The sequence below is a fragment of the Streptomyces sp. NBC_01077 genome (assembly GCF_045162855.1).
Lineage (GTDB): Bacteria > Actinomycetota > Actinomycetes > Streptomycetales > Streptomycetaceae > Streptomyces.
On record NZ_CP108669.1, the window covers coordinates 8,898,663 to 8,956,333 of the forward strand.

Annotated in this window: 46 protein-coding genes (2 of these 46 cut by a window edge); 15 read left to right on the top strand and 31 right to left on the bottom strand. The window is 71.8% G+C overall.

The window, feature by feature from the left end; translation table 11 throughout:
- Positions 1–334 carry the 3' end of a chlorophyllase/cutinase-like alpha/beta fold protein gene (locus OG462_RS39860; protein WP_406065646.1) on the top strand. Its footprint begins 542 nt before the window's first position, so 334 of the gene's 876 nt are visible here — the last part of the coding sequence; its start codon lies off the left edge, out of view; the stop codon is at positions 332–334.
- A gap of 76 nt (positions 335–410) precedes the next feature.
- Here the strand turns inward: OG462_RS39860 and OG462_RS39865 are convergent, their stop codons facing one another.
- From OG462_RS39865 to OG462_RS39880, 4 genes are all read right to left on the bottom strand, one after another.
- Entirely contained in the window at positions 411–971 is a 561-nt protein-coding gene (locus OG462_RS39865; protein WP_406065648.1) for an HAAS signaling domain-containing protein, read from the bottom strand.
- Complete coding sequence (locus OG462_RS39870) at positions 968–1,339, bottom strand: PadR family transcriptional regulator (RefSeq protein ID WP_406065650.1); 372 nt, start codon at positions 1,337–1,339, stop codon at positions 968–970. Before OG462_RS39870 ends, OG462_RS39865 begins: the two co-directional genes overlap by 4 nt.
- Positions 1,340–1,423: 84 nt before the next feature.
- Positions 1,424–4,516, bottom strand: a complete 3,093-nt coding sequence (locus OG462_RS39875) for a glycoside hydrolase family 3 protein (RefSeq protein WP_406065652.1) — start codon at positions 4,514–4,516, stop codon at positions 1,424–1,426.
- A gap of 69 nt (positions 4,517–4,585) precedes the next feature.
- Positions 4,586–6,532, bottom strand: a complete 1,947-nt coding sequence (locus OG462_RS39880) for a lectin (RefSeq protein WP_406065654.1) — start codon at positions 6,530–6,532, stop codon at positions 4,586–4,588.
- A gap of 208 nt (positions 6,533–6,740) precedes the next feature.
- On the opposite strand from OG462_RS39880, the gene OG462_RS39885 reads away from it, so the two are divergent.
- The 8 genes from OG462_RS39885 (at position 6,741) to OG462_RS39920 (ending at position 22,898) form a co-directional block, all read left to right on the top strand.
- Positions 6,741–7,751, top strand: a complete 1,011-nt coding sequence (locus OG462_RS39885; RefSeq protein ID WP_406065655.1) for a LacI family DNA-binding transcriptional regulator — start codon at positions 6,741–6,743, stop codon at positions 7,749–7,751.
- Positions 7,752–8,047: 296 nt separating this feature from the next.
- Entirely contained in the window at positions 8,048–11,416 is a 3,369-nt protein-coding gene (locus tag OG462_RS39890; protein WP_406065656.1) for a CARDB domain-containing protein, read from the top strand.
- A 32-nt stretch (positions 11,417–11,448) separates the two neighbouring features.
- Positions 11,449–15,735: a discoidin domain-containing protein gene (locus OG462_RS39895; protein WP_406065658.1), complete on the top strand. Its 4,287-nt coding sequence runs from the start codon at positions 11,449–11,451 to the stop codon at positions 15,733–15,735.
- Positions 15,736–16,029: 294 nt separating this feature from the next.
- Positions 16,030–17,445: an extracellular solute-binding protein gene (locus OG462_RS39900; RefSeq protein ID WP_406065660.1), complete on the top strand. Its 1,416-nt coding sequence runs from the start codon at positions 16,030–16,032 to the stop codon at positions 17,443–17,445.
- Between the two features lie 92 nt (positions 17,446–17,537).
- A complete protein-coding gene (locus OG462_RS39905) occupies positions 17,538–18,503 on the top strand; it encodes a carbohydrate ABC transporter permease (protein ID WP_406065662.1) in 966 nt (321 codons plus the stop codon).
- 16 nt (positions 18,504–18,519) lie between these two features.
- Positions 18,520–19,395 carry a carbohydrate ABC transporter permease gene (locus tag OG462_RS39910; RefSeq protein WP_406065664.1) on the top strand — a complete coding sequence of 292 codons (876 nt, stop codon included), beginning with the start codon at positions 18,520–18,522 and terminating at the stop codon, positions 19,393–19,395.
- A gap of 135 nt (positions 19,396–19,530) precedes the next feature.
- On the top strand, positions 19,531–21,135 hold the full coding sequence (locus tag OG462_RS39915) for a glycoside hydrolase family 13 protein (RefSeq protein ID WP_406065666.1): 1,605 nt from the start codon (positions 19,531–19,533) through the stop codon (positions 21,133–21,135).
- Between the two features lie 185 nt (positions 21,136–21,320).
- A complete protein-coding gene (locus OG462_RS39920; protein WP_406065668.1) occupies positions 21,321–22,898 on the top strand; it encodes a serine/threonine-protein kinase in 1,578 nt (525 codons plus the stop codon).
- A gap of 32 nt (positions 22,899–22,930) precedes the next feature.
- On the opposite strand, the gene OG462_RS39925 is transcribed toward OG462_RS39920, so the two are convergent.
- The 10 genes from OG462_RS39925 to OG462_RS39970 form a co-directional block, all read right to left on the bottom strand.
- Entirely contained in the window at positions 22,931–23,974 is a 1,044-nt protein-coding gene (locus OG462_RS39925; protein ID WP_406065670.1) for a phosphotransferase enzyme family protein, read from the bottom strand.
- Positions 23,975–24,050: 76 nt separating this feature from the next.
- Positions 24,051–25,442, bottom strand: coding sequence for a hypothetical protein (locus tag OG462_RS39930; RefSeq protein ID WP_406065672.1), 1,392 nt, complete (start codon positions 25,440–25,442; stop codon positions 24,051–24,053).
- 103 nt (positions 25,443–25,545) lie between these two features.
- Positions 25,546–26,877: an NADase-type glycan-binding domain-containing protein gene (locus OG462_RS39935; protein ID WP_406065674.1), complete on the bottom strand. Its 1,332-nt coding sequence runs from the start codon at positions 26,875–26,877 to the stop codon at positions 25,546–25,548.
- Between the two features lie 5 nt (positions 26,878–26,882).
- On the bottom strand, positions 26,883–27,476 hold the full coding sequence (locus OG462_RS39940) for a phage tail protein (RefSeq protein WP_406065675.1): 594 nt from the start codon (positions 27,474–27,476) through the stop codon (positions 26,883–26,885).
- A complete protein-coding gene (locus OG462_RS39945) occupies positions 27,473–29,461 on the bottom strand; it encodes a putative baseplate assembly protein (protein WP_406065676.1) in 1,989 nt (662 codons plus the stop codon). Before OG462_RS39945 ends, OG462_RS39940 begins: the two co-directional genes overlap by 4 nt.
- 10 nt (positions 29,462–29,471) lie before the next feature.
- Complete coding sequence (locus tag OG462_RS39950) at positions 29,472–29,870, bottom strand: GPW/gp25 family protein (RefSeq protein ID WP_406065678.1); 399 nt, start codon at positions 29,868–29,870, stop codon at positions 29,472–29,474.
- Between the two features lie 49 nt (positions 29,871–29,919).
- A complete protein-coding gene (locus OG462_RS39955) occupies positions 29,920–31,734 on the bottom strand; it encodes a VgrG-related protein (protein ID WP_406065680.1) in 1,815 nt (604 codons plus the stop codon).
- Positions 31,731–32,471 carry a LysM peptidoglycan-binding domain-containing protein gene (locus tag OG462_RS39960; RefSeq protein WP_406065682.1) on the bottom strand — a complete coding sequence of 247 codons (741 nt, stop codon included), beginning with the start codon at positions 32,469–32,471 and terminating at the stop codon, positions 31,731–31,733. Before OG462_RS39960 ends, OG462_RS39955 begins: the two co-directional genes overlap by 4 nt.
- Position 32,472: 1 nt before the next feature.
- Positions 32,473–32,910: a phage tail protein gene (locus OG462_RS39965; RefSeq protein WP_406065684.1), complete on the bottom strand. Its 438-nt coding sequence runs from the start codon at positions 32,908–32,910 to the stop codon at positions 32,473–32,475.
- Between the two features lie 68 nt (positions 32,911–32,978).
- Positions 32,979–33,941, bottom strand: a complete 963-nt coding sequence (locus tag OG462_RS39970) for a hypothetical protein (RefSeq protein ID WP_406065685.1) — start codon at positions 33,939–33,941, stop codon at positions 32,979–32,981.
- A gap of 340 nt (positions 33,942–34,281) precedes the next feature.
- On the opposite strand from OG462_RS39970, the gene OG462_RS39975 reads away from it, so the two are divergent.
- Together OG462_RS39975 and OG462_RS39980 are read left to right on the top strand one after the other, a co-directional pair.
- Positions 34,282–34,428 (top strand): hypothetical protein, encoded by a 147-nt coding sequence (locus tag OG462_RS39975; RefSeq protein ID WP_406065687.1) that lies wholly within the window; start codon positions 34,282–34,284, stop codon positions 34,426–34,428.
- 132 nt (positions 34,429–34,560) lie between these two features.
- Positions 34,561–34,794, top strand: a complete 234-nt coding sequence (locus OG462_RS39980) for a hypothetical protein (protein ID WP_406065689.1) — start codon at positions 34,561–34,563, stop codon at positions 34,792–34,794.
- Positions 34,795–36,044: 1,250 nt separating this feature from the next.
- Here the strand turns inward: OG462_RS39980 and OG462_RS39985 are convergent.
- The 4 genes from OG462_RS39985 to OG462_RS40000 form a co-directional block, all read right to left on the bottom strand.
- Positions 36,045–36,197 carry a DUF6760 family protein gene (locus tag OG462_RS39985; protein WP_167346856.1) on the bottom strand — a complete coding sequence of 51 codons (153 nt, stop codon included), beginning with the start codon at positions 36,195–36,197 and terminating at the stop codon, positions 36,045–36,047.
- Positions 36,194–36,613, bottom strand: a complete 420-nt coding sequence (locus OG462_RS39990) for a hypothetical protein (protein WP_406065691.1) — start codon at positions 36,611–36,613, stop codon at positions 36,194–36,196. The genes OG462_RS39985 and OG462_RS39990 overlap by 4 nt, the downstream gene beginning before the upstream one ends.
- Positions 36,613–37,056, bottom strand: a complete 444-nt coding sequence (locus tag OG462_RS39995) for a phage tail protein (protein WP_073814308.1) — start codon at positions 37,054–37,056, stop codon at positions 36,613–36,615. The genes OG462_RS39990 and OG462_RS39995 overlap by 1 nt, the downstream gene beginning before the upstream one ends.
- Positions 37,057–37,148: 92 nt before the next feature.
- Positions 37,149–38,741: a phage tail sheath subtilisin-like domain-containing protein gene (locus tag OG462_RS40000; protein WP_406065694.1), complete on the bottom strand. Its 1,593-nt coding sequence runs from the start codon at positions 38,739–38,741 to the stop codon at positions 37,149–37,151.
- 511 nt (positions 38,742–39,252) lie between these two features.
- On the opposite strand from OG462_RS40000, the gene OG462_RS40005 reads away from it, so the two are divergent.
- Positions 39,253–40,908 (top strand): hydrolase, encoded by a 1,656-nt coding sequence (locus OG462_RS40005; RefSeq protein ID WP_406065696.1) that lies wholly within the window; start codon positions 39,253–39,255, stop codon positions 40,906–40,908.
- Between the two features lie 92 nt (positions 40,909–41,000).
- Here OG462_RS40005 and OG462_RS40010 read toward each other — a convergent pair whose 3' ends face one another.
- The 4 genes from OG462_RS40010 to OG462_RS40025 form a co-directional block, all read right to left on the bottom strand.
- Positions 41,001–43,004 carry an ATP-binding protein gene (locus OG462_RS40010; protein ID WP_406065697.1) on the bottom strand — a complete coding sequence of 668 codons (2,004 nt, stop codon included), beginning with the start codon at positions 43,002–43,004 and terminating at the stop codon, positions 41,001–41,003.
- On the bottom strand, positions 43,001–43,702 hold the full coding sequence (locus tag OG462_RS40015) for a DUF4255 domain-containing protein (RefSeq protein WP_406065698.1): 702 nt from the start codon (positions 43,700–43,702) through the stop codon (positions 43,001–43,003). The genes OG462_RS40010 and OG462_RS40015 overlap by 4 nt, the downstream gene beginning before the upstream one ends.
- Entirely contained in the window at positions 43,702–44,352 is a 651-nt protein-coding gene (locus OG462_RS40020) for a LuxR C-terminal-related transcriptional regulator (RefSeq protein WP_406066890.1), read from the bottom strand. The genes OG462_RS40015 and OG462_RS40020 overlap by 1 nt, the downstream gene beginning before the upstream one ends.
- A 336-nt stretch (positions 44,353–44,688) precedes the next feature.
- On the bottom strand, positions 44,689–45,705 hold the full coding sequence (locus OG462_RS40025) for an ArsR family transcriptional regulator (RefSeq protein WP_406065700.1): 1,017 nt from the start codon (positions 45,703–45,705) through the stop codon (positions 44,689–44,691).
- Between the two features lie 201 nt (positions 45,706–45,906).
- Here OG462_RS40025 and OG462_RS40030 point away from each other — a divergent pair, with 201 nt between their 5' ends.
- Positions 45,907–46,881 (top strand): hypothetical protein, encoded by a 975-nt coding sequence (locus OG462_RS40030; RefSeq protein WP_406065701.1) that lies wholly within the window; start codon positions 45,907–45,909, stop codon positions 46,879–46,881.
- Positions 46,882–46,968: 87 nt separating this feature from the next.
- Here the strand turns inward: OG462_RS40030 and OG462_RS40035 are convergent, their stop codons facing one another.
- From OG462_RS40035 to OG462_RS40055, 5 genes are all read right to left on the bottom strand, one after another.
- On the bottom strand, positions 46,969–48,393 hold the full coding sequence (locus tag OG462_RS40035) for a cellulose binding domain-containing protein (RefSeq protein ID WP_406065703.1): 1,425 nt from the start codon (positions 48,391–48,393) through the stop codon (positions 46,969–46,971).
- A 46-nt stretch (positions 48,394–48,439) separates the two neighbouring features.
- Positions 48,440–49,945: a beta-N-acetylhexosaminidase gene (locus OG462_RS40040; RefSeq protein WP_406065705.1), complete on the bottom strand. Its 1,506-nt coding sequence runs from the start codon at positions 49,943–49,945 to the stop codon at positions 48,440–48,442.
- A 10-nt stretch (positions 49,946–49,955) separates the two neighbouring features.
- On the bottom strand, positions 49,956–50,789 hold the full coding sequence (locus tag OG462_RS40045) for a carbohydrate ABC transporter permease (RefSeq protein ID WP_406065707.1): 834 nt from the start codon (positions 50,787–50,789) through the stop codon (positions 49,956–49,958).
- A complete protein-coding gene (locus OG462_RS40050; protein WP_406066891.1) occupies positions 50,786–51,646 on the bottom strand; it encodes a carbohydrate ABC transporter permease in 861 nt (286 codons plus the stop codon). The genes OG462_RS40045 and OG462_RS40050 overlap by 4 nt, the downstream gene beginning before the upstream one ends.
- Before the next feature lie 158 nt (positions 51,647–51,804).
- Entirely contained in the window at positions 51,805–53,064 is a 1,260-nt protein-coding gene (locus tag OG462_RS40055) for an extracellular solute-binding protein (protein WP_406065709.1), read from the bottom strand.
- Positions 53,065–53,238: 174 nt separating this feature from the next.
- Here OG462_RS40055 and OG462_RS40060 point away from each other — a divergent pair, with 174 nt between their 5' ends.
- Positions 53,239–54,006, top strand: a complete 768-nt coding sequence (locus tag OG462_RS40060) for a GntR family transcriptional regulator (protein ID WP_406065711.1) — start codon at positions 53,239–53,241, stop codon at positions 54,004–54,006.
- Positions 54,007–54,039: 33 nt separating this feature from the next.
- On the top strand, positions 54,040–54,804 hold the full coding sequence (locus tag OG462_RS40065) for a GntR family transcriptional regulator (protein ID WP_406065713.1): 765 nt from the start codon (positions 54,040–54,042) through the stop codon (positions 54,802–54,804).
- A 164-nt stretch (positions 54,805–54,968) separates the two neighbouring features.
- On the opposite strand, the gene OG462_RS40070 is transcribed toward OG462_RS40065, so the two are convergent.
- The 4 genes from OG462_RS40070 to OG462_RS40085 all read right to left on the bottom strand — a co-directional run.
- On the bottom strand, positions 54,969–55,145 hold the full coding sequence (locus tag OG462_RS40070) for a hypothetical protein (protein WP_406065715.1): 177 nt from the start codon (positions 55,143–55,145) through the stop codon (positions 54,969–54,971).
- A 7-nt stretch (positions 55,146–55,152) separates the two neighbouring features.
- Positions 55,153–56,070, bottom strand: coding sequence for an ADP-ribosylglycohydrolase family protein (locus OG462_RS40075; RefSeq protein ID WP_406065716.1), 918 nt, complete (start codon positions 56,068–56,070; stop codon positions 55,153–55,155).
- Between the two features lie 228 nt (positions 56,071–56,298).
- Entirely contained in the window at positions 56,299–57,498 is a 1,200-nt protein-coding gene (locus tag OG462_RS40080) for an ABC transporter permease (RefSeq protein WP_406065718.1), read from the bottom strand.
- On the bottom strand, positions 57,498–57,671 hold the end of the coding sequence (locus OG462_RS40085; RefSeq protein WP_406066892.1) for an ABC transporter ATP-binding protein. Its footprint extends 576 nt past the window's final position; the window shows 174 of its 750 coding nt (coding positions 577–750); the start codon falls outside the window, past its right edge; the stop codon is at positions 57,498–57,500. Before OG462_RS40085 ends, OG462_RS40080 begins: the two co-directional genes overlap by 1 nt.

Here is a 57,671-nt window from a genome sequence, read left to right on the forward strand (position 1 = left end):
CGACCCGGACCTGATGGACGAGCCCGTCTTCTACCTGGCGGGCCAGCGCGACCTGACGGTGTGGCCCGCCCTGGTGAAGGCCCTGTACCGGGACACGGACCACGCCCCCGCCGTGTACGGCGAGGTCCGCGGCGCCGGGCACCTCAGCTCCATCGGCGACGGAGGGGACTTCCGTGCCCCGACCACCGCCTGGCTGCGCTTCTGGCTGCTCGGCGACGAGAACGCGCGCGGGATGTTCTTCGGCCCCGGGTGCGGCTACTGCGTCGACAGCGACCTGTGGTCCGGCTGGGAGCGTAACGCCAAGGCGCTCCAGATCCCCGGGCCCACGGCCTGACGGCACCTCGGCGCGTACGAACGGCTCCGGGCGTCCCTCGACAGGGAGCGTCCCGGAGCCGTGTCGTTCCCCGGCGTCAGCGGCGGGCGGCCCGCACCAGGAGGGTGGAACCGAGGACCGGGACGCCCAACGAGAACACCATGGCCAGCAGGAGTTCCATCGGCCCGATCCGGGACGAGGCCCCGAGCAGGACGCCCAGGAAGGCCAGGACGGGTACGGCCACGGCGGTGGTGGTGCCGATGACCTTGTGGCGGGTCGTCCACTGCGGGGCGGTCCACAGCAGCACCAGGCCGACGATCATGGCAACCGCCCCCAAGGGGGAACTGAACAGGATCAACAGACCGGAGACGGCGAGCAGCACCGCGGTCAGCCACGTGCGGCCGGGCGCGGCCGGAGCCGGGGACGCCGAACCGGCGGGCGCCTCTTCGGCGAGGGCGGAGGCGGCGACGGTACGGGGCTCGCCGAGCCCGGCGAGGACCGCGCGGAGCTGGTCGTCGCCCTCCGCACCGCTGACCTCGATGTGCTCGCGGAGGTCCGCGAGGAGCTCGGCCCTGCGCTCGGCGGGCAGCTCGGCCGTCTCACGTGCGACGGCGTCGAGGTAGGCGGCGACGAGCGGGTGCTGGTCGGTGGCGTTCATGCGGAATCCCCCTGTGGGTCGGTGAGGAAGTGATCGACGGCGTCTCTGAACAACGGCCACGCCTGGGCGAACTCGGCGAGGGAGGCCCGGCCGACGCCCGTGAGCGTGTAGTACCGGCGCGGCGGCCCGCTGGGGGAGTCGCGCAGCTCGGTGTCGACGAGGCCTTCGCGACGCAGCCGCGACAGCAGGGGGTAGATCGTGCCCTGGCTGGTGGTCATGACGCTGACCGCGGAGAGTTCGGCGACGAGCTCGACGCCGTACTTCGCCTCGTCCCTGAGCAGCGCGAGGACGCAGTACTCCAGCACTCCCTTGCGGAGCTGGCTGGGGACTCTGTCGCCCGTCGCGTTCATTGCGTTACCAGGAACCATGTAATGCAAGATACGCGTGCCGGGGGTCTCCGACAAGCCTGACCCCCGGGGTGAGATCCACCCCGGGGGTCAGGCCGCCGTCCGTCAGCCCGCGGCCCGGTACGCCTCCGTCAGCTTGCCCACCGCGCCCGCGAGATCACCCGTGAGCAGCAGGTGGTCCGCGTCGGCGAACGGCTTGGCCGTGGCCCCGGTGATGTCCTGACCGATCTTCTTCTGGACGATCAGCCGCGCCACCGCGACGAGCTTCCGCCCCTCGGGGGAGCCGCCCCGGCCGGCCGCCTGGAGTGCCTTGGCGGCGATCCGCAGCGCCCGCAGCGCGGGCTCCCCGCCGGACGGCGCCGGGGTGAGGGTGGTCAGCCCCCAGCCGTACGGGTACTGCGGGTCGTAGCTGCCGTCACCCACGTTGAGGGGCAGCTGGGCCTCCGACTTCGGCCACGTCACCGGCAACTGACCGGTGAACGGCCGCTTGCCGTAGAGGACATCGGCGACGCCGTCGCCCTCCGTGCCCGGCAGCCAGGACGCGACCAGGGCGTCGACGGCCGGCAGTCGGTCGCCGATCAGCTGCGGCCGGCCCGACACGACCAGGACCGCGCACGGCATCGCCGCGCAGACCTTGTCGACCGCCGTCTTGTCGGCGGCCGTGAGTTCGAGGTCGTTGCCGTTGCCCACGTCACCGAACCCCTCCGCGTACGGGGTCTCGCCGACCACCACCACGCCGACGTCGTAACCGTCGGTCGGGGCGGAGGCGTCCTTAGACCAGGCGAGCTCGGCCCCGGGCGCGGCCTTGCGCATCCCCTCGAGGATCGTCGAACCGGTCGTCGTACGGCCGGAGGAACCCTGCCAGCTGATGGTCCAGCCACCGGCCTGGTTGCCGAGGTCGTCGGCGTTCGATCCGGCCACGTACACCTTCTGGGCGGGCTTCAGCGGCAGGACGGAGCCCTCGTTCTTCAGGAGCACCTGCGACTTCGCCACGGCCTCCCGCGCCACCGCACGGTGTTCGGCCGAGCCGATCGAGGGCAGGTTCGTGGTGTCCGCGTACGGCTTCTCGAAGAGACCGAGGCGGAACTTCTGGGTGAGGATGCGGGCCACCGCGTCGTCGATCCGCGCGGCGGGGATCCGGCCGGCCTCGACCTCGGCCGTGAGGGTCCGGGTGAACTCCTGGTAGTTCGTCGGCACCATGATCATGTCGAGGCCGGCGTTGACCGAGGTGCGCACATCGCTGGGGTAGTCGCCGGGGATCTGGTCGATGGCCTGCCAGTCGCTGATGACGAAGCCCTCGAAGCCCATCCGGTCCTTGAGGACGCCGTTGATCATCTCGGCGTTCGCGTGCATCTTCACCGGACCCTGCTCGTCGCCCAGGATGTCCAGGGAGGAGTACGAGGGCATCACCGTGCCGGTGCCGCGCTTCACCGCCTCGGCGAACGGGGCGAGGTGCACCGCTTCCAGCTCCGCGCGGGTGACCTTGGTGACGCCCTGGTCGATCGTGTACGAACCGGTGGCCGAGGAGCCGAAGGCGGTGCCGCCGTCGCCGACGAAGTGCTTCGCGCTGGTGAGGACCTTGTCGTCGCGGTCGAGGTCCTTGCCGTTCGGCGCGCCCTGCATGCCGTTGATGACGGTCTCCATGGCGGTGACGAGCGCCGGGTCCTCGCCGAAGGCCTCGTACGAACGGCCCCAGCGCTCGTCGCGGGTCACACAGAGACACGGGGCGAAGTCCCAGGGCACGCCGGTCGCCCGCACCTCCTTCGCGGTGACGGCGCCGGTCCGCGCGGCGAGCTCCGGGTCACGGCCCGCGCCGATGCCGATGTTGTGCGGCATGATCGTGGCGCCGATGACGTTGTTGTGCCCGTGCACCGCGTCCACGCCGTAGATCAGCGGGATCTGGTGGCGGGTCGCCTGCGCGCGCAGCTGGTACGCGTCGACCATCGCCGCCCAGGCCTCGGGCGTGTTGGGCGTGGGGACCGAGCCGCCGCCGGAGAGCAGGGACCCGAGCGCGTAGCCGGCGATGTCGCCCTGGGCCCGCAGCGCGTTGCGCTCGGCCTGCGTCATCTGGCCGGCCTTCTCCGCCAGGGACATCCGGGAGAGCAGATCGGCGACCCGCTTGCTTACCGGCAGCCTGGCGTCGAGGTACGGCAGGCCGTGCGCGTTGACCACGACGAGCGGGGTCTCGGCGGGCGCCTTGGCGCCGTCGACCGTGAGCCGCAGCGGAATCGTCTCGGCGGACTCGGCCGAACCGTCCTTCAAGGTCTGCACGGTGATCGCGCGGGTCGTACCGGAGGGCGTCCCCGCGGGGAACACGACGCTGCCCGTGACCGGCCGGTAGTCCTTCCCCGGCTCGGCCCTTCCCGGCTCGGTGCCGCCGCTCTCCGTCGCGTACGTCACGGTGACGGGCTCACCGATCGGCCCGGAGCCGGTGGTGGCCACCGAGATGTCGACCCGGGCACTGCCGCCCTCGTCGACGGGGTGCACGACGGACCTGGTGACCACCTTGGTGTTCAGGGCGGGCTCCGCCGTGCCGTACAGCTCGACGCCGTCCAGGGCGAACGCCCCCGGCGCCCCGGTCGGGAGCGTGACGGCGTACCCCCACATCCGGTCGAGCCCGAGCACCTGGTCGATGCCGCCGACGGGCTGGTAGTCGGTCCTGTACTGGAACTCCGAGAACGGGACCTCGACGAGGTGCCAGCCCTCCCAGTCGTCGGTGAAGGAGGTCGTCCACAGCTCGGACGCCTCGCCGTTCGCGCCGCCGTCCTTGATCTCCAGGGCGATCCGCTTGCCCGAGCCGGGCGGAAGCGGCGCCGTGTTCTGGCCGTACCACCAGAAACGGATGCCCCTGTACGCCGTCCAGTCGTGCGCCGGCCGGTCGAAGGCGAAGTCGTGGGTGAAGCCGCCCCAGCCGCTGATGTCGTAGCGGCCTTCGAGGACCTTGCCGCCCTCGGGGGCGTCGGCGCGCTCCCTCAGTTCGAGCTTCGGATGCGACTCGGTGGCGTTCCCCCAGGTGAACAAGCCCTCGGCAGGCGGTGACGCGAAGGGGGTCTCACCCTCGAACCGGTCGACGGCTCGGGGTGCGGGTTCCTGGGCGGCGGCACTCGGCAGGCCGCCGGTGAGCAGACCGGTGAGTACGGCGGTCGCGGCGACGACCGCCGCGCTCACCGTCCTTCTGCTGGGACGTGCGGGGGGCATGCGGGCTCCTTGAAGGGCCTTCTGGCGGGGGCGGAGGACTGTGCGAAGGGCTGGGAGGGGCAGGCGGGATCAGGCCGCGTCGTGGGTCCACTTCTGGTTGGCCCCGCCGGTGCAGGTCCAGATCTGCGCCCGGGTCCCGTCGGCGGAGGAGTTGCCGGTGATGTCCAGGCACTTGTTCGCGCCGGTGTTGACCACGTCGTGCGTGGTGGCGTTGTACGTCCAGCGCTGCGCGGCGGTGCCGTTGCAGTTGTACAACTGGACCTGCGCGCCGTCGGCCGTCGAACCGCCGGTGACGTCGAGGCACTTGCCGAGCGCCCGAACGCTGCCGTCGGCGGCGAGCGTCCAGCGCTGCGCCTCGGAGCCGTTGCAGCCGTACAGCTGGACGGGGGTGCCGTCGGCGGTGGCGCCGCCGGCCACGTCCAGGCACTTCCCGGCCAGACCGGTCAGCGTGCCGGCGCCGGTCCCGCCGCCGGTCGTCCCCGCCCAGGTGAAGGTCGCGGTGGTCCGGGCGGGCAGCGTGTACGCGAAGGACTGGTTGCCCCAGCCGACCCGGACGGACTGGGCGGAAGTGCCGCCGTTGTGGGCGATCAGCGCCTTGGAGCCGTCGGAGTTGCGCCAGGCCACGTTCTGGACCGTGCTGTTCGCGGTGGAGTCGATGCGGTACGCGCCGGGCCTGACGAACTTGGTGAGGTGGCCCGTCGTGTAGTACTCGACCGTGTAGTCGACCTGTCCGGCCCGGGCGCCGCCCTCCTGCACGGTGATGAGACCGGTGCAGGTGCCGCAGCCGCCGTTGTGCGGGCCCATGTTCTGGTTGAGCCCGAGGCTCCACTTGACCAGGCTGCCGCTCCAGTTGCGGGCGTAGTTGACGATGTCGCTCATGTCCTCGTTGTGCTGGTTCCCGATCCAGGTGCCGCCCGAGTGCTCGGTGCTGAACTGCTTCACCGACGGGTACTGGTTGTGGACCTGGGTGCCGACGGCCGGGTCGCCGAAGTAGCCGTGCCAGGCGATGCCGCCGAACAGCGGGTCGTTGCGCACGCCCGCGTCGTTCAGGATGCCGGCGCCGAAGTTCGCGTAGTCGCCGTAGTTCCAGTCGTGGACAAGGACCTTGGTGGTGATGCCCGCGGCCCGGAAGGCCGGGTAGACGTGGTTCTTGGTGAACTCGACGAGCCCGGCCGGGTTCCAGCTCATGCCCGGGTAGTTCATGGCGGTCGGGTTGCCGGCCTGACAGCAGTTCGGCTCGTTCTGTACGGAGAGGTAGTCGACCTTCACCCCGGCGGCCTGGTAGCTCTGCACGTACTTCACCAGGTACTGGGCGTACAGCGGGTAGTACTCCGCCTTCAGCCAGCCCATCTGGTCCATCCGGCCGTTGTCCTTCATCCAGCCCGGCGCGCTCCACGGCACGCCCTTGACCCGCAGGGCCGGGTTGAGCTGCTTGGCCTGCGCGGTCAGCAGTCGGACGTCGCTGTCGTAGCCGTTGCCGCCGAAGTCGTTGAGGTCGCAGCAGGTGTCGTCGAGGGAGACGTTCCCGGGCCGGGAGAGGTCGGAGGCGCCGATGGGGTTGCGTACGAAGGACAGGCCGATGCCCTCGGTCGGCGAGAACAGCTTGCGCATCACGTCGTCACGGGTGGCGGCGCTGATGGCTCCGCCGCGCAGCAGATGGGCGGTGGTGTCGGTGATCGACGCGCCGCCGCCCTCGAACTGCTGGTACGTGGTGTTCTCGTTGACGGTGATCGTGTGGTTCGCGGTGCCGCCGGCCGGGCCGAACGCGAGGGGCGCCTGCTGGGCGAGCCCGCGCGTGACGGTACGGCCGCCGGCGTCGGAGGTGGTGGTGAGCCAGACGTCGACCCGCTCGCCGGCGGCCTGCGCGGTGCCGGGCCCGGTGAGGACCAGGCTGCTCGCGACGAGGGCTCCCGCGGTGAGTGCGGTCAGTGGCCGGAGACGGCGGGTGCGGGGCCCGGCGTCCGCTCGTCGCTCCGGTCTCCCGGCTCCTCGCCGGAGGAACGTGCGTACACGCATGCGTGTGGTATGCACCTGACAACCCTTTCGCCGTTTCGCGCCTCGACGGACAACAACAGCAAGCCTTTTATCAAGGCATGAAGTTATGAGGCCCCTTTCTGCCCGTCAACCCTTCAAGCGTTGTCCGCTCTCATGGGTTGCGTTCGTCGGCCGCAAGGAGATGCTGATGACGCAACTCGCTTGCGAAGATTGCGATACTCTTGCGTTCATGACGCGACGACTTGCTCAAGTGGCCAAGAAGGTGGGAGTCAGCGAGGCGACGGTCAGCCGTGTCCTCAACGGAAAGCCCGGTGTCTCCGAGGCGACACGGCAGTCCGTTCTCACCGCGCTCGACGTGCTCGGTTACGAGCGGCCCACCCAGCTGCGGGGCGAGCGCGCACGCCTGGTCGGCCTCGTGCTGCCGGAGTTGCAGAACCCCATCTTCCCCGCGTTCGCGGAGGTGATCGGCGGCGCGCTCGCACAGCAGGGCCTGACCCCGGTCCTGTGCACCCAGACCAAGGGCGGCGTCTCCGAGGCGGACTACGTCGACCTCCTGCTCCAGCAGCAGGTGTCCGGAGTCGTCTTCGCCGGTGGGTTGTTCGCGCAGGCCGACGCGCCGCACGACCACTATCACCGGCTCGCGGAGCGCAACATCCCGGTGGTCCTGATCAACGCCTCCATCAAGGGGCTCAACTTCCCCTGCGTCTCCTGCGACGACGCCGTCGCCGTCGAACAGGCCTGGCGTCACCTGGCCTCCCTCGGGCACGAGCGGATCGGTCTCGTCCTCGGCCCCAGCGACCACGTGCCCTCGCGCCGCAAGCTCGAAGCGGCCCGGGCCGTGGCCGAGGCGGCCGGCGGGGAGCTGCCGGACGAGTACGTCGTACGGTCGATCTTCTCGCTCGAAGGCGGGCAGGCCGCCGCCACGCGCCTCCTGGAGCGGGGCGTCACCGGCATCGTGTGCGCCAGTGACCCGCTCGCCCTCGGCGCGATCAGGGCGGCCCGCCGCCGCGGACTCTCGGTCCCCTCGCAGGTGTCCGTCGTCGGCTTCGACGACTCCGCGTTCATGAACTGCACCGAGCCGCCGCTCTCCACCGTGCGCCAGCCCATCGAGGCGATGGGGCGGGCCGCCGTGGAGCTGCTGTGCGCCCAGATCTCCGGCACGCAGACGGACCCCGGCGAGCTCCTCTTCGAGCCCGAACTCGTGGTGCGCGGTTCGACGGCGCCGCCGCCGACCGTCTGATCCTTCCGCTCTCCGTTCCTCGGCTCCGGCGCCGGGGAGGCCTCACCGCCTCCCCGGCGCCGGAGCCGTTTGTCGTTGACCTGCGGGGATGCGGTACCTCAACTGCCGTTTCTGTCACGGCTGTTGACAAAGCGGTGACCTGCTAGAAACCTGACACCCCGGCGGCGCAAAAGATTAACGAAAACACTCAAGAAGTCTGTATCTCGCCGTCATTCATTGTCAGAGTTCCGCTGGGTTCCTGGCGAGAGGCACCGTGTCGACTCCGAGCCGGTGGCCCAGCAGACGGAGAGGCCCATATGAGAGGCAAAATCCTGAGCTGGCGGCTGACGATCGGCGTCCTGGTAGCCGGACTGATCGCCGTCGGACTCCTGCCGGTCACCGCCTACGCGGCAGCCGCGACCAACCTGGCCCTCGGCAGAACGGCGACGGCCGCGGGCGCCCACGGCGCGTATCCGGCGGGCAACGTCACCGACGGAAGCCAGCAGTCCTACTGGGAAGGCCCGGCCGGATCGTTCCCGCAGTGGGCGCAGGTGGACCTCGGCGCCGGAACCCGCGTCGACAGGGTCGTACTCAAACTGCCCACCACCTGGGAGGCCCGCTCCCAGACCGTCGCCGTGCTCGGCAGCACCGACGGCAGCACCTTCACCACCCTCGCCGCGCCCCAGTCACGGGCGTTCGACCCCTCCGCCTCGAACACGGTCACCATCGGCCTCACCTCCGCCACGACCCGGTACGTCCGCGTCCAGGTGACGGCCAACACCGGCTGGAACGCGGCCCAGCTCTCCGAGGTCGAGGTCTACGGCGAGAGCGGTGGCCCGGTCGACCCGCCGCCCACCGGCACCAACCTCGCGCGCAACAAGCCCATCGAGGCGACCTCGACGACCCAGACGTACGTCGCGGCCAACGCCAACGACGACAGCGCCACCACCTACTGGGAGTCCGCCGGCTTCCCGGCCGACCTGACGGTGAAGCTCGGCGCGAACGCCGACGTCACGGCCGTGGTCGTCAAGCTCGACCCGGCCCAGGCCTGGGGCCCGCGTACCCAGGCGATCCAGGTCCTCGGGCGTGAGCAGGCCGCCTCCGGCTTCACCTCGATCAAGGCACGGGCCGACTACGCGTTCAGCCCCTCCAGTGGCCAGAACACCCTCACCATCCCGGTGACCGGCCGCTACGCCGATCTGCGGCTGACCTTCTTCTCCAACACCGGCGCCCCCGGCGCCCAGGTCGCGGAGTTCCAGGTCGTGGGCGCGGCGGCGCCGGGCCCCGACCTCACCGTCACCGATCTGACCTGGACGCCGTCCTCCCCCTCCGAGACGGACGTCGTGACCGTCAACGCCACCGTGCGCAACGCCGGCAGCGCCGCGGCCGCCGCCACCACCGTCGAGGTCAGTGTCGAAGGTGCCACGGCCGGCTCCGCCCCGGTGGGCGCGCTCGCCGCCGGTGCCTCGGCGACCGTCGCGGTCACCGTGGGCAAGCGGCCCATGGGCTCGTACACCGTCTCGGCGGTGGTCGACCCGACCGACACCGTCCCCGAGCAGGACAACGGCAACAACAGCCGTACGGCCTCCGCGAAGCTGGTCGTCGGCCAGAGTCCCGGCCCCGACCTGCGGGTCACCGGGATCACCACCAACCCGTCCAGCCCGGCCGTCGGCTCCGCCGTCACCTTCACCGTCGCGGTCCAGAACCGCGGCACCGCCACCGCCGCCGGAACGGTCACCCGGCTGACCGCCGGAACCAGCACCCTCGACGGCGCCACCGGCACCATCGCCGCGGGCCAGACGGTCAACGTGCCGATCTCCGGCAGCTGGACGGCCACCACCGGGGGCGCCACGCTCACCGCGACCGCCGACGCCACCGGCACCCTCACCGAGACCGACGAGAGCAACAACGTCTTCTCGCGCTCCCTCGTCGTGGGCCGGGGCGCCGCCGTTCCGTACTCCGAGTACGAGGCGGAGGACGCCCGCTACCAGGGCACCCTGCTCACCGCCGACCAGAAGCGGACCTTCGGACACACCAACTTCGCCACCGAGTCCTCCGGCCGCAAGTCGGTCCGCCTCAACTCCACCGGTGAGTTCGTCGAGTTCACCTCCACCAACCCGGCCAACTCCATCGTCGTGCGCAACTCCGTGCCCGACGCGGCCGCCGGCGGCGGCGCCGACGCCACCCTCAGCCTCTACGCGAACGACGTCTTCGTCCGGAAGCTGACCCTGTCGTCCAAGCACAGCTGGCTGTACGGCAGCACCGACGACCCCGAAGGACTCACCAACCGGCCCGGCGGCGACGCCCGGCGCCTCTTCGACGAGTCCCACGCCCTGCTCGCCCAGTCGTACCCGGTGGGCACGAAGTTCCGCCTCCAGCGCGACGCCGGGGACTCGGCGTCCTTCTACATCATCGACCTGATCGACCTGGAGCAGGTGGCGCCCCCGGCCGCCAAGCCGGCGAACTGCGTCTCCATCACCGAGTACGGCGCCGTCCCCAACGACGGCATCGACGACACCGACGCCCTCCAGCGCGCGGTGACCGCCGACCAGAACGGCCAGATCCCCTGCGTGTGGATCCCCGCCGGTCAGTGGCGCCAGGAGCAGAAGATCCTCACCGACGACCCGCTCAACCGCGGTCAGTTCAACCAGGTCGGCATCCGGGACGTCACCATCCGCGGAGCCGGCATGTGGCACTCCCAGCTGTACACCCTCACCCCGCCGCACGAGGCCGGCGGCATCAACCACCCGCACGAGGGCAACTTCGGCTTCGACATCGACCACAACACCCAGATCTCCGACATCGCCATCTTCGGTTCGGGAGCGATCCGCGGCGGTGACGGCAACGCCGAGGGCGGCGTCGGCCTCAACGGGCGCTTCGGCAAGGACACCAGGATCAGCAACGTCTGGATCGAGCACGCCAACGTCGGCGTCTGGGCCGGCCGCGACTACTCCAACATCCCTGAGCTGTGGGGTCCCGGAGACGGCCTGGAGTTCACCGGCATGCGGATCCGCAACACCTACGCGGACGGCATCAACTTCGCCAACGGCACCCGTAACTCGACCGTCTTCAACTCGTCCTTCCGCAACACCGGCGACGACGCCCTGGCCGTATGGGCCAGCAAGTACGTCAAGGACACCTCGGTCGATGTCGGCCACGACAACCACTTCCGCAACAACACCATCCAGTTGCCCTGGCGCGCCAACGGCATCGCGGTCTACGGAGGTTACGGCAACACCATCGAGAACAACATCATCTCGGACACCATGAACTACCCCGGCATCATGTTGGCGACCGACCACGACCCGCTGCCCTTCTCCGGCCAGACCCTCATCTCCAACAACGCGCTGCACCGCACGGGCGGCGCGTTCTGGAACGAGGACCAGGAGTTCGGCGCCATCACCCTGTTCGCCCAGGGCCAGCCCATCCCGGGCGTCACCATCCGGGACACCGAGATCCTCGACTCGACGTACGACGGCATCCAGTTCAAGACGGGTGGCGGCGAGATGCCGGACGTGAAGATCACCAACGTCCGCATCGACAAGTCGGTCAACGGCTCCGGAATCCTCGCGATGAGCGGCGCCCGCGGCAGCGCGACGCTGACCGGCGTGACCATCACCAACTCGGCCGAGGGCGACGTCCTCGTCGAACCCGGATCCCAGTTCGTCGTCAACAGGGCCGGGTGACCCCCGTGCACACGATTCGAGAGCGAGGACGGATGAGTTTCCGCCACTGGAGATCACGGGGCCTGAGCGCCGTGATCGCGACCAGCCTCCTGGCACTGGGGGGACCGCTCATGTCCGCCCAGGCGGCGGGCGGCCCCAACATCGCCCTGGGCGACGCCGCCGCGGCGTCCGGCGCCCACGCCGAGTACGGCGCAGCGCACATCACCGACGGCGATCAGGGCACGTACTGGCAGAGCGCGGGCAGCACCCTGCCCCAGTGGGTCCAGGTCGACCTCGGCACCACGACCCGCGTCGACGAGGTGGTCCTGAAGCTGCCCGCCGGCTGGGAGAGCCGCAACCAGACGCTCTCCGTCCAGGGCAGCGCCGACGGCACGAGCTTCGCCACCCTCAAGAACTCCGCCTCCTACACGTTCGGCCCGGGCGCGGCCAACACCGTCACGGTCTCCTTCCCCGCCACCCAGACCCGGTTCGTACGGGTCGACATCACCGCCAACTCCGGCTGGCAGGCCGCGCAGCTCTCCGAACTGGAGGTGCACGCCGCCGAGGGATCCTCGGCGAACCTGGCGAGCGGCCGCACCCTGACCGCGAGCAGCCACACCGAGGTGTACGCGGCGGGCAACGCCAACGACGGCAACCGGGCCACCTACTGGGAGAGCGCCAACAACGCGCTCCCGCAGTGGATCCAGGCCGACCTCGGCTCGTCCGTCCGCGTCGACCGGGTCGTCCTGCGCCTCCCCGACACCTGGGGCGCGCGCAGCCAGACCCTCAAGATCCAGGGCAGCGCGAACGGCACCGCCTTCACCGACCTGACCGCCTCCCAGGCGTACACCTTCGACGCCGCCGGGGGACGGGCCGCGACGATCACGTTCGACGCGGCCACCACCCGGTACGTCCGGGTCCTCGTCACGGCGAACAGCGTCCAGCCCGCCGCCCAGGTCTCCGAACTGGAGATCTACGGGCCGGCCTCGGGCGACACCCAGGCCCCGTCCGCGCCCGCGAACCTCGCCTTCACCCAGCCGGCCACCGATCAGATCAGGCTGACCTGGAACGCGGCCACCGACAACACCGGCGTGACCGGCTACGACATCTACGCCAACGGCACCCTCCTGACCAGCGTCGCCGGTGACGTCACCGCTTTCACCGACACCCGGCCGGCGAACCAGACGGTGACCTACCGCGTCCGCGCGAAGGACGCCGCCGGCAACCAGTCGGCCGACAGCAACGCCGTCACCCGCGCCGGCGACACGGGGGACACCCAAGCCCCGACGGCCCCCGCGAACCTCGCGCTCACCGAGCCCGCCGCCGGCCAGGTCAAGCTGACCTGGAACGCCTCCTCGGACAACACCGGCGTCACCGGCTACGACGTGTACGCCAACAACGTCCTCCGGGGCAGCGTCGCCGGAAACGTCACCACCTACACCGACAACCAGCCCGCCTCCGCCACCGTCACCTACCGCGTCCGCGCGAAGGACGCGGCGGGCAACCAGTCGGCCGACAGCAACGCCGTCACCCGCACCGGCAGCGGCGGCGCGGGCTCCAACCTCGCCGTAGGAAAGGAGATCGACGCCTCCTCCGTCGTGCACACCTTCGTCGCGGCCAACGCCAACGACAACAACGTGAGCACCTACTGGGAAGGCGCCGGCGGCAGCTACCCGAACACCCTGACCGTCAAGCTGGGCTCCAACGCCGACGTCGACAGCCTCGTCCTCAAGCTCAACCCGGACACGGCCTGGTCGACGCGCAACCAGACCGTCGAGGTCCTCGGCCGCGAGCAGAGCGCCACCGGCTTCGGCGGCCTCGTCGCCGCGAAGAGCTACACGTTCGACCCGGCGAGCGGCAACACCGTCACCATCCCCGTCTCCGCCCGGGTCGCCGACGTCCAGCTGAAGTTCACCGCCAACACCGGCTCCGCGGCGGGCCAGCTCGCGGAGTTCCAGGTCATCGGCGTCCCCGCCCCCAACCCGGACCTCGAAGTCACCGGCCTGACCACCACGCCCGCCGCGCCGGTCGAGTCGGACCCGATCACGGTCACCGCCACCGTCCGCAACAGCGGCCCGGCCGCCGCACCGGCCAGCACGGTCGCACTGCGCCTCGGCGGCACCAAGGTCGCCACCGCCCAGGTCGGCGCCCTGGCCGCCGGCGCCCAGACCACGGTCAGCGCCTCCATCGGCGCCCGCGACGCCGGCACCTACCAGCTGAGTGCCGTCGCCGACGAGGCGAACGCCGTCATCGAGCAGAACGAGTCCAACAACACCTTCACCAGTCCGACCTCCCTGGTGGTCAAGTCGGTGTCCAGCTCCGACCTGGTCGCCGCCACGGTGACGACCTCGCCGTCCAGCCCGGCCGCCGGGGACACGGTCACCTTCAAGGTGGCCCTGAAGAACCAGGGGACCGCGGCGAGCGCCGCGGGCAGCCACGGCGTCGTCCTCACCCTCACGGACTCGACGGGTGCCACGGTCAAGACCCTGACGGGCGCCCACAGCGGAGTCCTCGCCCCCGGCGCCGGAGCCGATGTGAACCTCGGTCCGTGGACCGCGGCCAACGGCTCGTACACCGTGAAGGTCGTCGTCGCCGACGACGCGAACGAACTCCCGGTGAAGCGCGCCAACAACACCTCCACCCAGCCCCTCTTCGTCGGACGCGGCGCCAACATGCCGTACGACATGTACGAGGCGGAGGACGGCACGGTCGGCGGCGGAGCCACCGTCGCCGGGCCCAACCGCACGATCGGCGACATCGCGGGCGAGGCCTCCGGCCGCAAGGCCGTGAGCCTGGACGCGACGGGGGAGTACGTCGAGTTCACCACCCGGCGCTCGACCAACACCCTCGTCACCCGCTTCTCGATCCCGGACGCCCCGGGCGGTGGCGGCATCGACTCCACCCTCGGCGTCTACGTCGACGGGGTGTTCAAGAAGTCGCTCCCGCTGACGTCGAAGTACGCCTGGCTGTACGGCGCCGAGGCCGGCCCCGGCAACTCCCCGGGCTCGGGCGCCCCGCGCCACATCTACGACGAGGCGCACCTCCTCCTCGGCGAGACCGTCCCGGCGGGCAGCAGGATCCGCCTGCAGAAGGACGCGGCGAACACCTCCACCTACGCGATCGACTTCGTGAACCTGGAGCAGGTCGCCCCGGTCGCGAACCCGGACCCGGCCACGTACACCGTGCCGGCCGGATTCGGCCACCAGGACGTGCAGAACGCCCTGGACAAGGTCCGGATGGACACCACCGGCACCCTCGTCGGTGTCTATCTGCCGCCGGGGGACTACCAGACGTCGAGCAAGTTCCAGGTGTACGGCAAGCCGGTAAGGGTGATCGGCGCCGGACCGTGGTACACGACGTTCCACGCGCCCTCCACGCAGGACAACACGGACGTCGGATTCCGCGCCGAGGCGGCGGCCAAGGGCTCGCTGTTCAAGGGCTTCGCCTACTTCGGCAACTACACCTCGCGCATCGACGGACCGGGCAAGGTCTTCGACTTCGCGAACGTCACGGACATCGTCATCGACGACATCTGGAACGAGCACATGGTGTGCCTGTACTGGGGTGCCAACACCGACCGGATCACGATCAAGAACTCGCGCATCCGCAACCTGTTCGCCGACGGCATCAACATGACCAACGGCTCGACGGACAACCACGTCGTCAACAACGACGCGCGGGCGACCGGTGACGACAGCTTCGCCCTGTTCTCCGCGATCGACGCCGGCGGCGCCGACATGAAGAACAACGTCTACGAGAACCTCACCACCACCCTGACCTGGCGAGCGGCGGGCGTGGCCGTCTACGGCGGCTACAACAACACCTTCCGCAACATCCACATCGCCGACACGCTCGTCTACGCGGGCATCACCATCTCCTCCCTGGACTTCGGCTACCCGATGAACGGCTTCGGGACCGAACCCACGACCTTCGAGAACATCTCCATCGTCCGGGCGGGCGGCCATTTCTGGGGCTCCCAGACCTTCCCCGGCATCTGGGTGTTCTCCGCCTCCAAGGTCTTCCAGGGCATCAGGGTGAACCATGTCGACATCGTCGACCCCACCTACAGCGGGGTGATGTTCCAGACGAACTACGTGGGCGGTCAGCCACAGTTCCCCATCAAGGACACCGTGTTCACGGACGTCTCGATCACGGGCGCGCGCAAGAGCGGTGACGCCTTCGACGCCAAGTCCGGTTTCGGGCTGTGGGCCAACGAGCTGCCCGAGTCGGGGCAGGGACCCGCCGTGGGCGAGGTGACCTTCAACGGGCTGCGGTTGAGCAACAACGCGGTGGACATCCGTAACACCACCTCCACGTTCAAGATCAACGTCAACCCGTAACCTCCGCCCTCCTCTCTCGCGAGGCCGATGCAGGTGACTTGCAGCCACTTGCATCGGTCTTGCGTGCGTTCTGTCAGCCTGGTCGAGCCACCAGGCCTTGCCGGTCGCTCTGCAGGACCCCTGAACTGCCGGTTTCTGGGCGGCTGGATCTGTTCATTACCTCCTGACTGTCAGGCAATTACGAAATCAGCGCGATATCTTGCGTTCACTTGTTGAGGGTGGTTGAGTGTGCGACGCCCCACAACGCACAGGCGGTGGGGCGACCTCCACGTTCAGGCCCGAAGGGGACCACCCATGAGAAGAGCCCGGTTCCGCCGTACGCGCCGCGCCAGCGCGGTCACCCTCGTCTCCGCGCTCACGCTGGCCGCACTCGCCGCCTGCGGCACGAGCAGCAGCAACAACGGCAGCGGCGGTTCCGAGGGCGGCGGGTCCTCCGACCCCACCGCCCCGCTGGACCCGAAGACCAAGGTGACGCTCACCATCGACTGCATGCCCCCCGCGGCGAAGGCGGCCGAGCTCAAGGAGTGGAAGGAGGACGTCGCCGAGTTCAACAAGACCTACCCGAACGTCACCATCGAGGGCCGCTCCACCCCCGGCCAGTGCCTGGAGCCGCCGCGGTTCACCGCGATGCTCAAGGCCAAGTCCCAGCCGGACGTGTTCTACACCTACTTCACCGACCTGCCGCAGGTCCTCTCCGAGGACGGCGCCGCGGACATCACCGCGTACGTCCACGACAAGAGCGTGCCGCTCCTGAAGGACATCGACCCGAACGTCCTCGGCTCCCTCAAGCAGGACGGCAAGCTGTACGGCCTGCCCACCAGCAACTACACGATGGGCCTGCTGGTCAACCGCAAGCTCTTCACCCAGGCCGGCCTGGACCCCGACGCCCCGCCGCGCACCTGGGAAGAGGTCCGCACCGCCGCCAAGAAGATCGCCGCGCTCGGCAACGGCATCGCCGGCTTCGGCGAGTACAGCGCCGGCAACACCGGCGGCTGGCACTTCACCGCGCAGATGTACAGCATCGGCGGCGAGGTCGTCGACGCGAGCGGCAAGAAGGCCGCGTTCAACAACGAGCTCGGCAAGCAGGTGGCCAAGAACCTCCACGCCATGCGCTGGGAGGACGACAGCATGGGCAAGACCCAGCTGCTCAAGTGGGGCGACCTGCAGAAGCAGATCGCCACCGACAAGCTCGGCATGTTCCTCGCCGCCCCCGACGACATCGCGTACATGGTCCAGCAACTCGGTGCGACGTACGAGAACTTCGGCATGGGCCCCATCCCCGGCGAGAAGAACACCCTGGCCGGCGGCAACAACTACATGATCAAGCAGGGCATCTCCGGCGACAAGATCAAGGCCGCGGTCGCCTGGCTCACCTTCAAGAACCTCACCGTCGGCAAGGGGCAGTTCGACTGGGCCCGCACCAAGAAGGACGCCCTCCCCGTCGGCGTCCCGCAGCCCAACTTCTGGCTGAACGACGCCAAGACGAAGGACGACGCCGCACGCGTCGCCAACGCCACCATGCCGGTCGCGAACTTCAAGTCCTTCATGGACAACCCCGTCGCGGGCAAGGCCGAGCCGCCGAAGGCGCAGGAGGTCTACAAAGTCCTCGACAACGTGATGTCCGGCCTCCTCACCAACAAGGACGCCGACATCGACAAGCTCCTCGCCACCGCCGAGGCACAGGTCAACCAGGTCCTCGCACAGCAGTGACGGGCCCCGGCGGGGGCGGACCGAACCGCCCCCGCCGGCCCCCGTACCCCACGCAGGACTCCACCCCGGCAGACCAGCACCAAGGAGCGACGATGTCGGCCCCCAGCGTGACCCCGAGCAAGGCGGGCAGCCCCCGCCACTCCCCGCCGCCGGCGGCGGGCCCCGTACCCCCCGGTGGCCGTGTCCGCTTCGCGAAGAGCCTGCGGCGCAATCTCACCGCCCACGGCTTCCTCGTCGGCGCCGTCCTCTGCTTCGCGTTCTTCTCCTGGTACCCGATGGTCAGGGAGTTCCTCCTGGCCTTCCAGAAGACCGAGAGCGGTCAGACGACCTGGGTCGGCCTGGACAACCTCGTCACCGTCGTCAACGACCCGGCCTTCTGGCAGGCCTGGCGCAACACGCTCCTGTTCACCGCGCTCGCGCTCGTGTTCGGCTTCGTCGTGCCCTTCGCCGTCGCCCTCGTCATCAACGAGTTCCACCACGGCCAGGGATATCTGAGGCTGCTCGTCTACCTGCCCGTGATGCTCCCGCCGGTCGCCTCGGTGCTCCTCTTCAAGTACCTGTACGACCCCGGCTACGGACTCCTCAACGAGCTCTTCCGCTCCCTCCACCTCCCCGAGCAGCAATGGCTCCAGGACCCCGACCTCTCCATGTTCTCCGTCGTCATCGCGTCGACCTGGATGAACATGGGCGGAGCGGCCCTGATCTACCTGGCCGCCCTCCAGAGCATCCCCGGCGAGCTGTACGAGGCGGCCGAGCTCGACGGGGCCGGACTGTTCCGCAAGATCTGGCACGTCACCATCCCGCAGACGCGCCTCATCCTCTCCCTGATGCTGCTCATGCAGATCGTCGCCACCATGCAGGTCTTCGTCGAACCGTTCCTGCTCACCGGCGGCGCGGGCCCCGAGGGATCGACCACGACCGTCGTCCACCTCATCTACCAATACGCCTTCAACTTCAACAACTACGGTGCCGCGGCGGCGCTCGGCCTGCTCCTGCTCGTACTCCTGGCCGGATTCTCGGCGGCGTACGTGAAGCTCAGCCGCGCCGAGGACGAGTAGGACCGGGGAGACCAGCATGTCCACACGCACACTCATCTCGCCGGCGCAGCTCGCCCGCCCCCGTGGCAAGGCCCTCTACTGGGTGGTCTTCGCCGTGGTCGTCGGCGGCTTCACCCTGGCGTTCCTCGGCCCCCTCTACTGGATGGTGTCCAGCGGCTTCAAGGACACCCAGGAGGTCATCCAGACACCGCCGACCCTGGTGCCCGGAACCTTCGCACCGGAGAACTACACCCGCGCGTGGGAGGTCATGGACCTCTCCACGCTGCTCTTCAACACCCTCTACTACGCGTTCGGCGCGCTCGCCTTCCAGCTCGTCCTGGACGTGGCCGCCGCGTACTCCCTGTCCAAACTCCGGCCGATCTTCGGCAAGGCCGTGCTCGGCATGATGCTCGCGACCCTGATGATCCCGGCGACCGTGCTCGTCGTACCCCAGTACCTGACGGTCCTGGACCTTCCGATCTTCGAGCGCAACCTGCTCAACTCACCCTGGGTGATCTGGTTGCCCTCGGTGACCAACGCGTTCAACATCTTCCTGCTCAAGCGCTTCTTCGACTCGATCCCCAAGGAGCTCCTGGACGCCGCGTCCATCGACGGAGCGTCCCCGATGCGGATCCTGTGGTCGATCGTGCTGCCCGTCTCACGGCCGATCCTCGGCGTGGTGTCCATCTTCGCCGTCGTGGGGGTCTGGAAGGACTTCCTCTGGCCGATGCTCACCCTCCCCGACCCGGCCGGCCAGACCCTCAACGTCGGCATCTACTCGCTCTCCAACGGCGTCCCGGTCAATGTCCTGATCGCCGCGCTCACCATCGCGTCCGTGCCGACCCTGCTCATCTTCCTGGTCTTCCAGCGCAACATCATGAGCGGCCTCACGGCGGGCGGCCTCAAGGGCTGACCGGCCGGTCTCCCCGACCGCGGCAGCCGCCCCCGCCCCGCACCCCCGAAGCCTTCGTCGCCGGCCCGTCTTCTCATGCCCCGCAGCATCCGGGCCGGTGACGAAGAACCCCGACCTGCCCGAAAGGACCCTCACGTGGCAGCCCCTCACTCGCATCGCACCGACGACTGGTGGCGCGACGCCGTCATCTACCAGGTGTATCCGCGCAGTTTCGCCGACGGCGACGGCGACGGCACCGGGGACCTCGCGGGCGTCCGGGCGAGACTGCCCTACCTCGCCGAACTCGGCGTCGACGCCGTCTGGTTCACGCCCTGGTACCTCTCGCCCCTGGTGGACGGCGGCTACGACGTCGCCGACTACCGCACCATCGACCCCGCGTTCGGCACCCTCGCCGAGGCCGAGAAACTGATCGCCGAGGCCCGCGAACTGGGCATCCGGGTGATCGTCGACATCGTCCCCAACCACGTCTCCGACCAGCACGCCTGGTTCCGCGCCGCCCTGGCGGCCGGCCCCGGCAGCCCGGAACGCGCACTCTTCCACTTCCGGCCCGGGCGGGGCGAGAACGGCGAACTCCCGCCCAACACCTGGCCCTCCCAGTTCTCCGGACGGACCTGGACCCGGGTCGAGGACGGCGAGTGGTACCTCCACCTCTTCACCCCCGAACAGCCCGACCTCAACTGGGCCCACCCGGCCGTCCGCCGCGAACACGAGGACGTCCTCCGCTTCTGGTTCGAACGAGGAGTCGCCGGCGTACGGATCGACTCCGCCGCGCTGCTCGCCAAGGACCCGGCGCTCGCCGACTTCGTCGAGGGCGTCGACCCCCACCCGTACATCGACCAGGACGAACTCCACGACATCTACCGGTCGTGGCGCGCGATAGCGGACGAGTACGGCGGTGTGTTCGTCGGCGAGGTCTGGCTCCCGGACTCCGAGCGCTTCGCCCGGTACCTCCGCCCTGACGAGCTCCACACCGCGTTCAACTTCAGCTTTCTCTCCTGCCCCTGGGAGGCGGACCGGCTGCGCCGCACCATCGACGACACCCTCGCCGAGCACGCCCCGGTCGGCGCCCCCGCGACCTGGGTCCTCTGCAACCACGACGTCACCCGCACGGTGACCCGCTACGGGCGCGCGGACACCGGCTTCGACTTCGCCACGAAGACCTTCGGCACGCCCACGGACCTCGCCCTCGGTACGAGACGGGCCCGCGCGGCGGCGCTGCTGACCCTGGCACTCCCGGGTTCGGTGTACGTGTACCAGGGCGAGGAACTGGGACTGCCCGAGGCGGAGGTTCCGCTGGACCGGATCGAGGACCCCATGCACGCCCGCTCCGGCGGCACCGACCCGGGCCGCGACGGCTGCCGCGTACCGCTGCCGTGGACGGCCGGAGCACCCTGGTACGGATTCGGCCCGGACGCCGAACCGTGGCTTCCCCAGCCCCGCGACTGGGACGGCTACGCGGTGGACCGGCAACAGACCGACGGGGAATCGATGCTGGCGCTCTACCGCGAGGCACTGCGACTGCGCGGCTCGGTCGAGGGCTTCGGCGACGGCCCGCTGGCCTGGCTGCCCGCGGACGAGGGGGTGCTCGCCTTCGCCCGGTCGGAGGGCCTGGTGTGCGTGGTCAACCTCTCCGCCGGCCCGGCAGCACTCCCGCCCCACGAGCGCCCGCTCCTGTCGAGCGGCCCCCTGGACGCCGACGGCCGCCTGCCCGTGGACACGGCCGTGTGGCTGATCACCTGACCGCCGGTCGGACCCCGGGCGCGCTCCCTCTGCTGGTACGAGCCCGGGAGCGCGCCGGGCCGGGCCGGGGAGGGTCGGGGCCGGGCCGGGGGCGGGCCCACCTTTCCCTGGGGTAACTTGACGTCGGTCACGCATCGGCAGCCGGTCATGGGGAGTTGTGGAGCCGGCCCGGCACAGGGGGAACAATGCGGCAGCTCACGGCCGACGATCCGACACACATCGCGCGCCACCGGCTCCTCGGCCTGCTCGGCGAGGGCGGGATGGGCCGGGTGTACCTCGGGCGGTCCGAGAGCGGGCGCACGGTCGCGATCAAGGTGATCCAGCGCGAGTACGCCCGGGACCCCGAGTTCCGGCGGAGGTTCGCGCGCGAGGTCAAGGCCGCCCGCAGAGTCGGCGGGGAGTGGACCGCCGCCGTACTCGACGCCGACACCGAGGCCGCCGTGCCCTGGGTCTCCACCCAGTACGTCCCCGGCCCCGACCTGCACACCGTCGTCTCCCAGGACTACGGCCCGCTGCCCGAGCAGTCCCTACGCACCCTCGCCAACCGGCTGGCCCTCGCGTTGCGGGCCATCCACGGCGCCGGGCTCGTCCACCGCGACCTCAAGCCCTCGAACGTCCTGGTGACCGTCGACGGGCCCCGGGTCATCGACTTCGGGATCGCCCGCGCCCTGGAGGTCCCCGCGGGGGGCACGGTCCTGACGCGGAGCGGAGCGATCGTCGGCTCGCCCGGGTTCATGTCCCCGGAGCAGGTGAGGGGCGAGGAACTGACCCCGGCCAGCGATGTGTTCTGCCTCGGATCGGTGCTCGCCTACGCCGCGACGGGCCGCCAGCCCTTCGGCGCGACCGCCGGGGACACCCCGCACTCCCTGATGTTCCGTGTCGTACAGGAGGAGCCGGATCTCGACGGCATTCCCGACTCGCTGGCCGCTCTCGTACGCGGCTGCCTGAGCAAGGACCCGACCGCGCGGCCCACTCCGGAGCAGATCGCCGCGGCCACCGCCGAACGGGCTGCCGGGACATGGCTGCCGAGCGAGGTACTGGCCCAACTGGGCAGCCACGCAGCGAAATTGCTCGACCTGGAACCGGCGCCGCAGCCCGCCCGGCCGACGCCGACGGCGTACGACCATCCGGCGGCTCCACCCCCGGCAGCACCGGTCCCCGCGTACGCGCAGCCCACCCAACCCGCCGCGGTGCCGACGCCACGGCCCCCGATGCCGGCCGCGCCGCCCGGAACCCGGCGGCGGGTCCGACGGGGCGCCCTGGTGGGAGCGGTGCTGACCGCGCTCGCCATGCTGGGTCTGTGGGCGGGAGCCATGCCGCTGATGGCCTTCCAGGTCCATCTCCGGACGGGCGACGGGCGCAGGATCGACGCGAACGAGTCGACGTACGAGCTGCTGGGCCTCGACCAGTTCCCCGACCTGGCCCAGCAGTACGGCATTCTGCCCTGGTCCTGGCTGCTCACCGCGCTCCTCGCACAGGCCGTCCTCGTGTACCGGGCCACCGGCCCCCGCCGCCCGCCCGCCGTCGTCCTGCGCCTGCTGGGCTATGCGTGCGCGCTCGCCCTCCCGGTCCGCATCGTCGTCGCCGACCTGTGGTGGGAACTCCCCGACCTGACCAGGTCCCTCCCTTCCAGCGTCGCGGAAAGTGCCACCTTCTCGTACGAGGGCGGCTGGTGGCTCCTCCACGCAGGCGCGTTCCTCGGCCTCGCCGCCTACGCCTGGCAGGACCTCCGGTCGTTCCGGACGCGAGCGCCCCAGCTCTGACCCCGTCGAGCTCGGGCCCGGCGCCATGCCGGCTACCGGAGGTGGTCGCGGAGGACCTCCTCGGCCTCGTCGAGGCGCTCGCGCAGGACGACCGCGGCCCGGACGCGATTCCGGGCGTACGCCTCCAGGGACGGGGTGACCGGCCCGAGACCGTCGATCACGGTGTTCAACGGGTAGACCGTGCACCCGAGGTACGCCGTCGTCAGCCGCACCACGCTCACCAGCTCCTCCACCGGCAGCGTCGGGTGCAGTGCGCGATAGGCGGCGGCGAGTCGGGCGAGGCCCTCCGGCCAGTCCGCGTGCGCGAGCACCGTACGGGGGTCGAGTGCGAGGCGCCCCAGCTCCCACATCGGGCTGCGCCGGCCCGGCGGGTGGAAGTCGATCACCGCGGCGACGCGGTCACCGCGCAGCAGCACGTTCGGCCCCGACAGATCTCCGTGCACGATCTGCGAGGTCACCTCCGACGGCGCCTTCTCCAGCAGTCGTTCCACCAGCGGCAGAGCCGCCAGCCGTTCCCGCGCGGCTCTCGTCGCCCACTGCTCGAAACTGCTGCGCGGCGGATCCGCCTCGTAGCGGCGCACCAGCTCCGTGAGCCGTGCGCGGGCGCGCGCCGGGTCGAAGGAACGATCTCGCGCGCCCAGCGTGGGACGGCCGAGCGGGTGGCGCGCCAGGCCTCGGTGCAGACGGCCGACCGCCGATCCGACCGCCTCCCACCTCCGGCCCACGAGCTGTCCGTCGGCCGTGACCGCCCCGGCGACGTACGCCGTCACGGAGAGGGCCGTTCCCTTGTACGAGGAGACCAACCGCTCCTGGTCGACGGCGGGGCGAGCGCGTGCCACCGGCACGCCGCAGAGCCGGGCGTACTCGCTGAGCCGGGCCGCGTCCTCGGCCCGCGCGAGGTCCGTACCGGCCGGGTACGTCTTGACGAACCAGCGGTCGCCGGCAGCCGTCACCGCGACGTAGTTGCGGGTCGCGGTCCCCGCCGGGCCCTCGGTGAGAGACGCCGGAACGATGCCGAACTCGCCCGCGAGCAGGAGAGTCACCCGGTCGAGCCGCGAGCGGGAGCTGATGGTCACGCCAGAGCCTTCCCGTTGCTCCCGGCGATATCCGTCCCTGTCGGCCGTCGGCTGTCCGCCACCTGGCCCAGCATCCCTAGAGCCGGGCTTCGTCCACCCTCACTCCCGCATCCCGGATCATGTCCATGACCGCCCCCGACACGGCGTGCATCCGGGGCTTGCGGAGGTCGAGCACCGGCGTCGGGTTCGAGACGCCGTGTGCGACGAGCAGGTTCATCAGGGGCCAGAGGGCCTCGGAGCGTCTCGGCAGGGGGATTCCGCGACCGTCCGGCGCGATGACCTGGGCCGTCGTGACTCCGGCGAGAAGATTGGTGCGGGCCCAGTCGACCACCTGGGACCTGCCGTCCGGGCTGACCCGGAGGACGACGTCCCTCGTGTGATGAAGGACCGCCAGGTAGTTCATCGGGACCGTGAGGCGCCGGGACACGTCGAACGGCGGCGTGCCGTCCGCCGGACGGAAGCGGAGCAGCGTGTCCAGGACAGGACCGTGGTCCTGGAAGGTGGTCCTGCCGCGCAACGACAGGAACCGGGCGCGCACCAGATGCCCGCCGCGGCTCGACCAGCGGCGGGGGACGGTGCCGAAGGCTCCCTCCTCGCCCGGGAGGAACTCCGCGAGCCGGCGGGCCTCCTCGCCCGGCTCCGTCACCGGCGCCCGTCGCTCGGTGACGTCGCGGGCCACGGCGGCGTACCGGGCCGCCGTTTCCGCGTCGAGGCGCCGGAGGTCGATGAGGTCGCCGTCCATCACGACACCTCCGACCGACAGCGAGATCCGCATCTGCTCCAGCTGGCGACGGGCGTACCGGGTCACGTCGGTCAGGTGTCCGTCGAGATCGATGACCCGGCAGGTTCTCGTCCCCGCGAGGAGAAGGCTGCGCGGCCAGAGGACGGTGATCTTCCCCGGCGTCGGCGCGTCCGGGGGATCGACGAGGATGGCGAGGCGGCCGGCCACGATCGCCGACAGGCACAGGGGCGGCACCTGGACCTCTTCGGTGACCTCGAACTGCTGGTGATCCTCCCCGTCGTGGACCCTCAGCGTCAGCCTGACCGTCGTCCGGAACTCCGCCGGATCGTGGTTGCCCCCGTATGTCGTGAACGTCGCGCCCCCTTCGGGGCTGTACCGCACGAACGACGCCTCCAGGACGTCCGCCCGCACCAACCGCGCGCCGACCGAACCCTGCGGGGACCTCGGTGCCCACACCACCGAGGTGTCGTCCCCGTATGCGGGGCCCAGGTCCCGCACGCGTCCCCGCCGGGTGATCCGGGGAAAGTCCTGCCGTGCGGCCCTGACGGCCGATACGGGGATCATCACCGTGCCGACCGCGCCGACGCCGAACGACGCGACCACCCAGAACCATTCGGCGCCCTCGGTCCACACGATGTACCCCACGACGAGGAACACCGGCCCGGCCAGACCGGCGAGCGTGGCGAGGAGCAGATTGCCGATGAGTACGCCGGTGTAGCTGCGCATGGACCCTCCTCCGTTCAGGCACTGATCATCGTTGTTCCTGGATGCGTGCCTGGGAAGGGGGTCCGGCGCCATTTTCTGGTGGCTCGGAGGCGGGTAAGGGGTGTCAGGAGACGGACCTGCCGAAGAACTCCAGCTCAGCGATCGCCACCTGCTTCTGCGGATCGGCCCGCCACGCCGTGCGCAGCACCAGCTGCACCGACAGTGCGTCCCGCACCCGTACGTCGACCCGCTGCGTGCCGCCGTCGTTGATGCGGTGCTGCGAGACGCGCGTCTCGCCCGAGGCGTCCTTGACCACGAGGTCGAAGGTCCGAGGGGTCGCCTGACCGTCCGCCTGGGTGGTGTTCTTCGAGCTGCCCGGGGTGATCAGGACGCTCAGCAGGTCGGTCGGCTCGGCGAACCGGGCCTCCAGGTACTGGCCGGCGGAGTCGCCCGAGTATCCCGTGCCCCACCAGGTGTTGGAGTACCCGTCGCCCGCCAGCTTCGGGTCCTGCTTCGCCGCGGAGTGGGTCGCGGCCCATGCGACCGGGTGGACCGGGACCCGCTTGGCGAAGTGGTCCTGGATCGCGCGGACGGCCGGCGGGCCGCCGAAGATGCCGCCGACCACCACGGTGACGACCGTCGTGGCGATCAGGGCGCGGACGATCCAGCGGCTCCGGTCGCGGGCGAGCCCCGGACGCCGGCCGGCGTACGGGCCCTCGGCCGTCGAGAGCTGCTCGGGGACCATCGGGGTCGCGCAGAGGCGGCAGAAGTGGCGGCCCGGGGTGTTGGCCATGGAGCAGGCGGGGCACGGGGTGCCGCCCTGCACGGGGGCGGGCGCCTCGGCGGCCCGGACCGTCGGCCGGGCGGCCTCCGGACGCGCGGGGAGCACGGGCGCGGCGACCGTCGGCTCCACGGGCCGGTTCCCGGGGACGGGGACGAGGAGGGACCGTACGAGCGTGTCCGAGGGTCCGTCGGACGTCGGCCTCGCCTCCGGTACGGGCGAGGGCGCGGGTGCCTCCGAGGAGGCGGCCACGGCGGGCAGCGGGGCGGTCACTTCCTCGGGCCCGACGGAGGACCGGCTGTCCGTCACGTCGGAGCCGGAGTCATCCGGCGCATCCGCGGCGGCCGAAGCCGAAGCCGATGACGAGGCGGCAGGCGACGAGGCAGCGGACGACGTGGACGCGTCCGTTCGCGGCGCGGGAACCTGCGCCGCGTCCTCTGCCGAGGTGGTGACCGGCTCCTCCCGGACCGTCCCCACGGGCTCCGACACGGCCGGGTCGGCGGCGGAGCCACCGGCCGCGGGCCTCACACCGGCGGACCCACTGCCGGAGCTCGCAGCCCCGGCGGGGCTGTCCCAGCGCAGGAAGGCTCCGCAACTGTCGCAGAACGACTGGTCCACCGCACGCACCGGGCTCGCGCAGTCCGGGCAGGGGCGGGACTGGGGCGCGTCACTCATCAGGGTCAAGCTCCTTCGGATGTACGGGAAGAGGGCGCCGAGGGCGGCGGGAAGGTCGTCACCGAGACCGTGAACGGCAGGTGTGCGGGACGGGCCGCGGCCACGACGGCTCGCAGCCGGTGCGGATCCACGGCGGCCGGGTCGGCGACCCGCAGAACGACACGCAGCCCGGCCACGGGCGCCCCCGGGAACGGTCCGAGCGGCGCGGCCGACCAGCTCGCGCCCCCGCTCTCGGTGATCTCGGGGGGAACGCCGAAGGCGAGCCGGACCGCCGCCGCGAGACCCTGCCGGGTGCCCCGCACCCGGTGCAGCGCCACGGCCGAGGCGACCGCGTGCCGGCGCAGCGGCAGCGGCTCGTCGCCGTCCAGCTCCGCGCCGACCCAGGTCGCGAGGTAGTCCACGAAGTCGGCGGGGGCGAGCGCGGGCGAGAAGTACGCCTCCAGCGAGTCGAGCACGTTGAAGAGGGGGGCGAGGACGACGTCGAGACCGGACACGAACCGCTGCCCGAAGTCGTCCTCCGCGTAGACGGCGGGCAGCGCCGCACCCAGCGGGTACGGGGTCGCGAGCCCGGGAACCGTCCCCCGCGCGGAGCCGCTCACCGCGCCTCGATCACACGGACACGGTGGTCGAACGGGAAGAGCAGCGCGGACGGCGTCAGCTCGATCCGGTCCGTCGTGTCGCCCCTGCGCCCGGTCAGCGGGTCCGCCGGATGCAGCAGGACCTCGTCCACCAGCTCCACGCCCGGCACGCGCTGGAGCGCCGCGAAGACCTCACCGGCCCGCAGCGGGCGCCCGAACGGCCAGCCCTCACCGTGCGCCCCGCCCGTCAGCGGGTCCAGGTACGCGTAGAGGGTGTCCAGCGCGTCGGCGCGTACGCGCTCCGCCTCGGCCGCCCGGAAGGAGTGCAGCGTCGCCACCACCGTCACGCCCTGGTAGAACGGCGGTCCGACGGCCAGCCGGGTGCCGAGCGGGCGCCGCTCGTCGAGGAAACCGGTGACCCGGGACAGCAGTTCCTCGCCCGGGACGAGCTGCTCGAACCGCAGGCGGCCGCCCCGGTCCGGTACGGCCTGCGGCACGACCAGGACCCGGACCGCGTTGTCGCCCGCCTCGGCCGAGTCCGCCGCCAGGCAGGAGATCCGGGCGGCCTCGGGCGCCGCCCGGCGCGCCAGCTCCTCGTAGTCCCGGGCCGTGACGGCCCGTTCCTGCGCGCGGAGGCTGATCGGTGCGCGGGACTTGGCCTCCTCGACGGTCTCCCCGTCCACCCCGCCCCGCGCGGCCTCACGGTTCTCCACGCGCGCGATGTACGGGATCGAGCTCCGCAGCACGGAGATCGTGGAACGTGCCACATTGCCCGCCCGGCCGCCCCCGGTGCCGTACCGCACCGCCCGGATCGCCGCGCCCTTCGGCGGCACGGCTCCGAACTGCCGCAGTGTGCCGTCCGGTTGCCGTACGCAGGGCCCGAAGGCGATCTCGCCGGTGGTCGCGTCGAGCGTGAAGTGCCGGTCTTCGGGGCGGGAGGAGGCGAAGTCGCGGACGACGTTCCACTCCTGCCAGCCGGCCTCCGGGTCCTCCTCGTCGACTCCGCTGTCCGCCCGCTCGGCGACCTGGAGCAGCAGCGGCGGCCGGTCCACGACCGGCGCGTGCGCGAGCCGCAGCCGCTGCGCCGGGACACCCTCGGACTCGCCCAGCACCTCGTTCCGTACCGCCTCGGCGTGCGCCGCGCGGACCGTCCCGCCGATGGTGAACGCCCCCGCCGCCCGTACCGTCGGCGACTCGGTGTACGACGGCAGACCCGCGGCGGCCTCCACGACCCGGCAGCGCACCCAGCCCGCCTCGTGCCCGCCGAGGCGCGAGACCGCGTGCCCGGACGGCAGGTGGAGCACCACCTCGCCCGGTCGGTTGAGCCCGCCCGTGGAGTCCTCGTCGACCTCGCACACGACCCAGCCCTCGGCCTCGGTCCACGCCTCCCACACCAGCGGCGGCCGGCGCGGGTCCACACCGACGCCGTCCACGCGGCTGTCGAGGTCGAGGACGAGCACACAGTCGGGGACGGCCGCCGACAGCCCGAGCAGCAGCAGATCACCGACGCGCGGCAGGGGAGAGAAGGCTGGGACGTCCTCGCCGCCGAGCAGATCCTGCGAGCGGTCCTCGGGCGTGCCGCCCGACTCCTGACGCAGGATGTGCGTCAACGAGCAGGGCACGACGGTGAGATCGGCGCTCGTCGCGAAGACGACCGCCTCCTCCGTCTCCGTACGCCCGGTGGACACCTCCGTACCGGTGGGCAGCACGACCGGCTCCGGCTGCGGCGCGGACAGCCGGAAGGTGATGTCGGCGCGCGCGGCGGCGGGCGGGAACAGCGTCACCCCGAGCAGGTCGAGGAAAGCCAGATGGTTCTTCTCCGGGACCCGGTTGAGGCGGTAGACGAGCTGGTCCGCCATGTGCGCGACCGCCTCGACCAGGGTGACACCCGGGTCCGAGACGTTGTGGTCGGTCCACTCGGGGCACGCCTGCTGGATGTAGCGCTTGGCGTCGTCGACGAACTGCTGGAAGCGGCGGTCGTCGAGATGGGGTGCGGGCAGGGCCATGGTGGCTCTTTCAGTCCTCGGAGGGGATGACGTAGAAGGGGAAGACGAGGTTGCGCAGGCTGTTGGCACCGCGCACCCGGTAGCTGATGTCGATGTAGAGGGTGGTCGGTTCGCCGGGCGCGGGGGCGACCATGACCTCCTCCACGTCGATACGCGGCTCCCAGCGGTCGAGCGAGGACAGCACCTCGTACCGGATCCGGCCCATCGTCGAGTCGTTGACCGGGGCGAACACCAACTCATGGACCGCGCACCCGAATTCGGGCCGCATCGGCCGCTCGCCCGGCGCCGTGGCGAGGACGAGCCGCATCGACTCCTCGATCTCGCGGTCGCGCCGGACGAGGGCGATGGAGCCGCTCGGGCCGGTCCGCAGCGGGAAGGCCCAGCCCGCGCCGACGAAGTGCTCACTCAAGGGAAGGTCCTCCTCTGGATTCCACGGGACGGGGCGGTGGGGGCGGTCATCAGATCGGCAGGTTCGCCATGACGGGGTTGGGCGCAGGGATGGTCGAGGTGTAGAAGATCGGCGCGTTGACGACGGCCTGGGTGAGCGCCGACACCTTGAACTTCGCCCCGGCCTTGATGTCCACACCGAGCCCCGCGTTCAGCGTGATCCGCCCCGTCGCGGAGAGCGTCAGATCGGTCCCCGACTCGACGGTGACCCCCCGGGCCCCCGTGATGGTGACCGAGCCGTCGCTGTCGATGGTGAGGGTGGTGCGCGCCTCGTTCAGCTCGACGCTCAGGCCGCCCTTCGCCGTGCGCAGCCGGATGCCGTGCGAGGCACGTGTCCGGCCGCCCTCCTCGCGCAGCTCCACGGTGTGGCCGGTACGGGAGGTCAGGGCGCGCCACTGGACGCGCCCGCTGGTCGGATCGACGGGCGGGACCCGGTCGGTCGCCGGGGTGTGCTTGTCGACGCCGTTGTAGAGCCCCGCCAGGACGTACGGGTGCTCCAGCGAGCCCCGGTCGAAGGCGCACAGCACCTCGTCGTCCACCTCGGGGAGCATCAGACCGCCACCACCGCGTCCGCCGAGCTGGGCGACCCGGCACCAGCCGCTCTCGTACGTCGCCGAGAGCCACGGGAAGCGCAGTCTGACCCGGCCGAGGGAGAGCGGGTCCTTGGTGTTGGTGACCAGCGCGACCGCGACACCGGGCATCGGCGGCGCCGCCTCCCCACCACCGGAAGCCGTCCCGTACAGCGAACGGAACTGCCGACCGGACACGGTCAGCCAGGTCGCGAACTGCCGTCCTGACGCGAAGACATGACGTACACCGGTGGCGGTGTACCGCCCCTCGAAGGGGAAGCCGGCGCCCTTCACGGCCACCGGCTGCCCCGGCTTCAGCGCCGGATTGCCGGTGACGGCGACCTCCAGCTCCGCGAACGACCCGGTGACGTCGTCGGCGAGCGCCGTCGCCGCCTGCGTCACCTCCGACTGCGTGGTGAACGGTGTGTCCGTCGCAGCCAGTTCGGCCGCGCCGAAGGGGGCGGAGAGCTGCGCCGGGGTGATGTCGGAGACGATCTCCTTGCTCGCCACGGCGGGCGTCGGAGAGGACAGCGCCTGCTTCGTGCGGGGATCCCAGCCCCGCACGTCCACCTTTCCGACCTGCCCGGCGGCGGTGACGGACACCCGGCTCTGCAGGGTGTTGCTCCCGAAGTCCAGCACGTACGGGCTGGCCGCGGCCGGGGTGGTGTCGGCGGGCGCGGAGGAGGCCGGGGGCAGCGCGGCGAACACGAGCCGGCCCGCCGTGTCGAGCGAGAGCCGGACGTCGTTCTCCCGCGCGAGCCGGGAGAGGAAGTCCCAGTCGGTGACGTTGGGCTGGGTGGCCAGCTCGTACACCGTGGGCGTCGCGTCGACCTTGCCCAGCGGGATGCGGTTGAGCGCGGCGAGCTTCCGGACGATGTCGGAGGCCGTCATGTTCGGGTAGCCCTCGACACGGCGGCTGCGCAGCAGGCGATGGCCGGGGTCGTAGCCGCGCACGATCAGGTACCGGCCGTGGCCCGGAGCCGCGTCCACCTCGACGGCGGTGACCTCGCCGGTGAGCATGGGCTCGCCGAGCTTGCCGTCGGTGAAGGGGGACAGCACGGCCATGGCGCCGACCTTGAGGAACGGGAACTTCGTGGTGAGGGTGCCGTCCTTGTCGCTGAACGTCAGCTGGAACGCGGACGGGACGTTGACGCTCGCGTCCACCCAGCCCTCGGTGAGGCGGACCGCGAGCGGGTCCGGCAGCGGCGTGCCGTCGAGCTGCACGTGGAGGACGGTGGTGAAGGTCTTCTCGCTCATGAGGTGCCCTCGGTCTCCGGCGTTTCGGTGGTGGACGGGAGCAGCAGTTCCGTGCCGGGGCGGAGCCGCATCGGGTCGTCGATGCGGTTCGCCTCCGCGATGACCCGCCAGCGGGTCGCGTCGCCGTACTCGCGCCAGGCGAGGGAGGCGAGGGAGTCCCCGGCGACCGTGCGGTGCACCCGGCGGGCCGACAGCGCGCCCGATGTCGGATTCTGCTTCTTGGTCGCGCTGGAGATCTCGGTGAGGGAGAGCGAACAGGTCGCGCGGATCGGAATCCCACTCGGGCTGAACAGCGTGTACGTCGCCGACACGGACGTGACGTACGCGACGAACTGCACGGTCGAGAACGACCCCCAGGAGAACCGCACCCACGGCGGCGACGGCGCCTTCGCGCTGATGCTCTGCTGGGTCACCTCGCAACAGGACAGCAGCAGTTCCACCTGCTGCTGCACGTCGTTCGAGGACGGATCGCCGGTACGGTCCAGGAAGACCTCGACCTGGAGCTGGGCCGGCTCGCTGCCGGTGAACTTCGGCGGCGCGCCACGGTCGTACGCGACGGCCTGCTCGGTGAACCAGTGCGCGGACCTGCTCAGCTGGAGCTGGTCCGGGTTGAACTCGAACTTCACCTCGCCGAGCTTGCCGCCGTACGAGCTCGACAGGTCGGTCGGCGGCTGGTGGATGGCGAGCGAGGCGCGGGAGAGCCCGCTGGCCATCAACCCGCCGAAGGACGGGGCCATCTCAGGCGCCTCCCGCGTCGGTGAAGCCGTGGTGCGCGATCTCCAGGGTCTCCGTCGCGACGGCCGGATTGGCCGGATCGAGGGTCGGCCCCGTCCAGCGCACCGGCAGCACTTCGATCAGACCCCACTGGGCGACGATCGACCCGTCGGCACGCAGCGCCGCGATCTGCGCGGTCGGGCGGGTGATGCCGGTGGCGATCGACGAGATCCAGGCCGCCACGCGCGCGGTCTCGGCCGTGAGGGGGCGGGTGAGGCGGATCGTGGAGAACGTGACGCGGGTGGGCAACTGCCAGACGAAGCCGTTGTTGCCCCCCTCCCGGCGCTGCTCCACCTCCACCTCGGAGGAGAGACCGTCGCAGCTGTTGAACAGGCCGAGGTCCTCGCCGTCGATGGTGAGCGTGAAGAAGACGGTGGATGCGGGGTCCAGCTGCTGGGGCATGGTGGCGGGTCTCTCGGATCGGCGGTCGGTGGTGGTGAGGGGTGGGGGACGGGACGGGGCGCGGTCGGTCAGCGGCCGTGGTCGCGGAGGCGGCCCACCCGCTCACGGTCGGCACGGAGCTCGGCACGGAGGAGCCGCGAGAGCGGAGTGACGAGACGGCGGGCCAACTCGTCCAACTGGGTGGGAGATTCGGGATCGGCGGGGGCCGCGCCGGCGGTCCGCTGCACGGAGGGCGAGGAGGGCGCGGTCCGGGTGACCGTGCTCGCGCGCGGGGCGTGGGGGGCCGGAGCGGGGGAGGCCGAGGTCCGCTGGAGCGGGGTGGGGGTCACCACGGGGACGGCCGGCGCAGTCGGGGGCGCGGCTGCCGGGGTGGGTTCGGGAGCGCTCTGACGCTGAACGGCCACGGGTCGGGCGACGGGCCGCGCGGAGGAGGGCGGGGCGAGGGGAACGACGGGACGGGGAGTGGCCTGCGGCGCGACGGTCCCGCCGGTGGGTGGGGCGGCGGAGGCGCGCTGGAGGGATGGAACGGCGGCGGCGGTCGGCTTGAAGAGGGGAACGGCCGGGACGGGCACGGGAACGGGCGCCGTCGGCTGGTGGCCGCGTGCGGTGCGGGGGGCCGGGTTGCCGGCGGTAGGGGGGTGCGCCGGCGTGCTCGCGCTCGTCGGCACACTCGGGGAGAGCGGTCGCGTGGTGGCGAGCGGAAGCGTGGCCCGCCGCTGCACGGTGGGCGCGGTGGCGCGGGGCAGGTCGGTGACGGTGACGACGGGCAGGGCGGGCGACGCGGGGGCGGTCGGTGCGGGCACGCGCACGGGCGGCTGTGCGGGGACGGGTGCCGCCGAGGGAGCGGGGAAGTCGGTGGGCCTCTGAGACGACCGGGGCTCGGCCGTGGCGCGCTGGACCACGGGAGAAGTCGGGAGGGCCGGGGCCGGGGCGTGTGGCGCGGGGGCGGCCGAGGGGGCGACGGGACGGCTCGCGGCGGGTGTGCCGGGGGCGCCCGGCGCCTGGGGCTGGTGCGGGGTCGCCCGTTGCACGGGCGCGGACTCCGCCGAACCCGCGACGGGGGCGGCGGCCCGCTGGGGTGCCTGCGTCGGCAGCGGTGTACTCGCGACAGGTCCGACGGGCCGAGGGCCGGGCGTGACGGGGTTGCCGGGAGAAGACGAGGCCTTGGCCGGAGCGGACGTCTCCGGGGTCGCTGACGCACGGGTGATCGGCGCGCCGATCGGGGACCGTCGCGGTGCGGGGTTCACCCGCGGTGCCGGTGCTCCGGTGGTGGCACGCTGAACGGGGGCACCGAGCCCCGGTTGGGCCGGGGGAGTCACGGCGGCCTGTGTCGGCCGAGCGGCCGGGTTCGTCGGGAGTACGGGGGAGGTGATGGACCCCGGCGCGGCCGGGCGCGGGGGAGTCGCCGGGGTTGCCGGCGGCACGGGAGTGGTGGCGCGCGCCCGAGAGACCACGGGTGCCGTGGCCGCCGGGCTCGCCGGGGACGCCGATGAGGTGGGACGTACGGGCGCGGCCTGAGTCTTGGGCGAGGTGGTATCCGAAGGTACGGGGGATGCCGGGGCCGCTGGCGAGGCCGATGTCGCGGGGCGTGCCGGCGCCGTCGAGGGCGTAGGCGTGCTGACGTGCGCCGAGGGCGCCGGGGATGTGGGCGTGGCGGTTGTCCGAGCCACCGTGGTTGCCGGCACCGAGGCCGAGCCGGATGTGGGTGCCGCCGTCGCGGACGCGGCGGGAGGCCGGGTCGCCGGGGTCGCCGCAGTCGCGGAGCGTGGCGGAGCCGTGGAACCGGCCTTGGGTGCCGGTGCCGGTGCCGGTGCCGGGGTACCGGCGGATGCTGCGGCGGAACTCGTCCTCGTCGCCGGAGCCGGACTCGCGGGGTTCGCCTGAGGCTTCTGAGCTGCCGGAGCTGCCGGAGTCACCGGAGTCACGGGGGCCGCCGAGGCCGGCGGAGTGGACGCCGTGGTGTTCCAGTCCGCGCCCGGGGCGCGCCGCGAGCGGCGTACGGGAGGGCGGCGCTGCACCGGAGTGCCGGGCGCGTTGTCGGGAGTCCCGGGCCCCCCTACGGGGGAAGAAGGGCCCGGGACGTTCTGGGGCCGCCCGGCAGCCGAAGGCTTCGGTGCGGCGGAATCGCGCGCGGCCGTGGGAAGAGCAGCGCTCTCGGACGTACGGGCAGGAGCCGCTGTCCGCTGGACGGATGCCGTGCCGGGTCCGGCCGTGCCCACGGGCCTGGCGGCACCGGCCGGAGCCAGTTGCCGGGGCGGCTGCGCGGGCGGTGCGGAGACCAGCGGCGAGCGCCGGACGGGTACGGGTCGAACGGGCCCCGGCGGCGTGGCACCGGAAGGCGGTGTCCCCGCACCAGGCGTGCCTGCGGCCTGTGCGGCGGCGGCCTCGCCGCCGCCGTTACGCGCGGACACCCGAGCAGCCCGGTCCGCCTCACGGGTGGGCACGGCCGCACGCTGAACCGCCGGAGACACGGATCGGGACGCGCCGGAGGGGACAGTCGAGGACGCGCCCGAGGGCCCGGCCTCGCGGGCCGTCCCGTCACCCCGTACCGGAGCGGCCGCGGCCTCCTCCCGTACGGGACGAGGTGTCAGCGCTTTCCGGCCACCCGTTGGTGTCACGGGCACACGCTGAAGGGCCGACGCCGAGGCGCCCCGCCCTCCCGTGCCGCCCTTGGGCACAGACCCGCCCCCGTCGCCGGATCCCGAAGCCGAACCCGAAGCCGAAGGCGAGCCCGCTTCCACCGACCCGGCCACCGGCAGCCGCAACCCCGGCAGCTCCGCCCCCTCAGGGCGGCCCGCCGACTCCCGTACGGGCACGGGCCGCACCGCGTCGAGCATGACGCCGCCGGGTGCGTCCGGCACTGCCCCGTGGCCCAGGTCGCTCTGGAAGGAGGGGTTCCAGTGGGTCGCGAGCGACGTGGAGAAGCCGTGCTCCGCGATGGTGCGCGGTCCGGCGTCCAGCACCCGCTGTACGGGCGGCAGCGCGCGCCACGCGTCCCCGGGCGCCGCCGCGGGCGCGACGGACGCCACGCTCTCCTCGCGTCCACCGGATTCCGCGCCCCGCGCGGTCCGTGCGGTCCGCCACTTCTCGAACATCCCCACTGTCTCCTCCAACCCCCTTTCCCTGTCCTGCCGTTACGCCTGCGACCGCTCCACCAGCGAGGCCACCTGGGCCACGTACCTCCGTCGGTCCGCGTGTTCCAGATCGAGGATGTCGTCCATGCCCCAGTGGAAGTGGAAGGCGAGGTACGCGGTCTCCTCCTCGATCCGGTCGGCCGCGTACGTCACGATTCCCCCAGGCGGCTCCCGGCCAGCTCGACCTCGAAGGACTCCTCGCAGTGCGGGCACGCGACGGCGGCCCTGGTGTGCCCCTCCGCGTTGATCTGCCGGTAGAAGTCCTGCAGGAACGCCAGGTCGGAGGCGAACATGTTCTCCACCGTCCCGTCGTGGACCGACGGGAGCGTGCCCAGCCGGGTGATCACCCGGCCGAGCAGCACCACGGACAGGTACGCCGGGTTCTCGCGGACCCGGATGTCCCGCAGCGGGAGCAGCTCGTCCCTGGCCGTGGCCAGCCGCATCGCCCCGTTGCGGTGCACGGTGCCCGCCTCGTCGACGAACCCGCGCGGCAGCTCGAACTCGAACTCCGTGCGGAGCGGCTCCTGTTGGCGGCCCTGCTGCGTGCCCGCCGATCCATCCCGTCGCATCAGCCGAGCGTCAGCTCTTCGAAGGTGATGGTGACCTGCTCGGTCAGGGCCGCGGCGTCGCCGGCCTTCGTCGCGCTCAGCTCCACCTTGGTGCACCAGGCGTTGCGCAGGTTGTACCGCTTCACCTCGGTGAGCTGGTAGTCCAGGAAGATGATGGACGCGTCCTTGCGGGCCGAGCCCATGTCGCCGGCGATGGAGGACGTGATCCACTCGGTGAAGGCGGCGGACTGGGTGGCGCCGCGGGTCACCGTGCACTCACCGGCCTTCTTCACGCCGGGGAGCTTCTTGATGATCGGCTTGCCGTCCGCCGAGACCTGCTGGAACTCGATGACGTCCTGCTCCATCGAGAGGCCGCTGATCTCCTGCAGGGTCTCGACCATGACGCCGTCGATCTGCAGGCCGAAATTGTGGGTGGTGAGGGCGTCACCGGTGTCGAGGGACATGGGGGTTCACTCCTGTTCAAGGGGTGGATCCGTGCGCGGCAGGCGCACGGACCCGAGGTCGGAAGGGCGGGGCGACGAGAGGGCGGGGAGGACTACTCCTCCAGCTCGCCCCCACCGCCCTGGATCTGCGCGAGCCGGAAGACCACGAACTCGGCGGGCTTCACCGGGGCGATGCCGATCTCGCAGACCACACGGCCGAGGTCGACGGACTCCTGCGGGTTGGTCTCGGCGTCGCACTTCACGTAGAAGGCGTCCTCGGCACGCTGACCGAACAGCGCGCCCTGGCGCCACTCGTTGACGAGGAAGGCCGAGATGTTGCGGCGGATACGGGCCCACAGCGACTGGTCGTTGGGCTCGAAGACGACCCACTGGGTACCGACGAGGATCGACTCCTCGAGGTAGTTGAAGTAGCGGCGGACGTTCAGGTAGCGCCACGCCGGATCGGATGCCAGCGTCCGCGCGCCCCACACCCGGATGCCGCGGCCCGGGAAGGCGCGGATGCAGTTCACGCCGATCGGGTTGAGCAGGTCCTGCTCGCCGCGCGTGATCTGGAGCTCCAGGTCGACCGCGCCGCGCACGATCTCGTTGGCGGGAGCCTTGTGGACACCGCGCTCGGCGTCGTTGCGCGCCCAGACGCCGGCCATGTGGCCGGACGGCGGGACCACGCGGGTCTGGCCGCTCGCCGGGTCGAAGCTCTTGATCCACGGGTAGTAGAGGGCCGCGTACGGGGAGTCGTAACCGGCCGTCTCCTGACGCCACTTGCGGACGTCGCGGGCGTTGAGCGAGGGCGGCGGGTCGAGGATCGCCATCCGGTCGCCCATCAGCTCGCAGTGCGCGATGAGACCGAGCTGGACGGCCTTGACCTGCTCCAGGTCGATGAGCCCCTGCTGGTAGGCGGCCATCAGGTCGGGCACGGCGACCATGTTGATCTCGTCGTACGCCTCCAGGCCACCGAAGCCGGTGCGGTCGGCGGAGTCGCCGATGAACTGCCCGGACTCCAGGGCGGCGGCGACGTCGGCCTGCGCGCCGACCTGCGCCGGGACCTGGGCGGGCGGGGCGAGGGTCACGGACTGCGCTTCGGGCTTGGCGAGCTGCCCGCCGGCCGCGGCCTCTTCGAGAAGGATGGTCTTGGAACGCTGCTTGACCTGCGCGACCACGTAGTTGCGGGCGCTCTTCTTGGCGGAGGCGTCGAAGCTCTCGACGACCTTCTCGCCGTCCTTGACGACCAGCTTGAAGCGCTCGGTCTCGCCCTCGACGTCCTGCACCTCGACGGTGAGCGCCCCGCCGGCCTCGGAACCGGCCGCGATCGCGGCGACCTTGAAGGTGCCGAGCGCGACGGCCTCACCGGCGACGAGCTGCGGCGCGGCGACGGCGGCCTGCCCCGCGACCGACCCGACGGCCCGCGTGGCGCCCTGCGCGTCCCCGCCGCCGACACGCACCACATAGGCCGCGGTGCCGCCGTTGTTGAAGAACCCGTACACGGAGTGGGCGAGGTAGTACCCGTCCGTGAAGTCACCGAACGACGCGACGTACTGGGACCAGTTGGTGACGAGCACGGGCTCGTTGAGCGGACCGACGGGCGCGAGCCCGACGAACGCGGCGACAGAGGTCCCGAGGCCCTCGATGGGGCGGGAGCCACTGGCGACTTCCTCGACGTAGACGCCGGGGGACAGGTACGTGGGCATGGTGCGTGTTCTCCTCGGAGAGCGTGGTTCTGCGGAATGCGGTGGTCCTGCGGTGTCACAGCGTGGGGCGTGCGGAGTCCCCCGACAGGGAGCCCCCGGGCAGGGACTGCCGCGCCGGGCGGGGCGTCAGGCGGTCACGGCTGCCCGCTTCCGGCGTGCTGCGGTGCGTCGACCTCATCCCGCTCGCCCTCCCCTCGGCCGTGGACAGCGGTCCTACGTCTCCGACTCTCGCCGAGCCGCGAAGCTCCGACCAGGGAAGAAGGGGCGCTCACGAGGGCAGCGCGGGTTGCCCTCGCGGACACCCGGGACCCGGCACCGGGGTCCGGGCGGCGACCCTCGAACCCGGGGGCTCACCCTCTCCGGGCCAGGCCGGGCAAGGCCGCGCATCGACCGTCGCCCGGGAGCGGCGGCACCCCACCGCGCCCGAACGGCTGCCGGGGCACGTGGCGCTGCCCCCGAGCAGGGACTTTCGGGCAGCCGGACACCCCACCCCGGCCCTTAACGTTCGCCCATGACCATGTGGACCTCTCTGGACCCGGCCGAGGTGACCGTCGAGCCCGGAGCCCGGGCCGGCGCCCGACTGCGAGTGCGGAACACCGGCGACACCGTCGAGGAATACCGCCTCTCCCTCGTCGGCAAACCCTCGGGCTGGTCCCGGATCGAGCCGGACGTGCTCCGCCTCTACCCGGGCAGCGAGGGGACCGCCGAGATCTCCTTCGCCCCGCCCCGCTCCTCGGACGTGGAGGCCGGGCCCGTCGCGTACGGCATTCGTGTCGACCCCCGGGAGAACTCCGGCGCCCGCGACGTCGTGGAGGGCCGGCTGACCCTCACGCCCTTCACCGAGACGCGCGCCGAGCTCCTGCCGCCGACCCTTGTCGGCCGCTTCCGCGGGCGTGCCCGTATCGCCGTGGACAACCTCGGCAACACCCCGCTGACCGCGTCCCTCGTCCCGCGCGACGAGGCGAACCGGCTCACCTTCGACATACGGCCGAACGCCGTGCAGATCGCCCCCGGCCGCGCCGCATTCGGTGAACTCGTGGTGCGGCCGCAGGCCGTGCGATGGACCGGAGCCGAGGAGTCGCACCGGTTCACCGTGGCCGTACGACGGGCCGGCGACGACACCGCCCTCGACCTCGACGCCACCTTCGACCAGCGCCCCGTCTTCGGGAACTGGCTCGTCGTGGTGGGCGGGCTCCTGCTGACCGCCGTGATCGCCTTCATCGTGCTCTGGTTCAACTTCTCCCCGACGATCGTCAGCGCGGCGAAGGAGATCCGGGCCACCAACGCGCCCAGGCCCGCGCCCCAGGGCACCGGGGACGCGCTTCCCGACGCGCCGCCACCGCCCGGTTCGACCGGAGGGCCCACGCCCGGCGGGAAGCCGCCCGGCACCCTTCCGCCCCTCACGGACGACGGACCGCCGCCCGGCGGGGACGACGGCACCGGCGACGACCCGGGCGGCGGCGGACCGACGGAGGGCGGCGGTGCCCCCGGCGGCGGCGGTGGCGGACCGACCCAGGGTGGCAAGCCGGGTACAGGTGGCGGGAACCAGGGGAACCAGGGGAACCAGCCGCCCCCGCCTCCGCCCCCGCCCGCCCAGCAGATCACCCTGCCGCCGTGGCGCTTCGGCTACCCGAAGGACCTCGTCGTCGAATTCGCCCAGGAGCGCCTCGCGACCCTGGGGAACAACCCGTGCACGCTCAAGCCGGGCTGGAACCCGGGCGTGATCGACACGCGGACCCGCGCCTCCATCGCGTGCTACCAACAGGCCGTCGTCGATGACGGAAACGCGAACGGCAAGAACTCCGCCGAGATCTTCAAGACGGACACGAAAGGCGAGCTCGGCCGGGCGACCCTCACCTCCCTGTGGGCCCAGCGCATCACGCAGGACTCGGTGAAGAGCGGCTCGACCACCATGCAGACCACCCAGCTGATGGCGGCCTTCTGGTGGGCCTACAACCGCGAATCCGACGCTGCGGACCTCGAGAAGGCGCGCGCGCGGGCCCAGGTCGGCATCGACTACCTGCGCTCGGGCAAGCAGACGCCCACCCGGTACAGCAGCAGCGTCGCCGAGCACATACGCCAGTACCAGGCGGCCGTAGGCCTGCCCGCGACCGGCACGGCCGACTGGAACACGATCCGCAAGATGGTCGGCGGCAGCGTCATGTGAGCCGAGGCCCGAAGGGCTCGACAGCACAGCAGAGGGGGGCCACCCGCACCGGGTGGCCCCCCTCTCGTTCGTCGCTCCCGCCCTCCGCTCCGTCACGGAGCCCAGGGCGCCCCCGCGTCCAGGACCAACCGCCCCGCCTTCGTGTACTCGCGGCGCGCCCCGGCCCGCACGTCCTCGCCGGTCACCGCCGAGCCACGGGCCGCCGCCAGGTATCCGGCCGTCACCGCGGCCGACCGGATCGCGCCGCCCGCCAGCTCGAACTCCTTGGCGCAGCGCGTGATCTCCTCGTCCACGCCCGCCGCCTTCGGGGTGCCCGCCAGGCAGGAGTGCCAGAGTGAGACCCGCTGCTCGGGGTCCGGGAACGGAAAGTCCACGACCAGGTCGAGCCGGCGCGTGAACGCGTCGTCGATATTGGCCCGGAGATTGGTCGTGAGCACGGCGATCCCGTCGAAGGCCTCAAGACGCTGAAGCAGGTACGCGCTCTCCAGATTGGCGTACCGGTCGTGCGAGCTCTTCACCTCGGACCGCTTGCCGAACACCGCGTCGGCCTCGTCGAAGAGCAGCACACAGTCCGTGCGGTCCACCTCGACGAAGATCCGCTCAAGGTTCTTCTCGGTCTCGCCGACGTACTTGTCGACCACCGAGGAGAGGTCCACCACGTAGAGATCCAGGCCCAGTTCGCCGGCCACCACCTCGGCGCCGAGCGTCTTGCCGGTGCCCGACTCCCCGGCGAACAGCGCGACGACACCGCGCCCCCGCCCGCCTCCGGTACGCATCCGCCACTCACCGAGCACCCGGTCCCGGTGACGGGCCCGGCCGGTCAGCTCGTGCAGCAGACCCAATGGCTCCTCGGGAAGCACGAGATCGGCGAAGCCGACCTCGGGCCGGACCCGCCGCGCATGGCTGTCGAGCAGCGGGGCGGACACCAGCCGGGCGCTGCGCTGGACCTGCGCCAGCGTCAGCGCGGTGCCCTCGAACGCGGCGAGAGCCCGTGCCGCACGGGCCGCCCGGCGGACCTGATCACCGCTGAGGCGGTACGCCGCCGTGGCCTCGGCCAGGTCGAAGTCACGTTCCAACGAGTTGAGTTCGTGCTCCCACAGGTCGGCGGGGACCACCGCGTCGCCCGGCGCGTCGAGGGTCAGCAGCTCCGCGTCCGGCGCCCATCCGGGGTCGGGCGCGTCGGTGCCGGAGAGGACCACCGTCGTACCGGACGAGGCGAGCGCGCGCACCAGCGGACCGGGTCGCGGCGGCAGCGGCTCGACGACCACGGCGGCGCGGCGCAGCCGGGCCTCGCGCAGCAACGCCCGTGCCACCACCACGTCGACGGACTCCGGGCGGTACCGCAGCACCGGCCGCCCGGCGCCGAGCAGCGCCGCCACCACGGCATCGGTGGCGGCCCCGGAGACACGCTCCCGCAGATGTACGGTGACGGGCCCGGCGGCGGCGACCCGGGCGCCGAGCGGAGTGGCGACCACGTCCGATGCCGCACCGTCGGAGGCTGACGGCGTCAGCAACTCCACCGCCACACCCACCAGTTCGGCGTCCATCCGGCTGTCGTCGCCCAGCAGGTGGGCGACCACCCGCTCCGGTACGCGCAGCGCACGGCCCGGCAGCGGCCGGTCCTCGTCCTCGATGGCGAGCAAGCCCCCGGAGCGCAGCGGCGCGGCCGGATGGAAGCGGTCACGGGCGGCCGGGTCGAAGGGACCTGTACCCGCGAGGTCGAGGGCGAGCGCGATGGTGGCGCGGCGCCGTCCGACGTCGTCGTTGAGGTACCCGTACAGCGCCTCGAAGCCCCGGTCCACATCGGGAGCGAGCGCCGCGAGCAGGATGTGCGTGTCGAGCGGTGACAGCCCGAAGGCCCGAGCGAGCGCGCCGAGCCGATCGTCGCGGCCGAGGTCCGGCAGCGGGAGGCCGACGTCGGGCGCCTCGTGGCCGCCCGGCGCGGCAGCGATCCGACGGGCGGACTCCTTGGTGAGATAGAGCCCGCGCAGCGGGTCGTCGGCCGTGGGGTCACCGGCACTCCGGGCGTCGACGAGGGCGGCGACCCGCGCGCGCAGGGCGACGAGGGAGTCAAGGACGCCGTGAGGATCGTTCATGACCCGCCGCCGTCCCGCGAGCCGGAGACGGTGCTGCCGCTCTCCTCGGTCTCCGAGGCCTCCCGGGCCTCCTTGGTCTGCAGGGTCACCTTGGCCCCCGGGCGCCTTATCATCCGCGGCCGGGATGCCGCAGGCACCCCGGAGACGCCCCGTACGACGATCTCCCCCTCGGTGACCGGCGGCGCCACCTCGTACACCGGGGTGACCGGGAACGGAGTGGTGATCACGACGTCGAGCGAGGGTTTGAGTTCACCGCCGAGCGCCGACCAGATGTCGGCGAGCGAGCGCGACTCGGCGGGCGGGACGGCGACGGAGAGCGGAAGGGCGGTGGCGATCGAGCGCACCGACTCCGGCACCGCCTCGCCGGACAGGACCTCGTGGGGGAGGAGCAGTGCCATCGCCCCCGACAGCAGCCGGTGCTCGTCCTCGGGCCGGGACGTCCAGGCGGTCACCAGGTACGAGAGCCGGAACCAGCGAGGCGGCTGCCGCCGGCGCGTCACGATTCCCTGGGCGTCCCACTCGGCGTATGCGCCGCGCTCCCGCCGGGCCACGTCCTCCCGGATGTCGTACAGATAGGCGTTCAGGGTCGGGGCGTTGCGGCGGGCCGCCCAGTCACGGGTCGGCGCGTCGAAGGCCACCTCGCCGGTGACGGCCGGCGTGAGCAGCCGGCGCAGTGCCTCGTCGATCTCATGGATCATCAGATGTAGCCCTCGCGGAGCGCGTACGCGACGGCATGCGCCCGATTGGTGAGCTGCAGACGCGTCATCAGCGCGTGCAGGATGTTCTTGACGGTGCGTTCGGAGTAGGCGAGCTTCTCGCTGATCTGCCGGGTGTCGAGCCCGTCGGCAAGCAGCCGCAGAACATCCACCTCGCGCGGTGCCATACCGAACAGCGGCGCCGCCCCACCGGTGGCCGCGCCCGCCGTCGTCGCCCGCTGCAACCGCCCCACCTGGTTCAGCAGCCGACTGACGAGATCCGGCGGGAGCTCGCCCTCGCCGCGCGCCGCGCTGTGCACGGCGCTCAACAGCCGCTGCTCGGTGGCCTGATGACGCCAGATGATGGCCCGTACCCCGTACTCGACGACGGCCAGCAGGTCGGGCTCGCGCAGCTCGCGCGCGACGAGCACGACACGCTGGTCCCTCCCTCGCAACAGGCGCCGTAGTTCGGCCGTGGTGGGATCGTCGATCCGTTCCGCGAGCATCACCGCCACCGCCGGGGAGTCCCGGCACGGGTCGTCCTGGTCAGGAACGACGTCGACGGTCGGCTGATGCCTTAAATGGCTGATGAGCCCGGCCCGACTGAGTGGATCGGATGCGTGGACGGTCACCGTCACCCGCTTGGTGAGCACTTCCGCTACCTGCTCTTTCTCACTCGCCTCGACCGTACGGGCGCGGCCGGAGGCCCGGCCGCGGCCGTCGAGGCGGCCGTTCCGTCGTCTCCGGCCGATGGTCGGCACATATGGTGAGGTCCCCGTGGTCTGCTGATCGCTGGTCTGCTGCATAGGTGACCGTGGCCGGCGTGCCGGCCACGGTGGTCCCTCCCAGCTTCCCGCGTGCCGCTCACGTCCCACTGCCGTCGCGCTAACGCTTCACTGCCGTTCTTCGGACCCCGTGTGTTCCGCTCCTGAACAGCGAACCTTCATGTGGTTCACCTCACTTGCGGCACGTGGGTGCAGGGCCGCCGCTCAGATTCCGGTCAGCACGGAGTGGCCCAGCGGCGTGAGGCTGTGGAGTACCGACGTGCCCGTCCGTACGGTCGTGATCAGACCCGCTCCCCGCAGGACTCCCGCGTGCTGGCTGGCCGCGGCGAGTGAGAGCGCGGCGCGCTCGGCGAGCGCCGTCGTGGTGGCGGGGGAACGCAGCAGCGCGAGCACCTGCGCCCGTGTGCGGCCGAGCAACGCCGCCAGCGCCTCCGGCCGCTCACCGGACCCGTCGGCCGGGCCTGCGCCGGCCCCGTCGTCGTACAGGGGATAGACGAGCACGGTCGCCTCCTCGGGGCGGTACATCACCATCGGGCCGGTCGCGAACCACGAGGGAACGAGGAGCAGTCCGCGTCCGCACAGCGGGATGTCGTACGACGAGGCGGAGGGCAGATGGAGCGTCGGCGGCTGCCAGTTCCAGGTCGTGCCCAGCGTGGTGAGGAGGGCGTCGACACCCCCGCGCAGCAGCATCTCGGCCCGGAGCGCCCGATCGGTCAGGGCGTCGCCGCGGATCCGTGGCCAGAGCGGCTCGACCGCGATGCGGAAGTAGCGGCGTGCGTCGTCGACCAGGGCGGTGGTGGCGGCCGGGACGCCCTGGGCCAGGTCGTGGGCCCACCGGCCGGGGCGGTCGAGGCCGCCGTTCCAGCCGGAGGCCTCCGGGATCCCGAGATCGAGCGCCAGCCGCTCGGGGGGCGTCGAGGCGGCCGACTCCAGCGCCTCGGCGAAGTCGTGCGCCGAGGGTTGCAGCAGGAAGTCCGGGACGAATCCGTCCCCCGTGACCAACTCGGCGAGGACACCGGCCCTGGCGTTCGCGCCTCCCGGCAGGGACTGCTGCCACTGCCGGGCGGCGGCGCGCACCCGCGCCCCGTGCGGGCGCGAGCGGGTACGCGAACCCGGGCGCAGGCTCAGACGGAGGCTCAGAACGGTCTCCGAGAGCGCGTCGGCGGCCGGAGCGAGCGTGATCCGACGCAGATCGGCGGCCGTGAAGTGAAGGCGGATCATGTCGACCGATTATCGGCCCGACGGCGGCTTTGGCCCAGCGGTGCAGCCGGACCCTTTCGCTCAGACGTGAAAGGCGATGCGTCGCGGACGACCACGGAGCACGCTCACCGTGTCCACCTCGCCGCACCTCTCCTCACCGGCTCCCCTCGCCGACCCCCTCCTCACCCAGCCCCAGCCGAAGCCCTTCCGGAGGTCACACCGATGCGCCGCGCCCCCACCCGTACCGCCTGCCTCGCCGCCGCGGTCCTGCTCACCGCCCTCGCCGGGGCGCCCGGCCCCGCCGTCGCCCGGGATCTGCCCGACACCTATGTCGTCTCCCGGGCACCCGGCGTACTCCCCGAGGGGATCGCCGTCACCCCGGACGGCACCCTGTACGTGTCCTCGGACGGCACGGGCGCCCTGTACCGCGGACACATCGGCCGCCCGGAGCTGAGGCCCTTCCCCGCACGCGGTCTGGAGGGCCGTACCAGCACCCTGGGCGTCCACACCGACCGGCGCGGCCGTGTCCTCTCGGTGGGCGGAGCGACCCTGACCGTGCACGACCGGCACGGGCGGCTGCTCGCCACCCGCACGGCCGTCGGCGGACCGCTCGGCGCCCCCGACCTCAACGACCTGACCGTGACGAAGGACGCGGTGTACGTGACCGACTGGGCCAACCCCGTGGTGTACCGGGCAACAGTACGAGGCGGAATCGTCGGCCCCCTCGAACCCTGGCTCGACATCCGCGACGCCTTCCCCCAATTCCCGGCGCAGTACTGGCTGTTGAACGGCATCGTCGCGAACGAGTCGGGGAGCACCCTCCTGGTCGCCTCCAACGGCACCGAGGCGGTCTGGCGGATCGACACCGCGGACCGGGAGGTCACCCGACTCGACCTCGGCGAACAGTCCTTCGGACCCGACGGGATGGTGCTTCGCGGCCGGACGCTCTACGCCGTGCTCAACTACGGTGCCCCGCACGGCGTCTACATCGCCCGGCTCGACGAGGAGCTGCGTACGGGCACGGTGACCCACCGCCTCACGGGTGAATCCACCGGCGGTGTCTCCTTCGACGTGCCGACCACCCTCGCCCGGCACGGCTGCCGCCTCTACGTGGTGAACAGCCAGCTGGACGAGCCGCCGGGCCGGCCGCCGTACACCGTGAGCGCACTCGACGACCCGACGTGCGACACGCCCTGACCAGGTCCGGCACCCCCTGACCCGGTCCGACGCACCCGGACCCCGGGCCGCCGGTCGTGGCAGGCCCGGGGTCCGGATCCTCACCGGTCAGGGCGTGGCCGGCACCGTGTCCTGGAAGGTCGTGCCCGCCGTGCGGTACGCCCCCACCTTCGCGGCCACCTGGGCCGGCGTCAGGACCTGGTCCTTGACGTGCAGGACGTAGTCGACCTTCTGGTCGTAGGCGCGCGGTGTCGTCGAGGTCTGGCCCGCGAGGTCGATCAGCCACTGGTTGAAGTTGATCGACATCGGGCGCTCGGGCAGGTAGCGAGCGTCGTGCCGGCCGAACTCCTGGCCGTCGACGTAGTAGACGATCGCGTTGTCGTCGACGGTCAGCACGAGGTCGTGCCAGCCCGCGTAGCTCGCCCGGGACTCGGAGTGCTGGTTGACGGCCTCCCAGGGGTCGGGCCGGTAGGTCTCCCACGACGTGGTGTAGAGGATGTTGGCGGGCTCGCCCCAGCCGCCGTTGGGCAGGTACTCGAAGTCGTACTCGGCGTAGTCGTCGGCCATCGGTGCCTTGAGGTCGTTGATGGTGAAGAAGGTCTGGACGACACGGTCGCCGTCCGGGCCCGACACCGGCGCGTCGGAGAAGCGCACGCGTGCCGCGTACGTGCCGTTCTTGAACTTCGAGGCCCGCGTGAGGATCTCGGTGTGCCGGGTGGACTCACCGGTCCCGGCGGTCGAACTCCGCAGGTTCATGATCGAGTTCGTTCCCTCCTTGGCGAAGGTGACGTTCTCGGGGGCCCAGGTGGCGCCGGACACTCCGGGGCCGCCCGCGTTGGAGCGGATGCTCCAGCCGTGGGCGTCGATCGCGGGGTCCGTGTGGCCGGTGTAGTCGAAGTCGTCGAAGAGCGCGGCCCCGGTGGGCGGCGGAGTCGTCGGGTCGGTCGGCGTCGGGGTCGGTTCGTTGCCCGCGGGGGCGGTGCCCCAGACCGGTACGCCGCCCACGGTCGCCGTGACCTTGGACCAGTTGGCGTACGTCGTCTGTGAGGGGCCGAAGGAGTAGTCGTCGCTCTGGTCGAGCGGCTGCCAGTTGGAGCGGTTGAAGCGCAGCTGCATGTCGCCGGTGTCCGCGCCGGGCGCGAGGGAACCGGCGCCGGCGGTGAAGCCGACCTCCAGGTAGCGGTCGGCGGTCGCGGTGGGGTGGGCGAGGGTGCCGAAGGTTCCGGTGAGGTTCGCGCACCCCTTCACGGCCCAGGAGCAGGCGTAGGTGTACGAGGCTCCCGCGTCGGCCTTGAAGTAGTAGCGCACCTTGACCTGGCTCAGCGGGACGCTCGACGAGCCGGTGTTGACCACCTTGAGCCAGGGCTCGACCTGGTCGCCGCCCGTCGAGCTCTGCCGGTACTGGACGGTGACCGCCTCACCGGCGGCGGCTGCCGGAAGGGCGGTGAGGGCGGTGGCGCCGAGCCCGGTCACCGCGGCGACGGCGAGCGCGGCACGGATCCGCAGGCTCCTGCTCCTTGTGGGGTCGTTCATGGTGATTCCTCTCCTTGGGCGGCGTGCGACTGGCGTACGGACGGGGTCAGGTGGCGGGGGTGAGGAGGGGCGTGGGCGTGGGGGACAGGCGGCGCGGCACCCCGAGGGCGTCGAGCCGCGTCCTGTGGTGGCGGAGGCGTTCCTGGAAGCCGGGCCAGTCGTGGCGGCCGGTCCAGACGACCTCGGCGAGCGCGCAGAGCCGTGGGAACGTGAGGTACTCGGCGTGCGCGGTGGTGGGCACGTACTCGGTCCACAACTGGACCTGGGAGCCGAGGACCTGGGCGGCCTCCTCGGGGCTCCAGTCCGCCGGGGCGGGGTCGTTGCCGTGGACGGTGCGCAGATCGACGATCTCGCCGGCCTGGCCGGGCGGCTCGGCGGGGCTGGTGGACTGGGGGTAGTCGAGGTAGGTGGTGCGGTGGGGCGCCATGACGACGCGGTGCCCGCGGCGGACGGCGGTGCGACCGTGGTCGGCATCGCGCCAGGGCATGACGGTGAAGTACGGCGGGAGGTCGGCGCCGTTCTCGGTCCAGCTCAGCGGCCGGCGCCCGGCGGCGAGGAGGTGGCGTCCGATCCGCTCCATGAACCAGCCGTGCAGGGCCGAGGGCCCCGGCAGCCCCTCCTCGGTGGCCCTGCGACGTGCGGCGGGGGAGTCGTGCCACTCGGTCGTGGGGCACTCCTCGCCGCCGATGTGGACGTACGGGGAAGGGAAGACGTCCATCACCTCGTCCAGGACGGTGCGGCAGAAGTCGATCGCCCCGTCGTGGACGCCGAGGATCGTGTCGCACACGCCCCACCGGTCCCAGACGTCATAGGTACGGCCCGGATGGTTGCCGAACTCGGGGTAGGCGGCGAGGGCGGCCCGGACATGGCCCGGCATCTCGATCTCGGGTACGACCGTGACGCCGCGCTCCGCCGCGTACGCCACCAGGCCGGTGAGCTCCGTACGGGTGTAGGCGCCGCCGTGCGGCAGCCCGCCCACCTCGGTGAGCCGGGGGAGCGCGGCGACCGGCATGCGCCAGCCCTGGTCGTCGGTGAGGTGGAGATGGAGGACGTTGAGCTTGTGGAGGGCGAGGAGGTCGACGTACCGCCGGAGGTAGGACACGGGGCGGAAGCGGCGGGCGACGTCGAGCATGGAGCCGCGCCAGGGGAAGCGGGGCGTGTCGGTGATCTGCGCGCAGGGGACGGACCACGCGACGCCGGCCACGGGTTCGGCGCGGAGGGCCTCGACGGGCAGCAGTTGGCGGAGGGTCTGGACTCCGGCGAGGAGACCCTGAGGGCGGGCGGCCCGCAGCAGCACCCCTTCGGTGCCGACGGTGAGGCCGTACCCCTCGTCACCGAGACCGGTCAGGGCGCGGTCGAGGGCCAGGACGACGGAGCCGTCCGCACGTGCGGGCAGTGGCAGGCCGGTGGCAGGACCGAGCAGCATGCGCAGCAGCCCGGCCGCGCCTTCGGCTCCGGGCGAGACCTTGAGCGCGGTCGAGTCGTCGAAGGTGAACCTGCCGGGCAGGAGCTGGAGATGGGTGGGTTCGGGAACGAGTCGGGGCTGGGGCATCGCGGTGCGTTTATCCCTTCACGGCTCCGCCGGTCATTCCGGCGGCGACCCGGCCCTGCAGGACCAGGAAGAGGACGAGGACGGGCAGGGCGAAGAGGGTGGAGGCGGCCATGGTGGCGCCCCAGTCGGTGCCGAAGACGTTGGAGAAGGACGACAGCCACACGGGCAGGGTCCGGTCGTCCTGGTTCTTGATGATGAGCATGTTGGCGAAGGCGAACTCGTTCCAGGCGGTGATGAACCCGAAGAGCGAGGTCGCGAGCAGCCCGGGGGCGAGCAGCGGGAGGGTCACCCGGCGGAAGGCCGCGGTGCGGGTGCACCCGTCGACCTGCGCGGCCTCTTCCAGCTCGGCCGGGACCGCCGCCAGGAAGGAGCGGAGGGTGACGATGGTGAAGGGCAGGGTGACCATGAAGTAGATCAGGCTGAGCGTCGCGAGCCGGTCGAGCAGGTCGGCGTCCCGGGCGATCACGTACATCGGGATCAACAGCGCTTCCCAGGGCGCCACTTGCGCGAGGAAGACCATGAGGATGAAGCCCCTCCGGCCGCGCCAGTTCATCCGGGCGACCGCGAACGCCGCGGCGAGCGCCACCACGAGGGCGAGCACGACGCAACCGGCGGTCACGAGCAGGCTGTTGCGCCAGAAGATCCAGAAGCCGTCGGCGGCCACGGCGTTCCGGAAGTGCTCCAGGGTGACGGAGACGGGCAGGAACTGCGGGGTCTCGGACTGGATGTCGCGGGTCGGCCGGAACGCCGTGAGGACCATCCAGTACACGGGGAAGACGGCCAGGACGAAGACGAGCGCCGCCGCGGTGTTCAGGGGGAGTCGGCGCAGGACGCGCGGTGTCACCGGTCGGCCTCCTGTCGGAGCATGTGGCGGAAGTAGGCGATCAGCACGGCCACGAGCAGCAGGACGGTGAGCGTGGAGACGGCCGCCCCGAGGTCGTAGCGGTGCAGGGACTGGGCGACCCGGTAGGCGTACACGGGCAGGGTGGTCGTCGCCTCGCCCGGCCCGCCCTTGGTCACGGCCCAGATCTGGGCGAAGCAGCGGAAGACCCAGATGACCTCCAGGCAGAGGACGAGACCGAAGATCGGGCGCAGCAGGGGCAGCGTGACCGAGCGGAAGATCCGCCACCCTCCCGCGCCGTCGAGCCGCGCCGACTCGTACAGCTCGGCGGGGACGGTCAGCAGCGCCGAGTGCAGCGTGATCGCGGCGAAGGGGACCGACTGCCAGACCACGAGCAGGACCAGGACGGTGAACGCGGCGGGACCGTCCGCCAGCCAGGAGTAGCCCTCGAAGGACTCGAACCCGAGCCGCACGAGCACCCAGTCGACCACCCCCAGGCGGGAGGCGAAGAGCCACTGGAAGACGGTGGTGGTGGCGATGACCGGGCTGGCCCACGCGAGGACGAGCCCGCTCGTCACCAGGATCCGTATCCTCCGCCCGAGCCGTTGCATCATCAGGGCGACCAGCGTGCCGATCACCATGATCAGGACGACGTTGATCAGGGTCCACCAGAAGGTGCGCCGGACGACCTCCCAGAACTCGGGGTCGGCCAGGACGGTCCGGTAGTTGCGGAACCCCACGAAGCCGGCGTCGCCGCGGATCAGTTCACCCATGCCGTACTGCTGGAAGGAGATCAGCAGGTTGCGGACGAAGGGGTAGCCGAGGAGGAGCAGGCCGCCGAGGACGGTGGGGGCGACCAGGAGGTAGGGCCAGAAGGCCGCTCGCCCCGACGGGCCACCGCCGCCGGCCGGGCGTCCGAGCCGGTTCGGCTGGTTCACGAGCTCGTTCGGCTGGTTCACGAGCTCACCCGGCTGGTTCACGAGCTCGTCCGGCTGTCTCACGAGCTCGTTCGGCTGGTTCACGAGCCGAGGGTCTTGGTGATGCTCTGCGAGGCGGTCGCGGCCGCCTGCGCGGGATCGGTGCCGGTGAGCACGGCGGTCATGTACTGCTTGACGGGGTTGGTGGCCTCGACGGCCGCCCACTGCGGGGAGTTCGGCGTCGCCCGGCCCTGGGCCGCGCCGGCGGCCATGGCGGCCGTACCCTCGTCGTCCTGGATCACGCGCGCGAGCGAGGTGCGGTTGGGGACGTAACTCATCGTCCTGGCCATGTCCGTCTGCCACTTCTCGCCCGCCAAGGCCTTGACCACCTCGTACGCGGCCTCGGGGTGCGTCGACGCCTCCGGCACGATGAGGTCGGAGCCACCGGTGAAGACCGCGCCGGGCTTCCCCGCGGTCTTGCCGGGGACGGGGAAGAAGCCGAGCTTGCCCTTGAGTGCGGGGTTGATCTCCTCGACGATCTTCGCGCCACCCGGTACGGCGATGATCTGGGCGACCTCGCCCTTGGCGAACACGTCGGCCTGCGGCGGCTTGGCCTCGTCGGAGTCCTTGGGGCCCTTGCCGAGCGCCTGGAGCCGGCGGTAGAAGTCCATGCCGGCGAGTGCCTGCGGGGTGTCGAGCGCCCCCTTCCACGCCGCGCCGTCCTTGACCGCGAGGTCGCCGCCCTCCTCCCAGACGAAGCCGGACAGGGTGTACCAGTTCTGGCCGGGCAGGTAGATCCCCTGGGTCCTGCCCCTGTTGAGCTTCGCGGTGACGGTGAGCCACTCGGCCTGCGTCTTCGGGGGAGTGGTCACGCCCGCGCGGGCGAAGAGGTCCTTGTGGTAGATCACCACGCGGTTGGCCGCGTACCAGGGGATGCCGTACTGCTTGCCGTCGACCTTCCCTGGCTCGGCGAGCCCCGGAAGCCAGTCCGCGCCGTGCAGCTCGGCCGTCCTGTCGCTGAGGTCGCGGACGCCGCCGCTCGCCGCGTACTGCGCGACCTGGGTGTTGCCGACCTCGATGACGTCCGGGGCGTCCTTGCTGGCGAGGGCGGCCGTGACCTTCTCGCCGATGCCGTCCCACTCCTGGATCTGGACGTCGAGGTCGATGTCCTTGTGCTCCGCCTCGAAGCCGGTGCGGAAGCGGTCGAGGAAGGCGTCGGTGACGCTGTCCTTCATGATCCATACGGTGACCTTCTCCGGTCCGCCGGAGGCTGCCGGGTCGCCCGATCCGCCACAGGCCGTGGCGGTGAGGGCGATGGTCGCCGCGAGGGCGACGGGGCCGGCGAGGGGACGAGTCTTCACGGGCACCTCGATGAATGGTTGACCAATTGGTCAAGTGGTCAGGTGTGTGACCAGAAGGTGGCATGCTTGACTGGAGTCGTCAATCCCTTGAAAAACATGGGTTGTTCACCCAGCGACAGGTCAACCACTCCGGCTAGTATCGGACTTACCAGTTGACCAGTCAGGGAGAGTGGCATGAAGGACGGCTCCTCCAGCGGGGTGCTGAAGAGGGAGCGGGTACGGGAACATCTGCTGGGCCTGATCGAAGCGGGCGGCCCCGGCAACCCGATCCCGTCCGAGCGCACCCTCTGCGCCACCCTCGGCGTCTCCCGCCCCACCCTGCGCGCGGCCGTCGACGAACTCGTGGCCACGGGCGCACTGGTGAGGGAACACGGCCGCGGCATGTTCGTCGCCCCCGCCAAGATCACCCAGCGGCTCGCCCCGGACGACGCGGCCTTCACCGTGCCCCGCGCGTCGGGCAGCTGGTCCAGCACCGTCCTGGAGTCCGCCACGGTCCGGGCCGGCGCCCGTATCGGCCGCAGGCTCCGTCTCTCACCCGCCGCCGAGCTCCTCTACGTGGCCCGCCTCCGCCTGGTCGACGGCTCGCCCATGGCCATCGAGCACCTGCACATCCCGGCGGACCTGGTGGGCGCCGCGCTCACCCCCGAGGAGCTCGAAGCGGGCGACCTCTACGACCACCTGCGGGAGCACCACCGGGTCCACGTCCAGGAGGCCACCCAGTCGATCGAGCCGACCGTCGTCAGCGAGGACGAGGCCGCGCTCCTGGACGTCCCCGTCCTCTCGCCCGCGCTGCTGATCGAGCGCCTCACCCTCGACACCGCGGGCCGCCCCGTGGAGTACGTCCACTCGGTCTACCGGGGCGACCGCTACCGCATCGTCTCCCGCCTCGACTTCACCCGCGACGGCCTCGTGACCTCCTCCACGGAGGGCGATGCATACTGACCCCAGTCGACGGCGTAAGGGGGAGGGGACGGCATGGAGCTGAAGCGGGAGCGCGTACGAGAACATCTGCTGACCGTGATCGAGAGCCGCCGCCCCGGCGACGCCATCCCGTCCGAGCGCACCCTCTGTGCCACCCTCGGCGTCTCCCGCCCCACCCTGCGCGCGGCGGTCGACGAACTCGTCGCCACGGGCCTGCTGGTACGGGAGCACGGGCGCGGCATGTTCGTCGCACCCGACAAGATCACCCAGGAGCTGGTCGCCGAGCACCAGGCGGCCGGCGCGCCCCGGAGCCGGGGCAGCTGGACGAGTACGGTGCTCGAACTCCGCACCGTACGGGCCGGCGCCCGCATCGGCCGCAGACTCGCGCTCTCCCCGGCGGCGGAGCTCGTCCACGTGACCCGCCTCCGCCACGTCGACGGAGCCCCGATCGCCCTGGAGCACCTCCACGTCCCGGCCGACCTGGTCCCCGGGCTCACCGTCACCGACATGGAGGGCGGCTTCTACGCCCATCTGCGCGAGCGGTGCGGCATCCGGCCGGCCCACGCGGTCCAGTCGATCGAACCGACCGTACTGAGCGAGGAGGAGGCGGCCTTGCTCGACGTGCCGGTCCTGTCGCCCGCGCTGCTCTTCGACCGGATCACCTCCGACGCGAACGGCAGACCGGTCGAGTACGTCCGTTCCCTCTACCGCGGCGACCGCTACCGCGTCGTCTCCCGACTCGCCCTCGGCGAGGGCGCGGCCGGTGACCCGGCGGAGGCTGCGGCACGAGGCGGGGCGTGGTGGGGGACGGTGGAGTGACGGCCGTTCATCCGGTGCGCCGGGTGAGCAGGACCCGTGAGGGCGCGGCGGGACTCCTCGGACCGGGTACCAGGGCAGGGGCGAGCTCTCGCCACCCGCGGGCGCATGCTCGCCTCCTGGTGCGCGGCGGACGCCACGTTCACGACGGCCCGCTGACGGAGCCCCTACGACGGCCCCGGAGCCACACCGGTCCGCACCAGCCACAGATGATGCGTGCCGCCGGGCGCCGCGTGCGCCTCGACCCACTCCGGATCCAACCGCTGGTTGAGCCCGAGCTCCAGAGCCCGCTGCTCCAGCCCGAGCAGCGAAACCCTGTCGAGGACCTTCACCTCACGGGGCACCGGCTGATCAGAGTGCATCCGGCACCACCGGGGGCAGCGGTTCACGGGCCGCGTGCCAGGCAGGAGGCAGGGCGGCGACCCCCGTACGAGCGGCGACCACCCCGCCCGCGATGGCGCAGGTGGTGTCGATGTCACCGCGCCCGGCGACCGTGAACCACAGCCCCTCCTGCAGGTCGTCGAGGTGCCCCGCCGCACACCACAGGGCGTAGGGGATGGTGTCGGGGCCGGACATGCGGTATCCGGAGCCGAGGACCTCCGCGGCGTGCCGGACCGAGGTGTGCTCCGGCATCCGGGCCGCGACACGCACTCCCGACCGGACGTCGCTGTCGGGGAGCCGTTCGGCGACCGCCCGCAGGAAGTCCGCCCGTGCAGGAGCGGTTCCACCCCGGCTGCGCGTCGCCAGCGCCGCCGCGAGGGCGACCGCCACCGCCCCGGCGACCGCTTCGGGATGATGGTGCGAGACCGCGCTCTGGCGGGCGGCATGCTCGGCGACCGCGTCGAGGTCGGCGGCGTGCCAGGCGCCGAGCGGTGCGACACGCATGGCAGCGCCGTTGCCCCAGGAGCCCTGGCCGCCGAACTGCCCGGCGACCACGTCCCGCCAGGGCTCGCCCGCGCCGATCCGGCGGAGCACGTCATGCATCGAGGCCCCGTACCCGCGGTGCGTGTCGTCGGCGTAGGCCGCCGCGAAGCGCAGGGCGAGGCGGTCCTGGTCGACGGTGCCGCCGCCGTCGGCGAGTTCCCGCACGAGCACGAGCGCCTGGGCGGTGTCGTCGCTCCACTGCCACAGCGGCTCGGGCGGCAGCGTCCGCGCCTCCAGGGCAGCCGGCCCGTCCCTGCGCAGGATGCCGAACCAACGGTCCCCGAAGGCGTCACCGAAGGCGAGCCCGGACAGCGAGTCCAGCGCGGCGGCGGGCATGTCGATCATCGGAGAAGTATCGCAGCGCGACACCGCTCCCGGCACCGCGTTTTCGGAGCGGAGAGCATGAAGCGGGTGCGCACGCCCACCCGACCGGGCCGTCGCACGCCCACCCGACCGGGCCGTCGCCCGCCGGCCCTCCCTCGCGTAGGAGCTCGGCGCGGGGCGTCGCCGGTCCCGCCGTCGCGAACGGCGGCGGAACCGACTCCACCCTCCCCGTCGCAGGCCCCGGCGCCCTTACGCCGCTGCCAACGCCAGCGTCGGTGCCAGCCGCGACGCCCGGACCGCCGGGTACAGTCCCGCCACCGTGCCGATCGCGAGTGTCGCGGCGAAGCCGCCGCCCACCGCCCAGAGGGGTACGACCCACGGGAGCCCCCCGGTGGACGCGTACACGGCCGTCGCCGCCCCGCCCAGGGCGACACCCGCCACGCCACCGAGGCCCGACAGCATCAGGGACTCCGTCACGAACTGGATCCTGATCTGGCCCCTCGTCGCGCCCAGGGACCGGCGGAGGCCGATCTCGTGGCGGCGTTCGAGAACCGAGATGATCATGGTGTTCGCGACGCCGACCCCGCCCACCAGAAGCGCGATCCCGCCGAGCCCCAGGAGCAGTGTGGAGAACGCCCCCTCCGTCGCCGCCTTGGCCTTGAGCGCCGAGGACGGATCGCCGACCGACACGTTCTGCGGGTTCTGTGGATCGATCGTCGGGGCGAGGAGCTGCTGCACGTCCTCCACGGACGCGTCCGTGGACCGCTCGTACACCGTCGTCGGATGCCCGTCGAAGCGCAGCACCCGCCCCGCACCCTCCCAGCCGACCAGCGCCGACCTTTCGATCTCGGGCGCGAGCGGCAGCGGGTCCAGGACGCCGAGCACCGTGAAGTACCGGTCGTCGATCCAGACCTGCTGTCCAGGCCGGGTGATGCCGAGCCGTTCGGCCGCGACATGGCCGAGGACCACGGACGGGTAGCGGCCGTTGGCGGCGTTCAGCCACGTACCGGACGCCATCCGGCCGCGCAGGACGTCGAGGAGTCCCTCCGTCGTCGCCTTCACCGCGATCCCGCCGGTCTCGGCCTCCGGAATCTTCTCGGAGCGGCGCACCGAGCTCTTGAGGTCGCCCGTCCCGGCGGCCTCCTCGACCCCCGCGATCCGGCCGACCATGCCCACCGCGTCCTTGGGCAGCTTGACCTCCTGCCCGCTGAACATCCCTTCGCCAGGCTTCGCGACCAGCATGTTCGTGCCGAGCGCGTCGAGCTGCCGCAGCAGCTGTGCCTGGCTGGAGGCCGAGATGCCCACGACCGCGATCATCGTGGCGATCCCGATGGCGATCCCCAGCGCGGACAGCACCACGCGCACGGGCCGGCTCCGCAGCCCCGCCGAACCGACATGCAGCACGTCACGCGGGCCGAGCCGGGCGGCGGAGAGTCTGGTGCGTGACATCAGGCCGGCACCTTTCCGTCACCGGATGCGCCGGACCGGTCCAGGACCGTGTCCTCCACCACCCGCCCGTCCCGGATCCGTACCTGCCGAGGCAGCCGCCCGGCGATCTCCGTGTCGTGCGTGATGACCGTGATCGTCGCGCCCTCCGCGTTGAGTTCGCGCAGCAGCGTCAT

Coding starts and splice junctions, on each gene's coding strand:
- OG462_RS39865 (WP_406065648.1), bottom strand. CDS start 971: ATGAACGCCACCGACCAGCACCCGCTCGTCGCCGCCTACCTCGACGCC.
- OG462_RS39870 (WP_406065650.1), bottom strand. CDS start 1,339: ATGGTTCCTGGTAACGCAATGAACGCGACGGGCGACAGAGTCCCCAGC.
- OG462_RS39875 (WP_406065652.1), bottom strand. CDS start 4,516: ATGCCCCCCGCACGTCCCAGCAGAAGGACGGTGAGCGCGGCGGTCGTC.
- OG462_RS39880 (WP_406065654.1), bottom strand. CDS start 6,532: ATGCGTGTACGCACGTTCCTCCGGCGAGGAGCCGGGAGACCGGAGCGA.
- OG462_RS39885 (WP_406065655.1), top strand. CDS start 6,741: ATGACGCGACGACTTGCTCAAGTGGCCAAGAAGGTGGGAGTCAGCGAG.
- OG462_RS39890 (WP_406065656.1), top strand. CDS start 8,048: ATGAGAGGCAAAATCCTGAGCTGGCGGCTGACGATCGGCGTCCTGGTA.
- OG462_RS39895 (WP_406065658.1), top strand. CDS start 11,449: ATGAGTTTCCGCCACTGGAGATCACGGGGCCTGAGCGCCGTGATCGCG.
- OG462_RS39900 (WP_406065660.1), top strand. CDS start 16,030: ATGAGAAGAGCCCGGTTCCGCCGTACGCGCCGCGCCAGCGCGGTCACC.
- OG462_RS39905 (WP_406065662.1), top strand. CDS start 17,538: ATGTCGGCCCCCAGCGTGACCCCGAGCAAGGCGGGCAGCCCCCGCCAC.
- OG462_RS39910 (WP_406065664.1), top strand. CDS start 18,520: ATGTCCACACGCACACTCATCTCGCCGGCGCAGCTCGCCCGCCCCCGT.
- OG462_RS39920 (WP_406065668.1), top strand. CDS start 21,321: ATGCGGCAGCTCACGGCCGACGATCCGACACACATCGCGCGCCACCGG.
- OG462_RS39930 (WP_406065672.1), bottom strand. CDS start 25,442: ATGCGCAGCTACACCGGCGTACTCATCGGCAATCTGCTCCTCGCCACG.
- OG462_RS39935 (WP_406065674.1), bottom strand. CDS start 26,877: ATGAGTGACGCGCCCCAGTCCCGCCCCTGCCCGGACTGCGCGAGCCCG.
- OG462_RS39945 (WP_406065676.1), bottom strand. CDS start 29,461: ATGGCCCTGCCCGCACCCCATCTCGACGACCGCCGCTTCCAGCAGTTC.
- OG462_RS39955 (WP_406065680.1), bottom strand. CDS start 31,734: ATGAGCGAGAAGACCTTCACCACCGTCCTCCACGTGCAGCTCGACGGC.
- OG462_RS39960 (WP_406065682.1), bottom strand. CDS start 32,471: ATGGCCCCGTCCTTCGGCGGGTTGATGGCCAGCGGGCTCTCCCGCGCC.
- OG462_RS39965 (WP_406065684.1), bottom strand. CDS start 32,910: ATGCCCCAGCAGCTGGACCCCGCATCCACCGTCTTCTTCACGCTCACC.
- OG462_RS39975 (WP_406065687.1), top strand. CDS start 34,282: ATGGACCCCGGCGCGGCCGGGCGCGGGGGAGTCGCCGGGGTTGCCGGC.
- OG462_RS39990 (WP_406065691.1), bottom strand. CDS start 36,613: ATGCGACGGGATGGATCGGCGGGCACGCAGCAGGGCCGCCAACAGGAG.
- OG462_RS39995 (WP_073814308.1), bottom strand. CDS start 37,056: ATGTCCCTCGACACCGGTGACGCCCTCACCACCCACAATTTCGGCCTG.
- OG462_RS40000 (WP_406065694.1), bottom strand. CDS start 38,741: ATGCCCACGTACCTGTCCCCCGGCGTCTACGTCGAGGAAGTCGCCAGT.
- OG462_RS40005 (WP_406065696.1), top strand. CDS start 39,253: ATGACCATGTGGACCTCTCTGGACCCGGCCGAGGTGACCGTCGAGCCC.
- OG462_RS40010 (WP_406065697.1), bottom strand. CDS start 43,004: ATGAACGATCCTCACGGCGTCCTTGACTCCCTCGTCGCCCTGCGCGCG.
- OG462_RS40015 (WP_406065698.1), bottom strand. CDS start 43,702: ATGATCCATGAGATCGACGAGGCACTGCGCCGGCTGCTCACGCCGGCC.
- OG462_RS40025 (WP_406065700.1), bottom strand. CDS start 45,705: ATGATCCGCCTTCACTTCACGGCCGCCGATCTGCGTCGGATCACGCTC.
- OG462_RS40030 (WP_406065701.1), top strand. CDS start 45,907: ATGCGCCGCGCCCCCACCCGTACCGCCTGCCTCGCCGCCGCGGTCCTG.
- OG462_RS40035 (WP_406065703.1), bottom strand. CDS start 48,393: ATGAACGACCCCACAAGGAGCAGGAGCCTGCGGATCCGTGCCGCGCTC.
- OG462_RS40040 (WP_406065705.1), bottom strand. CDS start 49,945: ATGCCCCAGCCCCGACTCGTTCCCGAACCCACCCATCTCCAGCTCCTG.
- OG462_RS40060 (WP_406065711.1), top strand. CDS start 53,239: ATGAAGGACGGCTCCTCCAGCGGGGTGCTGAAGAGGGAGCGGGTACGG.
- OG462_RS40065 (WP_406065713.1), top strand. CDS start 54,040: ATGGAGCTGAAGCGGGAGCGCGTACGAGAACATCTGCTGACCGTGATC.
- OG462_RS40075 (WP_406065716.1), bottom strand. CDS start 56,070: ATGATCGACATGCCCGCCGCCGCGCTGGACTCGCTGTCCGGGCTCGCC.
- OG462_RS40080 (WP_406065718.1), bottom strand. CDS start 57,498: ATGTCACGCACCAGACTCTCCGCCGCCCGGCTCGGCCCGCGTGACGTG.